Annotated in this window: 53 protein-coding genes (1 of these 53 running past the window's edge); 21 read left to right on the top strand and 32 right to left on the bottom strand. The window is 54.2% G+C overall.

What is annotated here, in order from left to right; all coding sequences use genetic code 11:
- From Q4C79_RS03000 to Q4C79_RS02950, 12 genes are all read right to left on the bottom strand, one after another.
- Positions 1-797: part of an ESPR-type extended signal peptide-containing protein coding region (locus tag Q4C79_RS03000; protein WP_303089549.1), annotated on the bottom strand (this coding region is incomplete at its 3' end). The annotated region extends 1,553 nt beyond the left edge of the window; the window shows 797 of its 2,350 annotated nt.
- A 697-nt stretch (positions 798-1,494) separates the two neighbouring features.
- Entirely contained in the window at positions 1,495-1,590 is a 96-nt protein-coding gene (locus tag Q4C79_RS13180; RefSeq protein WP_368492200.1) for a prepilin-type N-terminal cleavage/methylation domain-containing protein, read from the bottom strand.
- A gap of 1,108 nt (positions 1,591-2,698) precedes the next feature.
- Entirely contained in the window at positions 2,699-3,148 is a 450-nt protein-coding gene (secB, locus tag Q4C79_RS02995) for a protein-export chaperone SecB (protein ID WP_303089548.1), read from the bottom strand.
- 61 nt (positions 3,149-3,209) lie between these two features.
- A complete protein-coding gene (gene grxC, locus Q4C79_RS02990) occupies positions 3,210-3,473 on the bottom strand; it encodes a glutaredoxin 3 (RefSeq protein ID WP_303089547.1) in 264 nt (87 codons plus the stop codon).
- Positions 3,474-3,680: 207 nt separating this feature from the next.
- Positions 3,681-5,105 carry a D-alanyl-D-alanine carboxypeptidase/D-alanyl-D-alanine-endopeptidase gene (gene dacB / locus Q4C79_RS02985; RefSeq protein ID WP_303089546.1) on the bottom strand — a complete coding sequence of 475 codons (1,425 nt, stop codon included), beginning with the start codon at positions 5,103-5,105 and terminating at the stop codon, positions 3,681-3,683.
- Positions 5,106-5,313: 208 nt separating this feature from the next.
- A complete protein-coding gene (locus Q4C79_RS02980; RefSeq protein ID WP_303089545.1) occupies positions 5,314-6,228 on the bottom strand; it encodes a DMT family transporter in 915 nt (304 codons plus the stop codon).
- A gap of 72 nt (positions 6,229-6,300) precedes the next feature.
- Entirely contained in the window at positions 6,301-8,463 is a 2,163-nt protein-coding gene (locus Q4C79_RS02975) for a primosomal protein N' (RefSeq protein WP_303089544.1), read from the bottom strand.
- A gap of 106 nt (positions 8,464-8,569) precedes the next feature.
- Positions 8,570-9,991, bottom strand: coding sequence for a sodium:alanine symporter family protein (locus Q4C79_RS02970; protein ID WP_303089543.1), 1,422 nt, complete (start codon positions 9,989-9,991; stop codon positions 8,570-8,572).
- A 645-nt stretch (positions 9,992-10,636) separates the two neighbouring features.
- On the bottom strand, positions 10,637-12,355 hold the full coding sequence (argS, locus tag Q4C79_RS02965) for an arginine--tRNA ligase (RefSeq protein WP_303089542.1): 1,719 nt from the start codon (positions 12,353-12,355) through the stop codon (positions 10,637-10,639).
- A 228-nt stretch (positions 12,356-12,583) separates the two neighbouring features.
- The gene (locus Q4C79_RS02960; RefSeq protein ID WP_303089541.1) at positions 12,584-13,189 is read right to left on the bottom strand and encodes a hypothetical protein; all 606 of its coding nucleotides are present in this window, start codon (positions 13,187-13,189) and stop codon (positions 12,584-12,586) included.
- A gap of 292 nt (positions 13,190-13,481) precedes the next feature.
- A complete protein-coding gene (locus tag Q4C79_RS02955; RefSeq protein ID WP_303089540.1) occupies positions 13,482-13,925 on the bottom strand; it encodes a pilin in 444 nt (147 codons plus the stop codon).
- A gap of 141 nt (positions 13,926-14,066) precedes the next feature.
- The gene (locus tag Q4C79_RS02950; protein WP_303089539.1) at positions 14,067-14,498 is read right to left on the bottom strand and encodes a pilin; all 432 of its coding nucleotides are present in this window, start codon (positions 14,496-14,498) and stop codon (positions 14,067-14,069) included.
- 733 nt (positions 14,499-15,231) lie between these two features.
- Between Q4C79_RS02950 and ppk2 the strand changes: the two genes are divergently transcribed.
- A complete protein-coding gene (gene ppk2, locus Q4C79_RS02945; protein ID WP_303089538.1) occupies positions 15,232-16,161 on the top strand; it encodes a polyphosphate kinase 2 in 930 nt (309 codons plus the stop codon).
- Between the two features lie 292 nt (positions 16,162-16,453).
- Here the strand turns inward: ppk2 and Q4C79_RS02940 are convergent, their stop codons facing one another.
- On the bottom strand, positions 16,454-17,368 hold the full coding sequence (locus tag Q4C79_RS02940; RefSeq protein ID WP_303089537.1) for a cation diffusion facilitator family transporter: 915 nt from the start codon (positions 17,366-17,368) through the stop codon (positions 16,454-16,456).
- A 227-nt stretch (positions 17,369-17,595) separates the two neighbouring features.
- On the opposite strand from Q4C79_RS02940, the gene Q4C79_RS02935 reads away from it, so the two are divergent.
- From Q4C79_RS02935 to Q4C79_RS02920, 4 genes are all read left to right on the top strand, one after another.
- Positions 17,596-18,396: a fimb protein gene (locus tag Q4C79_RS02935; RefSeq protein ID WP_303089536.1), complete on the top strand. Its 801-nt coding sequence runs from the start codon at positions 17,596-17,598 to the stop codon at positions 18,394-18,396.
- Positions 18,397-18,553: 157 nt separating this feature from the next.
- Positions 18,554-20,155: a sigma 54-interacting transcriptional regulator gene (locus tag Q4C79_RS02930; protein WP_303089535.1), complete on the top strand. Its 1,602-nt coding sequence runs from the start codon at positions 18,554-18,556 to the stop codon at positions 20,153-20,155.
- A 172-nt stretch (positions 20,156-20,327) separates the two neighbouring features.
- Positions 20,328-20,648, top strand: a complete 321-nt coding sequence (locus tag Q4C79_RS02925; RefSeq protein ID WP_303089534.1) for a helix-turn-helix transcriptional regulator — start codon at positions 20,328-20,330, stop codon at positions 20,646-20,648.
- On the top strand, positions 20,645-21,166 hold the full coding sequence (locus Q4C79_RS02920) for a rhodanese family protein (protein WP_303089533.1): 522 nt from the start codon (positions 20,645-20,647) through the stop codon (positions 21,164-21,166). The genes Q4C79_RS02925 and Q4C79_RS02920 overlap by 4 nt, the downstream gene beginning before the upstream one ends.
- Before the next feature lie 27 nt (positions 21,167-21,193).
- On the opposite strand, the gene Q4C79_RS02915 is transcribed toward Q4C79_RS02920, so the two are convergent.
- Positions 21,194-21,655, bottom strand: coding sequence for an Lrp/AsnC family transcriptional regulator (locus tag Q4C79_RS02915; RefSeq protein WP_303089532.1), 462 nt, complete (start codon positions 21,653-21,655; stop codon positions 21,194-21,196).
- Positions 21,656-21,802: 147 nt separating this feature from the next.
- On the opposite strand from Q4C79_RS02915, the gene rarD reads away from it, so the two are divergent.
- The gene (gene rarD, locus Q4C79_RS02910; protein WP_303089531.1) at positions 21,803-22,708 is read left to right on the top strand and encodes an EamA family transporter RarD; all 906 of its coding nucleotides are present in this window, start codon (positions 21,803-21,805) and stop codon (positions 22,706-22,708) included.
- A gap of 283 nt (positions 22,709-22,991) precedes the next feature.
- Here the strand turns inward: rarD and ispH are convergent, their stop codons facing one another.
- The 4 genes from ispH to Q4C79_RS02890 form a co-directional block, all read right to left on the bottom strand.
- Positions 22,992-23,930 carry a 4-hydroxy-3-methylbut-2-enyl diphosphate reductase gene (gene ispH, locus Q4C79_RS02905; RefSeq protein WP_303089530.1) on the bottom strand — a complete coding sequence of 313 codons (939 nt, stop codon included), beginning with the start codon at positions 23,928-23,930 and terminating at the stop codon, positions 22,992-22,994.
- A gap of 58 nt (positions 23,931-23,988) precedes the next feature.
- Complete coding sequence (lspA, locus tag Q4C79_RS02900) at positions 23,989-24,489, bottom strand: signal peptidase II (protein ID WP_303089529.1); 501 nt, start codon at positions 24,487-24,489, stop codon at positions 23,989-23,991.
- A gap of 162 nt (positions 24,490-24,651) precedes the next feature.
- Complete coding sequence (locus Q4C79_RS02895) at positions 24,652-25,407, bottom strand: ABC transporter permease (RefSeq protein WP_303089552.1); 756 nt, start codon at positions 25,405-25,407, stop codon at positions 24,652-24,654.
- A gap of 2 nt (positions 25,408-25,409) precedes the next feature.
- Entirely contained in the window at positions 25,410-26,312 is a 903-nt protein-coding gene (locus Q4C79_RS02890; protein ID WP_303089528.1) for an ABC transporter ATP-binding protein, read from the bottom strand.
- A 192-nt stretch (positions 26,313-26,504) separates the two neighbouring features.
- Between Q4C79_RS02890 and Q4C79_RS02885 the strand changes: the two genes are divergently transcribed.
- From Q4C79_RS02885 to Q4C79_RS02875, 3 genes are all read left to right on the top strand, one after another.
- Complete coding sequence (locus Q4C79_RS02885; protein ID WP_303089527.1) at positions 26,505-27,863, top strand: pitrilysin family protein; 1,359 nt, start codon at positions 26,505-26,507, stop codon at positions 27,861-27,863.
- Positions 27,864-27,899: 36 nt separating this feature from the next.
- Positions 27,900-29,195 (top strand): pitrilysin family protein, encoded by a 1,296-nt coding sequence (locus Q4C79_RS02880; protein WP_303089526.1) that lies wholly within the window; start codon positions 27,900-27,902, stop codon positions 29,193-29,195.
- 65 nt (positions 29,196-29,260) lie between these two features.
- Positions 29,261-29,992 carry a TIGR00730 family Rossman fold protein gene (locus Q4C79_RS02875; protein WP_303089525.1) on the top strand — a complete coding sequence of 244 codons (732 nt, stop codon included), beginning with the start codon at positions 29,261-29,263 and terminating at the stop codon, positions 29,990-29,992.
- Between the two features lie 172 nt (positions 29,993-30,164).
- On the opposite strand, the gene Q4C79_RS02870 is transcribed toward Q4C79_RS02875, so the two are convergent.
- A complete protein-coding gene (locus Q4C79_RS02870; RefSeq protein WP_303089524.1) occupies positions 30,165-30,638 on the bottom strand; it encodes a TlpA disulfide reductase family protein in 474 nt (157 codons plus the stop codon).
- A 155-nt stretch (positions 30,639-30,793) separates the two neighbouring features.
- Between Q4C79_RS02870 and arsC the strand changes: the two genes are divergently transcribed.
- The 3 genes from arsC (at position 30,794) to Q4C79_RS02855 (ending at position 32,204) form a co-directional block, all read left to right on the top strand.
- Positions 30,794-31,156: an arsenate reductase (glutaredoxin) gene (gene arsC, locus Q4C79_RS02865; protein ID WP_303089523.1), complete on the top strand. Its 363-nt coding sequence runs from the start codon at positions 30,794-30,796 to the stop codon at positions 31,154-31,156.
- A gap of 5 nt (positions 31,157-31,161) precedes the next feature.
- A complete protein-coding gene (locus Q4C79_RS02860; protein WP_303089522.1) occupies positions 31,162-31,815 on the top strand; it encodes a YdcF family protein in 654 nt (217 codons plus the stop codon).
- Between the two features lie 110 nt (positions 31,816-31,925).
- Positions 31,926-32,204: a hypothetical protein gene (locus tag Q4C79_RS02855; protein WP_303089521.1), complete on the top strand. Its 279-nt coding sequence runs from the start codon at positions 31,926-31,928 to the stop codon at positions 32,202-32,204.
- Between the two features lie 337 nt (positions 32,205-32,541).
- Here the strand turns inward: Q4C79_RS02855 and Q4C79_RS02850 are convergent, their stop codons facing one another.
- The 4 genes from Q4C79_RS02850 to mnmG all read right to left on the bottom strand — a co-directional run bounded on the left by Q4C79_RS02850 (position 32,542) and on the right by mnmG (position 36,626).
- Complete coding sequence (locus Q4C79_RS02850; RefSeq protein ID WP_303089520.1) at positions 32,542-33,048, bottom strand: hemerythrin domain-containing protein; 507 nt, start codon at positions 33,046-33,048, stop codon at positions 32,542-32,544.
- A 138-nt stretch (positions 33,049-33,186) separates the two neighbouring features.
- Positions 33,187-33,318, bottom strand: a complete 132-nt coding sequence (locus tag Q4C79_RS02845) for a hypothetical protein (RefSeq protein WP_303089519.1) — start codon at positions 33,316-33,318, stop codon at positions 33,187-33,189.
- Between the two features lie 89 nt (positions 33,319-33,407).
- A complete protein-coding gene (locus tag Q4C79_RS02840) occupies positions 33,408-34,670 on the bottom strand; it encodes an NRAMP family divalent metal transporter (protein WP_303089518.1) in 1,263 nt (420 codons plus the stop codon).
- Positions 34,671-34,739: 69 nt separating this feature from the next.
- A complete protein-coding gene (mnmG, locus tag Q4C79_RS02835; protein WP_303089517.1) occupies positions 34,740-36,626 on the bottom strand; it encodes a tRNA uridine-5-carboxymethylaminomethyl(34) synthesis enzyme MnmG in 1,887 nt (628 codons plus the stop codon).
- 475 nt (positions 36,627-37,101) lie between these two features.
- Here mnmG and Q4C79_RS13175 point away from each other — a divergent pair, with 475 nt between their 5' ends.
- The gene (locus Q4C79_RS13175; RefSeq protein ID WP_368492199.1) at positions 37,102-37,245 is read left to right on the top strand and encodes a hypothetical protein; all 144 of its coding nucleotides are present in this window, start codon (positions 37,102-37,104) and stop codon (positions 37,243-37,245) included.
- Positions 37,246-37,284: 39 nt separating this feature from the next.
- Positions 37,285-37,611 carry an NGK_0946 family protein gene (locus tag Q4C79_RS02825; protein WP_303089515.1) on the top strand — a complete coding sequence of 109 codons (327 nt, stop codon included), beginning with the start codon at positions 37,285-37,287 and terminating at the stop codon, positions 37,609-37,611.
- A gap of 1,000 nt (positions 37,612-38,611) precedes the next feature.
- Here the strand turns inward: Q4C79_RS02825 and Q4C79_RS02820 are convergent.
- From Q4C79_RS02820 to Q4C79_RS02790, 7 genes are all read right to left on the bottom strand, one after another.
- Positions 38,612-39,265, bottom strand: coding sequence for a site-2 protease family protein (locus tag Q4C79_RS02820; protein WP_303089551.1), 654 nt, complete (start codon positions 39,263-39,265; stop codon positions 38,612-38,614).
- A gap of 72 nt (positions 39,266-39,337) precedes the next feature.
- A complete protein-coding gene (locus tag Q4C79_RS02815) occupies positions 39,338-39,955 on the bottom strand; it encodes a Type 1 glutamine amidotransferase-like domain-containing protein (RefSeq protein WP_303089514.1) in 618 nt (205 codons plus the stop codon).
- Positions 39,956-40,031: 76 nt separating this feature from the next.
- Positions 40,032-40,652 carry an L-threonylcarbamoyladenylate synthase gene (locus Q4C79_RS02810; RefSeq protein ID WP_303089513.1) on the bottom strand — a complete coding sequence of 207 codons (621 nt, stop codon included), beginning with the start codon at positions 40,650-40,652 and terminating at the stop codon, positions 40,032-40,034.
- A gap of 64 nt (positions 40,653-40,716) precedes the next feature.
- Positions 40,717-42,252: a patatin-like phospholipase family protein gene (locus Q4C79_RS02805; protein ID WP_303089550.1), complete on the bottom strand. Its 1,536-nt coding sequence runs from the start codon at positions 42,250-42,252 to the stop codon at positions 40,717-40,719.
- Positions 42,253-42,354: 102 nt separating this feature from the next.
- A complete protein-coding gene (locus Q4C79_RS02800) occupies positions 42,355-43,215 on the bottom strand; it encodes a PHP domain-containing protein (protein WP_303089512.1) in 861 nt (286 codons plus the stop codon).
- Complete coding sequence (locus Q4C79_RS02795) at positions 43,208-43,429, bottom strand: hypothetical protein (RefSeq protein ID WP_303089511.1); 222 nt, start codon at positions 43,427-43,429, stop codon at positions 43,208-43,210. Before Q4C79_RS02795 ends, Q4C79_RS02800 begins: the two co-directional genes overlap by 8 nt.
- Positions 43,407-43,640, bottom strand: a complete 234-nt coding sequence (locus tag Q4C79_RS02790; protein ID WP_303089510.1) for an RNA-binding S4 domain-containing protein — start codon at positions 43,638-43,640, stop codon at positions 43,407-43,409. Before Q4C79_RS02790 ends, Q4C79_RS02795 begins: the two co-directional genes overlap by 23 nt.
- Before the next feature lie 301 nt (positions 43,641-43,941).
- Between Q4C79_RS02790 and Q4C79_RS02785 the strand changes: the two genes are divergently transcribed.
- Complete coding sequence (locus Q4C79_RS02785; RefSeq protein ID WP_303089509.1) at positions 43,942-44,328, top strand: PepSY domain-containing protein; 387 nt, start codon at positions 43,942-43,944, stop codon at positions 44,326-44,328.
- 84 nt (positions 44,329-44,412) lie between these two features.
- On the opposite strand, the gene hutG is transcribed toward Q4C79_RS02785, so the two are convergent.
- Together hutG and hutI are read right to left on the bottom strand one after the other, a co-directional pair.
- Positions 44,413-45,363, bottom strand: a complete 951-nt coding sequence (gene hutG, locus Q4C79_RS02780; RefSeq protein ID WP_303089508.1) for a formimidoylglutamase — start codon at positions 45,361-45,363, stop codon at positions 44,413-44,415.
- Positions 45,364-45,368: 5 nt separating this feature from the next.
- Complete coding sequence (hutI, locus tag Q4C79_RS02775) at positions 45,369-46,574, bottom strand: imidazolonepropionase (RefSeq protein ID WP_303089507.1); 1,206 nt, start codon at positions 46,572-46,574, stop codon at positions 45,369-45,371.
- A 132-nt stretch (positions 46,575-46,706) separates the two neighbouring features.
- Between hutI and hutU the strand changes: the two genes are divergently transcribed.
- The 6 genes from hutU to dnaE all read left to right on the top strand — a co-directional run bounded on the left by hutU (position 46,707) and on the right by dnaE (position 57,529).
- Positions 46,707-48,374, top strand: coding sequence for a urocanate hydratase (gene hutU / locus Q4C79_RS02770; protein WP_303089506.1), 1,668 nt, complete (start codon positions 46,707-46,709; stop codon positions 48,372-48,374).
- A gap of 94 nt (positions 48,375-48,468) precedes the next feature.
- Entirely contained in the window at positions 48,469-49,782 is a 1,314-nt protein-coding gene (locus Q4C79_RS02765) for a YjiH family protein (protein ID WP_303089505.1), read from the top strand.
- An 83-nt stretch (positions 49,783-49,865) separates the two neighbouring features.
- On the top strand, positions 49,866-51,404 hold the full coding sequence (gene hutH / locus Q4C79_RS02760) for a histidine ammonia-lyase (RefSeq protein ID WP_303089504.1): 1,539 nt from the start codon (positions 49,866-49,868) through the stop codon (positions 51,402-51,404).
- A 57-nt stretch (positions 51,405-51,461) separates the two neighbouring features.
- Positions 51,462-52,175, top strand: coding sequence for a histidine utilization repressor (gene hutC, locus Q4C79_RS02755; RefSeq protein WP_303089503.1), 714 nt, complete (start codon positions 51,462-51,464; stop codon positions 52,173-52,175).
- 202 nt (positions 52,176-52,377) lie between these two features.
- Positions 52,378-53,880: a sodium:alanine symporter family protein gene (locus tag Q4C79_RS02750; RefSeq protein WP_303089502.1), complete on the top strand. Its 1,503-nt coding sequence runs from the start codon at positions 52,378-52,380 to the stop codon at positions 53,878-53,880.
- 208 nt (positions 53,881-54,088) lie between these two features.
- A complete protein-coding gene (gene dnaE / locus Q4C79_RS02745) occupies positions 54,089-57,529 on the top strand; it encodes a DNA polymerase III subunit alpha (protein WP_303089501.1) in 3,441 nt (1,146 codons plus the stop codon).
- Positions 57,530-57,671: the final 142 nt, after the last annotated feature.

The following is a 57,671-nucleotide window of genomic DNA, read 5'->3' as shown; positions in this document are numbered from 1 at the left end:
ATATTATTGCTGCCTACAACATCATTACCCGCACGCGAACCGAAACCCAGATTATTTGAACCTGATGAATTGCTTATAGCCTGATATCCCAAGCCGATATTATTGTCTGTAGTGATTCCGGCCGCACCCAAGTTTTGTGCTGCATTGAGGCCGAGCCCAACCGTATTTTTTGCCCCGTTAGCATTAATACCGGATTGATTGCCCATGAAAATATTATTACTGACTACACCAGTACCATTAGCACCGGCTTTATTACCAATGGAAATCGAATGCTGGTCTGTCGCAGCAGCTTCCCACCCTAGTGCAATAGAGGCATAACCCGAAGCGATGCTTGAACGGCCAATAGAAAGAGTATTCGCATTGGTCGCTTGGGTGCCCATACCAATCGCAGTACCTTGGCCTGTAGCATTTGCACCATAACCGATTGCAACGGAGTTGGTACCCGCCGCCGTCGCTCCTGAGCCGCAAGCAAAAGAGGTAGCATCAGGAGAAGTGGCGGCAGTTCCGCCATTCAACGTACAGGTAGCAGCAACCGCCTCACTGGCCGGCAACAGAGAAAATCCTGTTGCGAATGCGAAATTCAACACCAAAGCACTCCAGCTCCATCCGAAAAGATTATAAATTTTTCGAATACTGGTAACGCCGTTTTTATTATTTAGGGAGACTACTGCATCCTCGTCACGATGGATCGCCACACAGCTGGTACCGGCGGGTTTTCCTTTGGCGGTTTCGATTTCCGACACCGCAACCCATGCCCCTAATGCGTCGTTCCATATCGTACGATAATTTTTATTCATAATTTTATACCTTTATGTTTACGGCTTAATATAAGCCGTTTGCTCTTATCAAAAGGATTTCAAACAATCCCGACAACTGAATAACAACTGCCGCCCATCTAATCCAACTCGACGAAGTTATTCTGGATTTTCAGACTTTCCCAACAGCATCCTACTTCGCTGCCGTTTAATCCGCGCACCCACTTGGCACCGCAGAACTGAAACAGCTGCCCATGCTGTAAAACCGGGCACCTCTTTTGAATACAACAAAAACTATCAAAACTATAACATAATTAATATATTTCATGATTATTTATTTATGAACAGATTTTAAAGTTATAGTGTTATTATTTATTTTATTCGATGCTATTTAAGGAGGTGTAGCCAGAATGATTGTGAAGCGTTTTTTTGATGCAAAAAACACCGCCGTTTCATTAATGGTCAACAGGCCCTAGAGCCTTCCCTTTTATTTTCGGCACCCTAACGAGTACGACATGGCTTTGAAAAAACCACCTCCCCCACCCACAAATAAAAAAGCACCTTGTTTCCCATATAACAAGGTGCTTAGCTTTATTGCATCCCACCATCCGATGCCTCCCTTATGCTTAGAAAGCAGTATGCAAAGCCCATGCACCAGAAATAACTGGTACTTTGTTATAACATCGCAGGCTTTATTATTTGGTGACTTAAGAGTGCGATCATAAATTGAAACAGCAATTCAACTTATGGGTACAACCAAATACGCCACCATACTCACTATCAAAACAACTACTGATAATTCCGCCAGTGAGTACCCCTTTTTAATTGACTTCATGATTTTTTTCTTTCTTTAAAATCTATTTTGTTTGATTTTTATTTTTAGCCCGCAATGTGCTAACGTTTTCCGCAATGTGTTTGGCCCGTTTTTTTGATTCCCGTAATGTATTTGGCCATTTTTTCTTGTCTTGATCGACTTGGCTTATGCGTTTTCCCTAATGCATTTGGCCAGTTTTTTTCAAGTTGTCCGCAGTTCCGTTTTCGGTTTTTCTTGCAGACAAGAATAATCAAGCATCCTGTATGCCAACTTTCGAAATTTTTATTAAATTTCATATAACCATATGTTTATATTAATATTTAAAATAAAAACAAGTTTGGAATACTTATTCGGAAGTGTCAATTTATGATAACGTTCTGTGCATTTTCTGCCATTTTTTGTCATTACCCTGCCGTTTTCCCGTAAAGGTTTTGCCATTTTTTGTCATTAAATATAGTTTTTTCGGCTGGCCTGAAAGCGGATTTATCGATCGATGGCAAAGCAAGAATGAGAGGGGGAATAGGAAATAGAGAATGAAGTTTGGAGAAATAATAAGTTGAAACGGATACATGGCGGCTTTCCGTCAGCTTTGCAGAAAAACAATGCATACCGGGTTATAGCGGATTAACTTGACTTTCGCGAAGGCTCTGCTGCGCCAAAGCTCAAAGAGAACGATTGTGTAAGCCGCTGAAGCGGCAACAGAATCGGTTCCGTACTCTAGGGTCTGTCGACAATTAACGCAACGGCGGTGTTTTTGGTCAAAAACCCCGTCTGCGGCGTTAAAAAAGCTCGCAAGGTGTTCAACCTTGCTGTGCTTTTTGCCTTGCATACGCGGTTTTTGCCTCAAAAAACCGCTTCGCCGGTCAATTGTCGACAGCCCCTAGCGTATTCACACACAATTCCTGAGACCTTTGCAAAATTCTTTTCGATATCTGAAAACATTTGCATCATGCTCGAGCTTGACCCGAGCATCTTTTTGTTTGAGAAGAAAAAGCAGATACTCGGGTCAAGCCCGAGTATGACGAGATATCAATCAATTCAGGATTAAAAAGTTTTTTGCAAAGGTCTCTGCCTGTCTGAAAAAAAACGCCCGATATAAAATCAGGCGTTTTTTTCAGACAGGCATTGATCAAGCGTTTTGCTGCTGTTGCTGATAAAGCGCTTCGAAATTAATCGGGGCGAGCAAAACGGGCGGGAAGCCGGCGCGGGTTACGGTAGAAGAGATGGTTTCGCGCGCATAAGGGAACAGAATGTTCGGGCAAGCGACCGCCAGCAGCAATTGTACATCGTCGTCCGGAATATTGGCCAAGCGGAAAATACCGCTTTGGGTCACTTCGTTGAGGAACATCACGCGCTCGTCGGCCATTTTGGCGGTTACGGTTACGGTTACGCTCACTTCGTAGAATTCTTCTTCGAGTTTTTGGCTTTCGGTCGCCACGCGCATGTCCACGCTGGGGTCGTTGTTTTCCAAGAAAACTTGAGGAGCGTGCGGCACTTCCAGAGACAGGTCTTTTACATACAGTTTTTCGATGCTGAATACGGGTTGTGCTTCGGTTTGAACTTGATCTTGTTCGCTCATGTCTATCTCGCTTTTAAAAGGAAAGGTTGTGCCGCCCAAAGGCGGCAGGAAAGGATTTTACTTATTGCCCTAAATTCAACAGCGGCACCAATTCGCCTTTTTTATGCAGGGCGTAGGTTTCGTCAAAGCCGCCGATATGGGTATCGCCGATAAAGATTTGCGGTACTGTACGGGTGCCGGTGGCTTCACGCATGGCTTGAAACGCTTCGGGATCATTTTTTTCTTGAATCTCAATAATTTCAGTAACGCCGACCTGTTTTAACAGTTGCTTGGCCATGGTGCAATAAGGGCAATACGGGCCTGAATAAATGGTTACGGTTTGCATGACATCTCCAAATAATGTTGATTACGTTTTGTTTTACAGCCTCCAATGATTGGAAACTCGAAACAAAACTTTGTTGGTATGATTGGTACAGCTATCAATTATGACAAATATGAGGTACCGGATAAAGTTTTACAAGCTTTCTCTTGGATTTTATCTGGCTGTCTGTCCATTTCTCCAACACATTTTGCTGATTTTACGCAGCTTATATTATTTAGCGTCTTTTTTTCCACTACCGTATACCGCCTTGGCGACCACGCTATCCAACTGCGGCAAATATTGCTTGGCCTGTTTGCTGTTCACCACCGCCACCACCGAAAGCGGGTTGCCTTCGGCCGGATCGGCCGGCAGCCAGTAGCCGGCCAACGCGCGTACGTTATCCAGCGTACCGGTTTTCAGATAAAAACGTCCGGTTTGGCTCGGATCGTTAAAACGGCTTTTTAAGGTGCCGTCCACCCCCCCTATCGGCAGACTGTCGACCAAGGCCTGTCTGAAAGGCGATTTCCAGGCGGCGGTCAGCATTTCGCCCAACATACGGGCGGTGGCGCGTTCGCGGCGCGAGAGGCCGGATCCGTTTTCCAAATCCAGCGCCTCATCGTCCAACCCGGCCGCTACCAACTCACGGCGCACTTCGGCCCGGGCGCTTTGTACGGTTTCCCCCTTGCCGCGCTGCGCGCCCAGAGTCAGAAAAACACTGCGGGCAATCACATTATTGGAATTCTTATTCATATCGCGCAATACATACGATAAGGGCGGCGATCGGTGGACGGCTAATGTTTGGGCGGCAACCGGCGTTTTGCCGGAGCGGTAGCCGTCGGCCATTTCACCGCCGCCGGTGCGCCATTGGTTGGTAAAGCTTTGTCCGGCGAATTCATCCATATCCAGCATATTGATGAACATTTCGCTGCCGATGCAGCTTTCCGGCAGTTTGCCGTTGAAATACAGCACGCCGCTGCGGTAAGCGGCGGACACATAATTTTTCAGCGAGGTGCAATTAGTGGCGAGGCCGGCGCTGCTTTGCACATTAATCTGCTGCGCAATGCCCGGCAGCGGCGGATTGGTTTCGAATGCAAGGTCGCCCAAAGGATTGCGCACGGCTTTTGCCCACACCACTTTATAAGCCAACATGTGCGGGCTGGGCGGCGTGGCGAACGTTTCGCCTGCATCACGCTCGAAGTCGTCGGCACTACCGTTGCTGCTCCACACGCTGTCGTCAAACACCAGCGGGCCGCGGATAGCCCGGATACCGTGTTCACGCATCTGTTGTTGTACGCTTTGTATGTCTTTTTGATCGAATACCGGGTCGCCGCTGCCCATCCAGTACACCGCTCCTTCCAGCACGCCGCCGCGCACCGGCGCTTCGCTTTTGAACTCGGTCTGCCAACTAAAATCCGGCCCCAACGCACGCAAAGCAGCGAAGGTAGTCACCAATTTCATCACCGAAGCGGGCTGCATAGAAGCATCGGCGCGGTGCGACGCCAACACCTGGCCGGTTTGCATATCCTGCACGTACACCGCGATTTCCTGCGGCGGAATTTTGCCGGTATCCAAGGCAAAAGCGGCAACCGGCAGCAAGCACAACGTGGCGGCAAGCATCCGCCGGATATTTTTTTCAGACAGGCATAAAGTGGTCATATGGAGATTCGCATCATGAGAAAGCAGAGGGTTATTTTAAAGGATTTTGGCAGGTAAAGGCGGTATGCCTGTCTGAAAATAAAATCTGAGACCTCTAGCAGATTAACTTAACTTTCGCTACGGCGTTGCTGCGCCTTGCCGTACTACTTGTACTGTCTGCGGCTTGCTGCCTTGTATCGAAGTAATTAAATCTGCTATATCACCCTATTCAACGGCGTGCCACGTTCATCAGCATCATGCCGCCGGCAGCCAATAAGCCGCCCCACGCCAGCGAAGCGTGCAGCGGTTCGCCCAACAGCAGAGCGGAAGACAAAATACCGAAAATCGGTACCAGCACGATATAGGCCGCCGCCACGCCGACGCCCAGCCGCTGCACGCCGCTGAAATACCAGGAATACGCCAGCGTGGTCGCACCGAAAGCCAGCGCCGCCACGCTGAACCAGCCGCTTAGCGGCGCAGCAAACACCTGCCGCCAACCCGCCGCCCCTTCAATCTGCGAGGCCGCCAGCAGCAACATCAGCGAGCCCAGCACCGTCGCCACGGTGGTGGCCGTTAAGGCATCGATGCCTTTGAGCATCTTGCGGCCGATCAAGGTATAGGCCGACCAACTGGCCACGCAGCCGAACAGCAACACCTCGCCCGTGCCTATGCCGCCACGGAACACCTGCAAGGGATCGCCTTTGGTAATCGCCGTCAGCGCGCCGCTAACCGCCAACAGCATTCCCAGCAAAATGCCCGCATTCAAGCGCTCGCGAAACAGCCAGGCAGCCAGCAGCAACGTGAGCACCGGATTCAAAGCCACTACTACCGAGGCGCGGCCGGCCGCCACACTTTGCAGCCCGTACATAAAAAACACCGCATAAGCGCAAATGCCGCTGGCCGCCGCCGCTGTCAAACCCAGCCACTGGCCGCCGCTCAGCCGCTTGAGCGGCGCGACACCCCGGTTGGCATACAGCAGCCAAACCGTTAAAGCGCTACCCGCCAGTAAAAAACGCAGCGCCGCGGCGGTAAGCGGCGGCATGGTTTGCGCGACTATCCGCCCCCAAGGCCAGGAGGCGCCCCAGATGACGGCCATGCCGAGCAGGCGCAGATGGTAAGGATAAGCGGGGGAAGAAGTATTCATAGTGTTCTTTTTTGTGTGTATGAAACGCTGTTTTTTCAGACAGGCATACGCCTGCGGCGCAGTGTTCCGATGTTACATTTCCAAAGGATCGACATCTATCGACCAGCGCACCGCAGCGTCTCGCCGGCCTTGCAGCAGATAAAGCCACAGCGCGGCGGCACGGTGCAGCTGTTTGCGAGAAGGCGATTCGAGAAATACCTGCGCCCGTTCGCGTTCGGCCAGCCGCATCATGAACATCGGCACCGGCCCCAACAGCGAAACTTCGGGCGGCAGCCGGTTTTCGACTTCGGCCTTAATCCCGGCCAGAAAATCCTGCGCCTGCCCGATTGCCACCGCATCGGCACGCACCGCGGCCTGAAAGCCGAAAGGCGGCATGCCGAACATTTTGCGTTCGGCCAATTCGTGCGCGGCAAAAGCGGGATAATCCTGTGCCTGAACGGCGGCGAATACCGGATGTTCCGGCAATTGGGTTTGTATCAGCACCCGACCGGCCGCATCGGCGCGGCCGGCGCGGCCGGCCACCTGCATCAGTTCGGCAAACAACTTTTCCGGCGCGCGGAAATCGGCGCTGTACAAACTGCCGTCGGCATTGAGCACCACCACCAGATTGAGGCGTGCGAAATCGTGGCCTTTGGCCAGCATTTGGGTGCCGACCAGAACATCGATGCGATTATCCGCGATGTCGCGGTAAAGCCGTTCCCAGTCGTTTTTACGGGCGGTGCTGTCGCGGTCGACCCGTACCACGGTTGCCTGCGGCAGAAACGATTTAAGCGTTTCCTCCACCCGTTGGGTGCCGTGGCCGACGGCGGTCAAATCCTGATTGCCGCAATCGGGGCATTTGCGGGGAATGGCCTGTCTGAAATCGCAATGGTGGCAACGCAACTGGCGGACACGTTGGTGCAGCACCATTTTGGCCGAACAGCGCGGACAGCCGAAAATATGGCCGCAGTCGCCGCAAAACAGCGCGGGTGCAAAACCGCGGCGGTTCAGGTAAACCAGCGTGAGGCCGCCGTTTTGGTGATTCTCTTGAATCAGTTTCAGCGCCTGTTGCGAAAACCCGTTGTCGAGTTGCTGGCGGCGTACGTCGAGAATCTCCACCTGCGGTGGCCTTGCGGCGCGGCGGGCGCGTTGCGTCAGTTCCAGCAGGCGGTAGCCGCCGCTTTGCGCCTTGTGCCAACTCTCCAAGCTGGGTGTGGCGCTGCCCAACACCACCGGGCAGGCGCTCTGCTTGCCGCGCCATACTGCCAAATCGCGCGCATGGTAGCGCAATTCGTTGTCCTGCTTAAACGAAGCATCGTGCTCTTCGTCCACCACAATCAGCGCCAAATCAGGCAGCGGCGTGAACACCGCCAGCCGGGTGCCGATAACCAACTTGGCCTGCCCCGTCATCGCGCGCAGATAATCCTGCGTGCGGCGGCCGGCGGCGGTTTGGCTGTGCAAAACAGCGGTCGGCACTTGACCGAAACGCTCGTTTACCCGCTTCAAGAGCTGGGGCGTCAGGTTGATTTCGGGCAAAAGAAACAACACCTGCCGCCCTTGGGCCAGCACTTTGGCCATGGCATCGAAATACACTTCGGTTTTGCCGCTGCCGGTAATGCCGTACAGCAGGAAGGTTTGGAAGCTGCTAAGGCCTGTCTGAAGCGTATCCGCCGCCGCTTGCTGACCGTCGTTGAGCAGATGTTGCGACGCGGCGATTTGTGGCGCGGCGGCCTCGCTTTCGTCCAGCCAACCGGCTTGCCGCCATTGCTGCAACAGCTTGCCTGCCTGCGGATGAATGGCTTTCAGACAGGCCTCTTCCTGATGGCCCGCCGCCAGTGCCTGCCACAATGCGTGTTGCTTGGAAAAGCGCACCGGCGGCGGCGCCTGCATACGGCCTTCCTCGCTCAAACCGTAAAAGTGCGGCGGCTGCGGCAGGGTAACCGCCCGGGCTTCACGCATTCCCTGCGGCAGGGCGGCAAACACCGCTTGGCCGATCGGATAAAGATAATAGCGCGACACAAAATCCAACAAGGCGCGCCAATCTTCGGGCAGCGGCGGCTCTTGGCCGAACACTTGCTTAACCGGCAGGATTTTGGCGGGGGCGATTTCGGGCTTAACATCGGTTTCCCACACCACGCCCACCGCCTCGCGGCCGCGAAACGGCACCGCCACCCGCGTTCCGGCGGGGATGGCTTGGGGATATGAATAAGTCAGCAGCCCGAGCGGTACGTTCAAGGCGATATGGTGGTAAATCATGGAGGGCATTATATAGCGGATTCACTTAAATCCTGAGACCTTTGCAAACAAACAAAATGCCTGTCTGAAAACTTTTTCAGACAGGCATGCTTTCATCAAGCTGCGTTTACCAGATATCCGATTTGATTTTGCGTTTCAAGGTAGGATGTTCAGACAATTTGAATACCGGCTCTTTGCCCATTTTCAGCTTGGCCGTATAGTCTTTCAACAACAAGAACACCAGCGGGCTGAGCGCCAGAATCGCAATCAGGTTGATTAAAGCCATAAAGCCCATCGACATATCGGCCATGTCCCACACCACCGGCACATTGGCAATCGCGCCGAAATACACCATGCCCAACACCGCCATGCGGAAAATAGCCATCACCAGCCAGTGGTTGTTGAGGTATTGGATGTTTGATTCGGCATAAGCGTAGTTGCCGATAATGGTTGAGAAGGCAAACAAAAACAGCACGATAGCCAAGAAGTCCGCACCCCAGGCACCCACATGGTGCACCAGCGCCGCTTGGGTAAGCTGCACGCCGGTGAGCGTGGAATTGGTGGTGTGTACATCGGAGAGCAGCAAGATAAACGCGGTGCACGAACACACGATTAAGGTATCGATAAACACGCCCAACATCTGAATCATGCCTTGCGATACCGGGTGTTTCACATCGGCCGCCGCCGCCGCATTCGGCGCAGAACCTTGGCCGGCCTCGTTGGAATACAGGCCGCGCTTGATGCCGTTCATCATCGCTGCGGAAATCATCGAGCCGAGCAGGCCGCCGCCGGCTGCTTTAAAGTCGAACGCCGAGCTGAAAATCAGGCCGAACACGCGCGGTACTTCTGCGATATTCACCGCCATCACATACAGCGCCATCAGCAAGTAAAACACCGCCATAATCGGTACCATCGCCTCGGCCACGCGCGACACGCGGCGGATGCCGCCGAAAATAATCGGTGCGGTAAAAATCACCAAAGCCACGCCCACGGCGTGTTTGTTCCAGCCCCAAGCCACTTCGGCCGCCGCCACAATCGAGTTGGCCTGCACCGCTTCATAAACCAAACCGAAACAGAAAATCAGGCTGATGGCAAACAATACGCCCAACCATTTCTGCTTCAAGCCTTGGGTAATGTAATAAGCCGGGCCGCCGCGGAAATGGCCGTTTTTATGGTCGCGGATTTTAAACAGCTGTGCCAGCGAAGACTCGGCAAAGGCCGAGCTCATGCCGATCAGCGCCGTTACCCACATCCAAAACACCGCACCGGGGCCGCCCAGCGAAATCGCAATCGCCACACCGGCGATATTGCCCACACCCACGCGGCTGGCCAAGCCGGTAACGAAAGCTTGGAACGGCGTGATGCCGTGCGGATCATCGCCCGCCTTGCGGCCGCCCAGCATTTCCTTAATGCTGCGACCCAGCAGGCGGAATTGTACAAAGCCGGTGGCTAAGGTAAAAAAGATACCGGTGCCGACCAGCAGAAAAATCAGGCCTTCCCATAAAGGGCCGTTGATGTTGTTTACCCAATTGTGAATCGTTTCAATCATATTATTCCTTCGCTACCGGTTTCAGACAGGCATCTGTGCCCGTTGGACAGCCGGTAGCATGACCACTAAACAAACTTAAGTGCGCCTGCCTATAGCAGATTTAATTACTTCGATACAAGGCAGCAAGCCGAAGACAGTACAAGTAGTACGGCAAGGCGCAGCAACGCCGTAGCGAAAGTTAAGTTAATCTGCTATAACGGCAAGCAGGTTATTGATAGGCGTAATGTGTATATTCTGATTGCCAGCAGCCGGTTTGCGCGAACCGGTTTTGCTGTTGTTCTTTTAAGGGCAATGCCCGTCTGCCCGAAAGGCAAACCCCGCATTATAACGAAGATGCCCGATAACATACAGAGCGAAACCTTTGCCAGTCATTCCCCCGGGCTTCCCCCACGCGGAGGGGGTGTGGTTGTCGTTGGGTTTTAATAGCTGGCAACATCATACGTTTTGGGTTTGTTGGTGCTGCCAATATTATGCCTGTCTGAAAAGTGATTAACACCGGCCGCTTATTCCCTCTCCCGTGGGAGAGAGGGCTTGGCGGATTTTAACGATAGTGAAATAAATAAAATATGCCTGTCTGAAAACCCATTTGCGTGTTTCTGCACGGCACAATATTTTCAGACAGGCATTTTAGTCGGCAAGAATATCCTACATCACTTCCAGCGTTTCAATTCCCAACAACTCCAAGCCCTGTTTCAGCGTTTCGCCGGTTAGCGCGGCCAGTTGCAGGCGGGTGTTGCGGGTTTGGCCTTCGGCTTTCAGAATCGGGCAGGCTTCGTAGAAACGGGAAAACAGCGTGGCCACTTGGTAAAGATAAGCGGCCAGATAATGCGGATAGGATGTGTCGGCGGCGTTTTGCAGCACGTCTTCAAACTTCAGCAGTTCCACCGCCAGCTGTTTTTCCAGCGGCTCGCTCAAGATTAAAGCGGCGGTTTTGTCCCATTCGCCCGCTTTGCGGAACACGCTTTGCACGCGGGTGTAGGCGTATTGCAGATAGGGCGCGGTATTACCTTCGAAGCTGAGCATCACATCCCAGTCGAACACATAATCGCTGGTGCGGTTTTTGCTCAAATCGGCGTATTTCACCGCGCCGATGCCGACGGTGCGGCCGATTTTCGCCGCTTCTTCCGCTGCCAATTCACTGTTTTTGCTTTGCACCAAAGCGGTGGCGCGCTCGACCGCTTCGCCGAGCAGGTCCACCAGTTTTACGGTGTCGCCCGAACGGGTTTTGAACGGCTTGCCGTCTTTGCCCATCATGGTGCCGAAGCCGATAAACTCGGCCGACACGTTTTCGGGCAGATAACCCGCTTTGCGCGAAGTGGCGAACAGTTGGGCGAAATGCAAACCTTGGCGGTGGTCGACCACATACAGCAGCCGATTGCCTTTCAGGCGGCCGACATAATCGCGGATACAGGCCAAATCGGTGGTGGAATATAAAAAGCCGCCGCCGCTTTTTTGCACGATATAGGCCGCCGGTTCGCCTTCTTTGTTTTTGAATTCGTCGAGAAACACCACTTTGGCGCCGTCGTCGTCCACCGCCAGGCCTTTGGCGGTTAAGTCGTCCACCACCACCTGCAAATCGTCGTTGTATTTCGATTCGCCCGCCACATCATCGGGGGTGAGCAGCAGGCCCAGCGTGTCGTACACGTTTTGCGCGTGGTGCAGGGAAATCTCGACGAACTGTTTCCACAAGGCCAGCACGGCTTCGTCGCCGCCTTGCAGTTTCACCACATATTCGCGGGCGGTGTCGGCAAAGGCGGGGTCTTCGTCGAAGCGTACTTTGGCATTGCGGTAAAACTGTTCCAAATCAGATAGTTGGAATTCGGCATTGTGTTGCTGCTGTTCGACCATATAGGCCACCAGCATGCCGAACTGTGTGCCCCAGTCGCCGACGTGGTTTTGACGGATAACGGTGTGCCCCAAAAAGCCGAGGATGCGGGCGATGCTGTCGCCGATGATGCTGGAGCGCAAATGGCCGACGTGCATTTCTTTGGCAAGGTTGGGGGACGAATAATCAATCACCACGGTTTGTTTGTTGGCCGTTTCCGCCACGCCGCAGCGTGTATCGTTTAAGGCCGCGCGGAGGTGTTCGGCCAAAAAGCCCGCATTCAGGCGCAGGTTGATAAAGCCGGGGCCGGCCACTTCGGCGCTTTCGATAACCCCGCTGCCTGAAAGTGCATCGGCTACTTTCTGCGCCAGCTCGCGCGGGTTCTGCTTGGCCTGCTTGGCGGCGCCCATCACGCCGTTGATTTGGAAGTCGCCGAAATCGGCGTTTTTGGCGGGCTGCAACACGATTGGGCTGCCGCCGATACCGGCTGTCTGAAACGCCGCTTCCGCCTCGCGGGCGACGGTTTGGTGTAAATTCATAGGTATTCTGCTTATATTTTCATAAAGGTCGTTCAAATTGCAGCCGCTATTTTAATGGAAAGCGCTTGAACGCGCAGCAAAACAAAAGCCCGCTTCGGTAAGCGGGCAGGAGTTGAGGTAATTTGGGCATTGTGTCAGATTTTTTGCTTGGATTCGGCTTGTGTCGGGCATTAATGCCCGACCTACGACTCCTTGTATCAGGCATTAAGCCCGACCTACGGCTATTTTTTAACCGCACAACTCAGGGCATACTTTGCCGTTTTCATCCGGCTTGATTTGTGTGTTACTGCATTGCTTGGCATAGAATTTCGCTTCTGCGCAAGATTTCATTTGAGAACATTGCTGCTTTTGTCTGCAACTGTATTGATTGATTCCCCCTGCTATCCCCTCCGATGATGCGACAGGTGGCGCGGGTGTTTTTATGATAACCGGCCCAAGTTCCGCTTTAACTTGGTCTGCTGCCGATGCTGCCGGCTTTTTTACGGGCTTTGCCTCCTCTTTTACCGCTTCTGCCACTTCGGGCTTAGCTTCAGGGGCTACCGTTTCCTGCTCGTCTACAGAATGCGCGACTTTTTGTATACCTTCCTCATTGGTTGCCGATGCTGCTTTATCCAAATCTTCCAGTCTTTTTTCGCCATTCATAACCGCACGCAGATCTTCACGCTCTTTAGCCATTTTAGCGGCTACCTGCTCGGCATTAACCCGCTGTGCGGTATTTTCGATGGCTTGTACCCGCTGCCAATGGTTGAAGACAAAATAAGATAAGGTACCGATTACCACGAAGATAATCAGCACCAATGCCAGACTATCCGGCAATTCTTTCTGAGTTTTCACGATTTATCCCTAACAATATTGATCCAGATCATTTTATCAATAGATAAATATTAAAATGTAATTTGATCTGTTTTTATAATTTTTTCCAGCAAAAATTGTTACAACTATACTACATTCATCTTCATTACTATTGCCTGCCTGAATACCGCCCAACTTTTACGCCTTTTGATTATGGCAAGCATTGCTTCAAGGGCAAAATCCAGGCAAAAAATATGCATCCTGCTTATCCGTTAATGTAAAGGATGCAGGAATCGAAAACCACTCTTCGCGATAAAATAGGCTGTTCGGCCGATTAACGGCAAGGAGAAGGCAGGAAGTTTCGCGGAATAGAGTTGGCAGCGGAAGAATCGCAATCCCATTGAATAACGGTTTCAGCTACACCATTACTGGCAACCGTAGGTACCAAAGTCAGCGTTTTACCCTGGATCAAGCGGTTAGCATTGTTATTCATAGTTACAGTAATCACGCCAGAAGCGTTTACCGCAGCCGATTGTACATAACGGCCATAAGGGCTGCTGGCGCTGGCATAGTTGCCTACAGGCGACCAGCCTTGGCCAAAATAAGTGGTACTGACATCCATTTTAATCGCGCTAGCGAAAATTAAAGCTTCGCTTGCTTGTGCTCTGGCCGCATAGTTATCGTACATCGGCAATGCGATTGCCGCCAGAATACCGATAATGGCTACTACAATCATCAATTCGATCAAAGTAAAGCCTTTTTGTAGGGTCTTTTGCATCCCCCCCCCCTTTTTTTACAATTATGCTATAAAAATATATCTCTGAAAATTAAAGTATTTTATAAATACAAGAAGCGTACCCCTCTTGCTGAAAGGTACGCTTCAAGACTATTCAGCTAAATCCTTTAGCCTAAGCTAGAATTAGGGACGGCAAGCTGCTGGAACATATTTGTTTTGAGCGCTAGATGTACAAGCCCATTGTACTGCACCTGATGAAGCAGTCGGAGTCAAAGACAAGGTAGTGCTTGTAATACCGGCAGCAACTTGTGAAGCCTTCATGGTAGCCGTAATCACACCACTAGTACCTACCGCTACCTGCGCTACATATTTACCGCTAATATCGGTTGCAGCTGCAATGCCAGCAGAAGTATTGCTAATCGGGAACACACCTTTGTCTGCATAGTATTCGGTTACCGCACCTTTTTGGCCGTCAGCCAGAGTTAAGGCTTCAGACATTTGCGCACGAGCAGTGTAGTCTTGGTAAGCCGGCAGGGCGATGGCGGCCAGGATACCGATAATGGCAACTACGATCATCAACTCGATCAGGGTGAAACCTTTTTGGATTGCTTTCATGTTTTTTAAAACTCCGTTTAAATGTTTATTGAGTAGTTAAGTTAAGTTCCCGCAACGTGGTTGGCCACGTTTTTTCTTTGAGTACCCGCTGCCCCATGCAGCGTTTACCTTAAAGCCGGAATGGTTGTTCAGCTTGCCTCTGCGGCGTGCTGTGTTTCCATGTAAAGACATGAAGCAATCTGCGTGCCAAATTTTTGCCCGCCAGAAAAAATATATAATATATTGTTTTTAAATATAAAAATACGGGATTATTTGTTGGATTACTACTCTAATCGGGCTGACGCATCTGGGCAACCTGCCCAATTTCGTCATTCTTTACAAAACTATGCTTTTCTTAACTGACGAATTTCGTCACTTCCTCGGCTAACTACTCGGATAGAAGTAATAATTACCGCCGATAGCAGCCAAGGTAAGTACCAAGATAGGCGGCTCGGGCACCGGTTTGCTTCTTTGTTGCTCTTTACTTTAAAGATTAACTGACCCTCCTCCTTAAATTATGTTCCCGTCATCCCCAACAAATTTATCCGCCCGCAGAGCGCATCAAGAATTTGTTTAATTTCTCCGCACAATCCGCACAATAAGAGTAAAATAAAGTAGTACCGTGTAATTGTGTTTTTAAGCCCGATTTCCACAGTATTTTTATATTTTTATTTGATAGCGGCGGTTTGGCGGAAATTCGTACTGGCCGGGCTGCTTATTATTAACAAGATATCCAACAAAACAGGAGGAACTTATGTCCGACCATCAGCTTCAACCTTTCGAAGAAATCGATACCAGCGCGGAAAAAAATCGTTTGCAGATTTTCGAAGAGGAAGTGCTCAAACATAAGGGGCATGTAAGCGGAGAAGATTCAAGCTCGGCTCCGCTGCCGGCCAGCTATCCTTACCGTACGCGCATGAGCCGCCGGGTATATGAGGCAGAAAAGAAACTGCTGCAAATCGAATTGCTGAAAGTGCAAAGCTGGGTGAAAGAAACCGGGCAACGCATTGTCAGCCTGTTTGAAGGGCGCGATGCGGCGGGCAAAGGGGGAACCATCAAGCGTTATATGGAGCATTTGAATCCGCGCGGTGCGCGCGTGGTGGCATTGGAGAAGCCGACCGAAACGGAGCGCGGCCAGTGGTATTTCCAGCGTTATATCCAAAATCTGCCGACTGCGGGCGAGATGGTGTTTTTCGACCGCTCTTGGTACAACCGTGCAGGGGTGGAGCGTGTGATGGGCTTTTGCGAGCCGCACGAATATCTGCTGTTTATGCGCCAAACGCCTGAATTCGAGCGTATGCTGGTGGCCAGCGGCATCCATTTGTTTAAGTTTTGGTTTTCGGTAAGCCGCGAAGAGCAGCTGCGCCGTTTTATTTCGCGCCGTGACGATCCTTTGAAACATTGGAAACTCTCGCCGGTGGATATCCAATCGCTGGACCGCTGGGACGATTACACCGATGCGAAAAACGCGATGTTCTTCCACACCCACACCGGTGATGCGCCGTGGACGATTGTGAAATCAGACGATAAAAAACGGGCGCGTTTGAACTGTATCCGCTATTTCCTGCTGCAATTGGATTATCCGGGCAAGGATTTGAAAGCGATCGGCGAGCTGGACCGCCAGATTATTAATGTTCCGACTACCCAATTCCGCGACAGTAATTTTGATATTATTGCCGATTAATCGGGATAAAGCGATTAATGCCTGTCTGAAAATATTTTCAGACAGGCATTTTGTTTGTAAATAGCCGTTTTCATCCTGAATGGATCAATTTCCCGTCATACTCGGGCTTGACCCGAGTATCTCTTTTTCTTCTATATAGCAGATTAACTTAACTTTCGCTACGGCGTTGCTGCGCCTTGCTGTACTACTTGTACTGTCTGCGGCTTGCTGCCTTGTATCGAAAATTAATTAAATCTGCTATAGCAACCAGATGCTCGGGGCAAGCCCAAGCATGACGCAGTGGTATGGCCAATCAATCGCGCGCTCTCGGATCGATATGCACCATCATGCCGATCACTTCGTTCAATTTCTTAAGCTGCTCCGCCACCCGCATGGCGATTTCGTGCCCTTCAACTACGCTGAGCATACTGTCTACTTCTATGTGCACATCGACATTCACCATATCGCCCAGTTTGCGGGTACGCAAATCATGGTAACCCAACACGCCCTGCTGCCGCTCGATCACGCTGCGGATGCGCGCCAGCGTTTCTTCGTCGGCAGAGGCATCCATCAAATCCTGAAAGGCCAGCCAGCCGAAACGGATACCCATCCTGCCGACCATCATTCCCACCACCAAAGCGGCCAAGGGATCCAGCAAGGGGTAGCCCATCAGATTGCCGACAATGCCGATGGCCACCACCAATGAAGAGGCGGCATCCGAGCGTGCGTGCCAAGCGTTGGCTGCCAACATACCCGAACGCACCCGTTTGGCCGCCGCCAACATATAACGGAACAGTGCTTCTTTCATCAACAATGTCAACAAAGCCACCCACAATGCGATCGAATGTACTTGGGCGATGGCATTCGGTTCGGCAAATTTTTCCACCGCGCGGAAAATCATCCCGACCGCCACCGAAAGCAGGAGCACACCCAGCACCAAAGAGGCGGCATTTTCATAACGCCGATGACCGTAGGGATGGCCTTCGTCCGCCTCTTTCACGCTGTATCTGCCGGCAATTAATACCACAAAATCCGATAACAAATCGGATAATGAATGAATACCGTCGGCAATCAGGGCTTGCGACTGGGCAAAAAAACCGACCGCTATTTGCAAGGCGCTCAGAATGGTGTTGACCACCACGCTCACCCAAGTGCTGCGCTTGGCGGCTTGCTGCATTTGCGGGGTGATTTCCGTATCAGAGAAATCGGGATAAGGGGATGAATTCATATCAATAATGCTCCGGCAGCGGTTCGAACCGCTTGGGGTGGATAAGCGCCCTGCGGTTGCGGCGGGGTGTGTTGCCAAAAAGCACATGATGACGCAGCCGGCTTAAGGCCAACTTAAACCTGATGTGCTTTTCAGACAGGCATAGCGTTTTTTTCAGACAGGCATTTTCAAACCACATCTGCATATTTTAAAATAAACGACTATAACTTTATCTTTTACACATTATCATGGAAAAAAATCTTACTGCGGGCATTCCTCGCTGGAAATTTGCGCTGAAACTGGCCGGCGCCCACCTTGGCCTGAGCGTGCTGGTGGCCGCGCTGATGGCCTTGGTCGTTTTCAAATTCTGGTATCCCTATCCTTACGATCAAATGATAGGCGGGCTGGATCTTTATTGGATGGTGGTCGGCATCGATGTGGTGTGCGGCCCGCTTTTAATGGCGGTGCTGGCCAGCCCGAACAAAAGCCGCCGCGCAATGTGGACCGATTTCTCGCTGATTTTCACCATCCAACTGGCCGCCCTGCTCTACGGGCTTCACACCGTTTCGCTGGCGCGCCCGGTAGCCGTGATGTTTGAAAAAGACCGCTTCGTAGTCGTTACCGCCGCCCAGATTCCGGACCAGGAGGCCGACGCACCGCTTTCTTGGTCGGGCGTCGAACGCGTTTATCTGCCCGAGCCGAAAACCGATGCGGAAAAAAGCCGCGATATCGATCTGATGATGAAAGGCATCGAAACCAATACCCTACCCTCGCGCTGGCAAGCCGACAACCCGGCGGTGCGAGCAGCCATTACCACCGCGATGCATCCCGTTTCCCGATTAAGCCAAGCGTATCCGCAGCAAAAAAACATGATTGATAAAACAATCAGCCAAACCGGCCTGCCGGCGGAACAACTCGGCTTTTTGCCGTTTACCAACGAGCGCAATCGAGATTGGGTGGTATTACTCAACCGCAACGCCGATTTTGTCGGCTATCTGCCGTTGGATGGTTTCAGCGCGATTCCCTTACAAAAGAAAACCATTCCTTAATCAATCCGAGCTTCCCCCTTGAAATGCCTGTCTGAAACCTTTTTCAGACAGGCATACTTATAAATCATTTTCCCCTCTCAAAGCCATCTCATGCGATACGATTGACAACCCTTTATATTTGTTTACAATGTTACCAAATTGTCTACAAAAAGTTAGCATGATGAGCAAACAAACCACCGCCGCCCGACACGATTGGCGTGCACAAGAAATGCTGCTGTTACAGCAAGTTATCCAAAACTTGGGCAAAGACGACGGCGCTCACCACACCGCCTTGAAAATTATGCTGCAACTGATGAGCGAATTATTCGGCCTCAACCAAGGCCGCATCGTTTTGCAGCATACCGACGACGAAAACGCCTCTATCATCTATTCCTACGGCATGTCGCCCGAACAAGTGGCGCGCGGCTTTTACGCCCCCAACGAAGGCATTACCGGCGCGGTACTCGCCAACTCCTACATGATTGTGGCCGACGACATCAGCGAAGACCCGCTTTTCCTCGCCCGTACCGTACAGCGCCACGAGTTGCCCGACGAAAAAACCATGTTCATCGCGCTGCCGATTGCGGCACACAACCGTACCTTCGGCGTACTCGCCTGCCACCGCGCCCGCTTCAGCCCGCGCGCCCTGCACGACGATATTTCCCTGCTGCGCATTCTCGCAACTTTAGTCGGCCAATTATTATTCATTCACGAAAATAACGAAGCGCGCACCCAAGTGCTGCAAACGCAAAACCAGAAACTCAAGCAAACCCTGCAATCTCACAGCCGCCGCTACGGCATCGTCGGCTCCTCCGCACCGCTGCTCAAAGCCGTCAGCGAGCTGGAGCGCGTGGCACACAGCAACGCCAATGTTTTACTGCTGGGCGAACGCGGAACCGGCAAAGAAATGTTCGCCCGCACCCTGCACACCGCCAGCCGCCGCGTCGGCCAGCCTTTTATCAAAGTCAGCTGCACCGGCATGGCGGAAGAAACTTTAAGCCGGGAAATTTTCGGCATAGACGAAACCCCCGGCCTGCTGGAACAAGCCGACGGCGGTACGCTCTTTTTCGACGAAATCGCCGGCCTCACCCCCGGCCAGCAAGTCCGCCTGCTGCGCGTGTTGCAGGAAAACGCCGTTACCCGCATCGGCTCGCGCAAAGCCGTTAATCTCAACGTGCGCATCATCACCGCCACCGAACACGATTTGGCCGAACAAGTCGAAGCCGGCCGTTTCGACAGCGATTTGTATTACCGCTTGTTCGTCGTCCCCATCTACCTGCCCTCATTGCGCGAACGGCGCAGCGACATCCCCGAACTGGTGGCTTATTTCCTGCACCAAATCAACCGCGACAACCGGCGCAACGTCAACCTCACCGCCGAGGCCGTCGCCCAACTCCAGCATTACAGCTGGCCGGGCAATATCTACCAATTGGAACAATTTTTGCGCCAATTGGTGGCCGAGGCCGAAGGCAATCTGGTGGACGAGCACCAAGTATGGAATTTGCTCTCCACCCAATCCGACCCCATCAACAGTACGACTTTTCCCAAGCCCGAACCGGTACGCAAAGCCGACAAACCCAAAGGCTTTACCATACAGGGCAATCAGGCGCGCCCTTATCTGCAAGCCGATTCCCATTCGTTGGAAAAAATCGAAGAAACCTTGGCCTATTGCCGCGGCAACAAAACCCAAGCCGCACAAATGCTGGGGCTTTCCACCCGCCAGCTTTACTACCGCTTGGAAAAGCTGAAAAAAGAAAAAGCACAGGCGGAGAAGCAATAAAGCAAATATGCCTGCCTGAAAACATTCGAACGTTTTCAGACAGGCATTTTAAATTCTTTCCGATATTTCAAACGCTTGCCTATGCTTTCGGTCATAGTTATAAAATCGCTTCATGCTATCGTTACCACTTGACTTTTATATTAGATTATTCTAAATTAGAAAAAACTAAATTATGAACCCGCAAATTTTTTCTTTCGAACAACAATCGGCGCTGGCTGCTGAATTTCTGCGAACGCTGGGCAACGCCCACCGCCTGCAAGTATTGTGTTTACTGGCCGAACAAGGCGAAATGAGCGTGGGGCGGATACTTGAATGTACCACTCTCAGCCAATCCGCCCTATCGCAACATTTGGCCAAAATGCGCGACGAAGGTTTGGTCGCCTACCGCCGTGATGCGCAAACGCTGTATTACTCGCTTAGCGACGAAAAAGTCATCCGTATATTGGCTGTACTGAAAGAAATCTTTTGCCCGCCTGAAGAAAATCCTACATGAGCCTTCCCACCCTTACGCCCCAACAAGCCGCCGATAAAATCCGCAACGGTGCGGTATTGATTGACATCCGCAGCAGTACTGAATTCGCCGGCAAGCATATCAACGGTGCCCGCTCCGTGCCGTTAGACCAAATCGGCAACAACCCCTTACCCGTTTCATCCGACGATATCGTGATTTTCAATTGTCTCTCCGGCATGCGTACCCGCCAAAATGCGGAAATATTGCAACGCCATGCCGCCTCCTGCCGCGAAGTCTATTTACTGGAAGGCGGCCTCAATGCTTGGCAACAGGCCGGGCTTCCGATAGAGGCCAAGCCCGGCCAGCCTTTGGATATGATGCGCCAAGTGCAAATCGCCGCCGGCAGCTTGGTATTGCTGGGTTTTCTGTTGGGGCAATGGGTATCAGCGTGGTTTTATCTGTTGTGCGCGTTTGTGGGCGCAGGCCTGATATTCGCCGGCCTGACCGGTTTCTGCGGCATGGCCAAATTGCTGGCCCGTATGCCTTGGAACCGTGTTTGAAACAAAATCATTTGTTTTGGTTTCGCCTCACAAAGTAATCTTGCTCTCGGCCTTGGCAAAATTCATTACAAACTGGCTTTTGAAGCTGCGGACATTGTATTCATTGGTTAACACCCGGCGGGTAAAGGCATGGTAGGTCGGCATGTCCACCGAATGCACCAGCAGCAAAAAATCGTAATCGCCGGAAATTTCGTAACACGTCATCACATCCGCCTCGGCACGCATCTTCTGCTCGAAGCGCTCTTGGTGATACACGCTTTGATTCTCCATCTCCACCATCACAAACACGCTGATCTGGCGGCCGACCGCCGGTGGCGACACCAGCGCGACCTGCCGCAAAATCACGCCTTCTTGCGTCAGCGTTTGAATGCGGCGCTGGCAGGTGGCCACCGAACTGTGCACCCGCTCGGCCAAGGTTTTCAACGATACCGTGGCATCGCTTTGCAATTCGTTGAGGATATTGCGGTCGAGTTTATCCAATTCGTACATAGCTTCCACCAAAATGAAAAATAATTCGTTTTAAAACCATCTATACGGTAAATTATATCCATAAACATATTTTAATGAAATTTTTTCTCATTTATTCTCCGTATAATGAGCCACTCGATATCCTATATTGCAACGGAAAACGATTTCATGACCTCTACCACCAAAGGCTTCTGGCTGGGCCTGCTTTCACAAATTTTATTCGGCGTACTTTATCTCTTCAGCATGTGGATGGCGCCCTTGAGCGGCACCGATGTATTCGCCCTGCGCATGCCGGTGATGCTGGCGGGCATTTTAACGATCGTGATGGCCTCTGTCGGCTTGGGCAGTATGTTCCGTTTTTTCCGGCAAAAACTCGGCCGCGATCTCAAACAATGGGCCTGCATGCTGGTGGGTACTGCGATTGTCGGCAGCCAGTTCTGGCTGTTTATGTGGGCGCCGGTAAACGGCGAAGGGGTGAATGTGGCCATGGGCTATTTTCTGTTTCCATTGGTGATGGTGCTGGCCGGACGCCTGCTGCTGAAAGAAGAGTTAAACCGCTTGCAAACCGCGGCATTGATACTGGCCGCCTTGGGTGTGGCGCATGAATTGTGGGCTACTCACGCCTTCTCTTGGACAACCTTATGGGTGTGCGCGATTTATCCGCCCTATTATCTGATGCGCCGCGCGATGGGCATTCCCGCCTTATATGGTCTGACGCTGGATTTATTGATCATTCTGCCCTTTGCACTGGCTTGGCTGCTGACACAAGGCCATATTCTGCCGACGATTGCCGCCGAGCCGCGCTATTGGCTGCTGTTGCCGGCACTGGGTATCGCCAGCGCGGTATCGATGTCGGCCAATCTGAAAGCCAGCGCATTATTGCCGGTAAACGTTTTCGGTATGCTCAGCTATCTGGAACCGGCCCTGTTGTTTCTGCTATCCGTTACCCTGCTGGGTACGCCTGTCAACGACAGCGCGTATTTTACCTACGGCTTGATCTGGACGGCGCTCGGCCTGTTGGCACTCAACGGCTTGGGCAGCCTGCGCCGCAGCCGCTTGGCCGCCGTCGGCTAATGAACGGCCACGGCGGAAAGGTTTTCAGACAGGCAGAAGTCTTTGCAAAAAGCCGTTTCAAATCTTGAATTGATTGATGTTTCGTCATACTCGGGCTTGACCCGAGTATCCATTTTTTCTTCTTAAACAACCAGATGCTCGGGTCAAGCCCGAGCATGACGCAAGTGTTTTAAAGTATCGAAAAGAATGTTGCAAAGAGTCATGCCTGTCTGAAAACAAATCCTTAGGCAAAAAAATGCCTGTCTGAAAAACTTTTTCAGACAGGCATTTTCCGATTTTTACCCTACTCTTTGCGCAAGGCCTTGGGTAAAACAAACACGATACTCTCTTCCACGCCCTCGGTTTCCCTTACCGCATCATGCCCCCAGCCGCGTATGGTTTCCACCACTTCCCGTACCAGCAATTCCGGCGCCGAAGCACCGGCGGTAACCCCTACCTTATTTTTGCCGGCAAACCATTCGCGTTGCAGATAGCCCGCATTGTCGACCATATAAGCATCCACTCCGCGCAGCGCGGCTACTTCGCGCAGGCGGTTGCTGTTGGAGGAATTGGGCGAGCCGACCACAATCACGATGTCGCAACGCTCGGCCAATTCTTTCACCGCTTCTTGGCGGTTGGTGGTGGCGTAGCAGATATCTTCCTTATGCGGGCTGCGGATATGCGGAAAGCGCGCCTGCAAGGCTTCGATGATGTCGCGCGTTTCGTCTACCGATAAAGTAGTTTGGCTCACGTGCGCCAGTTTCTCCGTATCGCGCACTTCCAGTTTTGCCACATCGTCGACGGTTTCCACCAAAAGCATCACGCCTTCGGGCAACTGCCCCATCGTGCCTTCCACTTCCGGATGGCCTTTATGGCCGATCATAATAATCTGATAGCCCTGCTCGTTGAGCCTCGCCACTTCTTTATGTACCTTGGTTACCAGCGGACAAGTGGCGTCGAACACCTGAAAACCGCGATCGGCGGCTTCCTGTTGCACCGCCTTCGATACGCCGTGCGCAGAGTAAATCAGCGTTGCACCTTCGGGCACATCGGCCAAATCTTCAATAAATACCGCCCCTTTGGCGCGCAAATCGTCCACCACGAATTTATTGTGCACCACCTCGTGGCGAACATAAATCGGCGCGCCGAACTCTTCCAGCGCGCGCTCGACGATACTGATGGCACGGTCAACGCCGGCGCAGAAACCGCGCGGGTTGGCAAGCATAATCATTTTTTCAGACATCACGGCATCCTCTCGAAATATCAGGCCGGTTGTTCATTCGCCATTCGGCAGCCTGTTTTCAGACAGGCTTCTCGGGCTGCTGCGCTTTATGGCGGAAACCGTCGATCAACATCAACACCACGCCCACGCAGATAAAGCTATCGGCAATATTAAAAGCCGGGTAAAACCAGTTTTGCCAATAAAACAACAGAAAATCAATCACGTGGCCGTGCAACAGGCGGTCGACCACATTGCCGATCGCGCCGCCGATCACCATTGCCGCCCCCCATTTGCCCCAAGCGCCGAATTTGTCTTTAATGATTTCGCGCGCCAAAAAGCTGCAAATCACCACCGCCAGCAGCAAAAAGAAATAACGCTGCCAACCGCCCTGATCGGCCAGAAAGCTGAAGGCCGCGCCCGGGTTGTATACCAAGGTCAGATCGAAAAAGCCGGGGATCACGTTCACCCGCTCGGCGTATTCGAAGCGCTGTAACACCGCGGTTTTGCTCAATTGGTCGAGCACAATCGCCGCAATCACCAGCAGCAGATAAGGAAGTTTGGAGGTTTTGGCCTGGGTCATGAATGATAAACCGATAGACATAAAGGGCGACATTGTACCCGATTTGTCGGTTAAACCGACACAACATCCGGTATCCGTTTGCAATTTTTTATTGAACGGACAAGGAGAAAACGTTTCAGACAGGCCTATGCCTGTCTGAAAAACATTTGGCGCGCAACAACATCAACTGCGCAGCTTCCAGCCCGATTGCAAAATCCTGAACGCCACCGAGCTCACCACCAGCGCGAAACCGCCGACCACCGAGAGCGAAAGCCAGGGGTTGGCATCGGAAACCCCGAAAAAGCCGTAGCGGAAACCATCTATCATATAGAAAACCGGGTTGGCATGGCTCACCGCCTTCCAAAATGGCGGCAGGCTGTTGATGGAATAAAACACGCCGGAAAGAAAGGTTAAGGGCATAATCAGGAAATTCTGAAAAGCGGCCAATTGGTCGAACTTCTCCGCCCAAATGCCGGCAATCAGGCCGAAGGCGGCCATAAACAGGCAGCCGAGAAACGCAAAGGCAAGCACGAAACCCAAATGCGCGGGCACAGGCAAACCAAACCAGGCGGTACAAACCAAAATACCCAGTCCGACGGCCAAACCGCGGATGATGCCTGCGCTGATGTAGGCGGAGAAAAAAGCGGCGTTGGATATCGGCGGCAGCAGGATAAACACCAGATTGCCGGTAATCCGCGACTGAATCAGGCTGGAAGAAGCATTGGCAAACGCATTTTGCATCATGCTCATCATCGCCAGCCCGGGAATCAGGAATGCGTTATACGGCACGCCGGGCAGCGCTTCGACGTGTTTGCCGATGGCTTGGGCGAAAATCAATTGGTAAAGCAGCGCGGTGAGAATAGGCGCGCCCAAGGTTTGCTGCCACACTTTGCCAAAGCGCATCACCTCTTTACGCAGCAGGGTGGGAAAGCCGGTCATATTCATGCGCCCGCTCCTGTCAGGTTGATAAACACTTGTTCCAAATCGGTTTCCAAAATTTCCATCTGCTGCACATTAATTCCGGCGGTTTTGAGAAAAATCAGGACATCCGCCACTTCGTTATAAGTATCCAGCTTCAATACATAGCGCAAACCGTTTTGCGAAACCGCCTTGGCCGCCAGCGGCTGGGGGATTTCGGCAGAGAGCAGCAATTCGATGCGCACGCCTTTGTCGCCGTGCAGCAAAACATCGGTGCGCTCCAGCGCCACCAGTTCTCCCTGCTTGAGCATGGCAATGCGCCCGCAGTTTTCCTGCGCTTCCTCCAGATAATGAGTGGTGAGCACGATGGTGTGTCCCTCACCGTTGAGTTTGCGCATAAAAGTCCACAGGCTGTGGCGCAGTTCGACATCCACCCCGGCGGTCGGCTCGTCGAGCACAATCACCGGCGGCCGGTGCACCAATGCCTGCGCCACCATCACACGCCGCTTCATACCGCCGGAAAGGCGGCGGGTATTGGTGTCGGCTTTATCGGTTAAGCCCAAATGATGCAGGATTTCGTCTATCCAATCGTTGTTGTTGCGGATGCCGAAATAGCCGGATTGGAACTGCAAGGCTTCGCGCACGGTGAAAAAGGGGTCGAACACCAATTCCTGCGGCACCACGCCGAGGCTCATGCGGGCGGCGTAACTGTCTTGCTGCACGTCGTGCCCCATGATGCTGATGCTGCCCTGGCTCAAACGGCTCAGGCCTGCCATGGAGGAAATCAGGGTGGTTTTACCGGCGCCGTTGGGGCCGAGCAAGCCGAAGAATTCGCCCTCGCCCACGTCGAAACTAACGCCTTTGAGCGCGGTAAAGCCGTTGGCATAGGTTTTTTCGGCACGGCTGATGTGAATGGCTGTGGTCATTGTTTTTTTATTTGTAAGAACTGATGAGAAAGCCGATATTATATCGACTCTGCCCTCTTCACGCCAAAATGCCTGTCTGAAATAAAGTTTTCAGACAGGCCATATCCGGTACCGGGCGGAAACTTTTCCCGCTCCCCGCCCTCCCAACGCTTTATGCTATGATTCAGACCTGTTTATCCAAGGAATTTTGTCATGCCGCGTCCGATGACTTTACTGGCACTCGCCGCCCTCTTCTGCGCCCCGCTTTCTGCCGAAACGCTCAAACACACGCTGCCCAACGGCATGACCGTTATCATCAAAGAAGACCGCCGCGCGCCGGTAGCGGTATCTCGCCTGTGGTACCGCGTCGGCAGCATAGACGAAGAGGCAGGGAAAACCGGCTTGAGCCACGCACTGGAACACATGATGTTCAAAGGAACCCATACCGTTCCCGCCGGCGAATTTTCGCGCCGCATTTCGGCCTTGGGCGGGCAGGACAACGCCTATACCTCGCGCGATTCCACCGTGTACGTAACCGATATCGCCGTGCGCAATCTGCCCGAAGTGCTGAAACTGGAAGCCGACCGCATGGTCAATCTGAATTTCAGCGACCGCGACTTTGCCAATGAAATGAATGTGATTAAGGAAGAGCGGCGGATGAGGAGCGAAGACGATCCCGGCGGCAAGCTGTGGGAAAACCTCAACCTGGCCGCCTACCGCCTGCCCAACCTGCGCGCGCCCATCATCGGCTACCGCGCCGATCTCGACCGTCTCACCGCTGATGATCTGCGCAGTTGGTACCGCCGCTGGTATGCGCCCAATAATGCCATGCTGATTATTGTCGGCGATGTCGATGCCAAAAAGACCCTGAAAGAGGTCGAGCAACAATTCGGCCGCCTGCCCAAAGCCGCCGAACCGGCGCGCAACCCGCTGAAAGACAGCGGCAGCCAAGCGGCACAGAGCGTCAGCGAAGCGCTGACCGCCCAGCCCCTGTTCGCTCTGGCCTGGCAAGTACCCGCTTTGGGCAAATTGGACGACAAAACCCCTTATGCGCTCGATGTGTTGGGCGACATTCTCAGCGGCGACTCCTCCAGCCGCCTCGATAAAAACCTGATACGCGGCAAAGAAAAAGCGCTGGGCATCAGCGTGAGCTATGATTTGCTCAGCCGCGAAACCCCGCTGTTTATCGTTAACGGCCTGCCTTCCGCCGGCACCGATACCCGCGAACTGGTAGAACTGGTGAACCGGGAAATTGCCGATATCGCCGAAAACGGCGTCAGCCCTCAGGAATTGCAGCGCATCCGCCACAGAAGCGAAGCGCAAGAAATCTACGCCCGCGATTCGATGTCGCACCAGGCCGCGCTCATTGGTTTACTGGAAGCCAACGGATTCAGCTACCGCGATGAAGCCGAAATCCGCCGCCGCCTCGCCGCCGTTACTGCCGCCGACGTACAAGCCGCCGCCCGCCTGCTGCAACCCGAAAAACAAACGCTGGCGATTGTGAACCCCCGCCCCGGCGCCGCACAAAACGCCGCCCCTGCCGATTTGAATCCGAGCGGCGCAGTGCATTAAATGCCTGTCTGAAAACCTTTATGCACAGGAAAACCAATGAACAAACTTTTCACCACCGCCCTGCTTTTGCTGGTATTACCCGCCGCCCACGCCTTCGATATCCAGCGCTGGCGTACCGCCGAGGGCGCCACCGTATTGCTGGTCGAGCGCCATGAAAACCCGATTGTCGACATCAGCGTGCAATTTCCCGGCGGCGGCAATATTGCCGATCTGCCGGGCAAAAACGGCGTGTCCGACTTTGCCGCCGCACTCTTGACCAACGGCACCGCGCAATACGACGAAGAAAGCTTCAATCAGAAAATCAACGAATTGGCAATCTATCTCAACAGCGACGGCAACAAAGAAAGCAGCAGCCTCAGCCTGCGCAGCCTCAGCCGCCCCGCCACCCTGCGCCGCGCCGGCGAGCTGATGCAGCAAGCCATTGCACAGCCGCGCTACGATGGCGAAGTGTTCCGGCGAACCCGCCAACAGGCCGAGTTAGCACTGAAACAGAACGAGAGCAACCCGGCTTACATCGCCCAACGCGAATCGGTGAAACTCGATTATCCGCAACATCCCTACTCCGCCTCCGCCTACACCAGTGTGCAAAGCCTGCGCGCCGTATCGCTGGACGATGTCAAAGCCTTCCACCGCAACCAATATGCCAAACAAGGTGCGGTCGTCGCGCTGGTGGGCGATCTTAACCGTCGGGAAGCCGACCGCTTGGTTTCGCGCCTGCTCAAAGGCCTGCCTGAAAAAGCGCAAAGCGCCGCCCAAGTGCCGCCGGTAACCGAACAAACCGGCCGCCGCACGAATATTCCGTTTGCCAGCGAACAGGCGCAGGTGGTGTTGAGCATGCCCTTAATCAGCCGCAACGATCCCGATTATTTCGCCTTGGTGGCCGGCAACTACATTCTCGGCGGCGGCGGCTTCGACAGCCGCCTGATGAAAACCCTGCGCGACGAGCACGGCTATGTTTATGGCGTATCCAGCGACTTATTGCCGCAGCGCGAAAAAGGCCGCTTCGTTATCCAATTCGCCACCCAAAAATCGCAAGCGCCGCAAGCGCTTAACGCCGCCGAAAACGTGTTGCGCCGTTTTATTGCCGAAGGCCCCACCGAAGCCGAATTGCAGCAAGCCAAAGACAATATCATCGGCAGCTTCCCGCTGCGTTTCGATACCAACCAAAAACTGCTGGGCTATCTGGGCATGATCGGTTTGTACGACTTGCCGGCCGACTGGCTGGAACAGTATCCGAAAAAAATCGAAGCCTTAACGGTTGAAGACGTCAAAAACGCCTGGCAGCGCCGCGTCAAACCGGAAAACCTGAATATCGTGGTGGTCGGCGGCTAGGCTGACAGCCGTCCGTTTAAACCTTACAATCCCATCATCCGATTACTGACACCGGAAACCACATCATGAGCCTGATCCAAAAACTGCCTCAGCCCAAGCTGCCCGAAGACATCCGCTTTGAAACCCAAGCGCGCGAGTCTTACCATCTGCTGAAAATCATGTCGGAATTCGTCGCTTCCGGCGAAGAATTGCGCGCCATCCAACCTGCCGTCAGCATTTACGGCAGCGCCCGCATCCGGCCCGAAGAACCCGACTACCTCTTTACCGAACGGCTCGCGCGCAAGCTTTCCGATGCCGGTTTCTCCGTTATCTCCGGCGGCGGCCCCGGCATCATGGAAGCGGCCAACAAAGGCGCATTCGCCGGCAAAAGCCCCTCGGTCGGCCTCAACATCGAGCTGCCGCACGAGCAGCACGCCAATCCTTATCAGGATTTATCGGTTACCTTCCAGCATTTCTTTCCGCGCAAAGTAATGTTCGTCAAACACGCCATCGCCTATGTGGTGATGCCCGGCGGCTTCGGCACGCTCGACGAATTGTTCGAAAGTCTCACTCTGGTACAAACCGGCAAAACCCCCGCCCGCCCGATTATTTTGGTTAACCGCCCGTTCTGGCAGGGGCTGCTCGACTGGCTGCACGAACAACTGGGCCAACGCGGCCTAATCGGTGAGAATGATATGTCGCTGCTGCAACTGTGCGACGACGAAGACGAAATCGTCGCCACCATCTTCCAGCACTACGAAAACTGCTTCGACGGCGTATGCCGGCTGCCGAACAACCAATGGGAACTGGGCTTATAAAGGCTATCAACAAAATGCCTGTCTGAAAGTTTTTCAGACAGGCATTTTTGCCGCAAAGCTTTATGGTTTATTCGGTTACAACACTTCTTTAAAAGCAGCACCGTCATACCCAGGCTTGGCCCGAGTATCTTAAGCACCGGCAGGCTTTGAGATCCCGCTTGGCGACAAAGCGTTACGCCCGGCACTGCGCTTGCAATTTTTTCACCGCCGCATCCAGCTTTTTACCGTCCGCCTCGCCGGTAATCCGCTCGCGGTAGCCGCATCCCTTGATCGCGACCACCGTAAAGGGCAAGCCGCCGATTTCATTACCCAGCGTTTTCATAAAAGCGCGGCTGTCGTTGCCGGTATAACGCCAAACCGGATAACGTACCGGCGTGGATTTCAAAAAGCGCCCGATATTCTCTTCGTTATCCAACGCAATACCCACCAGCGCCACCTTGCCTTTAGGCTGCTTGGCATACCAAGCCGACATCGCCGGCATTTCCTTGCGGCAAGGCGCGCACCAAGTCGCCCACAAATTGATTACCTGCACCGGCTCGCGCAAAGCCTCCGTACGCTGCGGTTTTCCGCCCGGCCAAGCCACCAATTCCGACGCCATCAGCGGCAAGGCCAGCAAACACACCGCCGCCATCAAAAATCTTTTCATCCGTTCAAACCTTTCCTTACGCTAGGGAGTGTTGACACAATACCGCCGCGCCATATAGGCATCTACCCGCTTAGCACCGCCACACGACAAGGCGCGGCATATCGTTTACAATGCCATGAAGTTCTCAAACCAAACGGCAAACGCCCCATCATACCATGAGCGAAACCATTATCCTCTACCACAACCCGCGCTGCTCGAAATCACGCGCCGCGCTCGAGTTGCTCGAAACGCGCCGTCTGCCGCACCAAGTGGTGCGCTATCTCGACACCCCGCCCGATTTCACCACCCTCAAGCAACTGTTCCGACAGCTTGGCTTGGAAAACCCGCGTGAGATGATGCGGGTAAAAGACGAATTATACAAAACCCTCGCGCTGGATAACCCCGATCTCAATAACGATGCACTGCTGCAAGCCATTGCCGAACACCCGGCGCTGCTCGAACGGCCGATCGCCGTAGCCGGCCAACGCGCCGCCATCGGCCGGCCGCTGGAAAACATCGAGGCCATTTTGCCTGCCTAATGCCTATGTTTGCACGACTTCTGCGCCCCGCCAGCCTCTTGCGCCTGTTTTTCCGCGGCCTGATGCTGAGCCTGCTCACCGCCACTTTAATCGTCGGCGGCGTATTGGCGTACAGTTTTTATCAAGTCTACCGTGCAGGCCATGCCAAACCCAACCCCGCCATCCGCGCCGATGCCGCCGTGGTACTCGGCGCCGCCGCTTGGGATAAAAATCCCTCGCCGGTGTTTCGCGAACGCATCAATCACGCCATCGCCCTCTATCAAGGCGGCAATGTAAAAAAAATGATTTTCACCGGCGGCACGCCCAAACCCGGCTTTATGACCGAAGCCGAAGTCGGCCGCCGCTATGCCCTCAAACAAGGCGTGCCGCGCAGCGATATCCTGTTTGAAAACACCTCGCGCGATACCTACGAAAACCTGCGCAACATCCAACCGCTGCTGCGCAACAACGATATCGACAGCGTGATTATCGTCAGCGACCCGCTGCATCTGGCGCGCGCGCAGGCAATGGCCGACGATTTGGGTATCGCCGCCCAAACCTCCGGCACGCCCACCAGCCTCTATACCGACAGCGAAAAGCGCCGCCGATTCCTGATGCAGGAAACCTATGCCCTGTTTGCCTATCACTGGGCACAATGGCTGGACAAACTGCCGCACTGACCAAGCCGTATGCTTAGGGGCGGTTGACAATTAACGGTAAGCGGTTTTTGATCAACAGCCCCTAACAAATACCCATAAATTCTACCCCACGAACCGATACGGATAAATCGATGGATAACCCAATCAAAATCTGCCCCTGTTGCGAACAAGGTTATCTCTATCATGCGAAACCGAAACATCTTAACGAAGAAATCATCTTATGCGACGAATGCGATGCGGTGTGGTTAAAAAACATGAAAATACATTACGGCGAATATGAAAAAGACTTCTATTCCTACGTGCCTTTTATGGAAGCGCACGGCATAAAGGGAGAAGCTGTTTGGGAGGGAGAGTTATTTGACCGGCCATATTACGAAACCGTGCAAACAGAAGTAGATAAGCAGTCATGATAGGCGGCCAATAGAAGTTATATAGCGAATTTAATTAACTTTCGCTACGGCGTTGCTGCACCTTAGCTCAAAGAGAACGATTTTGTGAGCCGCTGAAGCAGCAACAGAATCTGTTCGTACTACTTGTACTGTCTGCGGCTTGCTGCCTTGTGTCGGAAATTAATTAAATCCGCTATATAACAGCTGCCACCGAATCATCGGAAAGAAAAAATGCCTGTCTGAAAACTTTTTTCAGACAGGCATTTTGTTTATCAAACCTAGACATTTGCAAAAAACTGTTTTAATTCTGAATTTATTTATATTTCGTCACACTCGGGCTTGACCCAAGTATGCCGTCTCAACCCCGCCGTCTGGCGGCCATCCGATTGCCGATAACGGCCAACTCGTCTTCAGGCAGCTGTTTTCCCATCTCAAACAAAGGTTCTTCCAGCGCCAAATGCGCGGCATAGCCCGTGCTAAACCTTTGCAGTACCTCGGTTTGCAGTACATCCGTCTTATGCTCCAACAATCCTTCGAACTCGCGCTCTACTGCCGCCCAATTTTCATGCAGGCTTTCGTGTTGCCGCTGCAATTGCGCCACCGCATCCGCCGCCTGCGGGAAATAACGCAGCAACAGCGGGAAGAAATCCTCTTCTTCGTCCTGATGGTGCAAAGGTGCCGCCACATTGAAATACTGGCCAATCTGCCCCAGCGCCTGCCGCACCACTTCATTGCAGCCGTTGGCCGCCAGATAATCCGGCAGTTTGTCTATTTGTTCGCAAAAGCGCCTCACCTTGCCGTGGCAGGCATAAAGCATTTCAATCGGTTCGGCAAAGGTAACGCTGCGGGTGTCGAATAAATCCATGATAACCTTCTTGAAAGCAAAATAATGGGCAATGCCTGTCTGAAAAACCTTCTCTGCGTGTTTCAGACAGGCATTTATAGACCGAACACACATGGCTACCTAAACAAAAGGGCGCGTTAATCGCACCCTTCTTCCCAGTTAAATTTTGCATGCGCCGCCAGCACAGGCGTCTTCTTCCTTATCGGTATCCACGCCGCCTTCTACGGTAACGCCGTCGAAACCGTCGAGCAGTTGGTCCAAATTATCCAAATCGAAATCTTGTTCATCCATGATAGTGCTTTCCGTTGCGTTGTTTGAATCAGATGTAAAACAGTATGGGAGCGGCACGCCCGAATATCAAGCCGGCGTGCCGTCGGATTTTAAGCAACAATGCCAGCCTGATTCAGCAAAAACAGCACCGCGAAACCGCTCAAATACAATAAGCCCGCCCATGCCAGCCACATCAGCCACGGTTGCAGTTTATGCTCGCCTTTGCGCACCAGCGCCAAGTTCAGATAGGCAAAAATCGGCGTACTCACAAACGAGGCAATCATCGCGAATTTCAGCATCGCCAGCACCGCGCCTTTGAAAAATAGCATCACGCACAAACCGGTAATAGCAGCAAACACAATCCACACTGCCAGAATACGGTTGCTGCGCTCGCTTTCGGGGCGGCGCAAAATCAGGCGCATCGACTCCATATTGGTGCGCGAATAGCCGTCGATAACCGTAATGGTGGTGCCGTACATACAGGCAAACGCGATAAACGCCACCAGCCAGCGCGACCATTCGCCGATCGTTTTGGCATACATATCGATAAGCTGGCCGATATAGGCGCCGCCCGCCATTTTTACTTCAACGCCCGAACCGTATTGCACCAGCGCGCCCAGCGCCAGAAACACAATCGCCAGAATAGCGGTGCTGATGTAGCCGACGTTAAAGTCGAACAGGCCGTCTTCATAGCTTACTTTTTCCAGCTTGCGCTTGGCCGACACCCACAGCGAATTGATGGCCGAAATCTCGATCGGCGCCGGCATCCAGCCCATCAGCGCCACGATAAACGCCAGCGCGCCGAGGTTCCAAGGGTTCGGTTCGATAAAGCCCGGCTGCATCTGCGCGCCTTTGGAAGCGGCCACCGCCACCGCCGCCACCGTGGTGATGGTGAGGCTGATCATGATGATTTTCGACATACTGTCTACCGTGCGGTAAGGCCCCACCAGCAGCATCAATACTGCGGAAGCCAATACGGCAACGGAAAGCGCGTTCATCGACCACTCGCCCGGCAGCACAAAGCTCAAAATCGCCGCACACAACATGCTTACCGCCGCGGTGTTAATCACCGTGGCAAACAGATTGAGCACGAAAAACACCCACAAATACACGCGGCTTTTTTCGGCATAGCCTTCCAGCAGGCTTCTGCCCGTTTCCAGCGTATATTGCGGGCCGAAGCGGAAAAACGGGTATTTGAACAGGTTGGCCAGCACGATAATCAGCGCCAACTGCCAGCCGTACAAAGCGCCGGCCTGGGTGGAGGCGATGATGTGCGAGCCGCCCACCGCCGCCGAAGCCATCATGATGCCGGGCCCCATCGCCCGCAGCCGTTGCCGCCAACGCGAGGTTTCGTTTAGGGTTTTTTCGTTCATGTTGAATCTCCGGGTTGATTGGAATATTAGAAAAGCGAGCCGGGAGCGCAGGTTGCCGGTGAATCTTAGCTACTTCGCGTCTTTAAACCCACGCTTCAAATGTACCATTAACAGCGCCACCGCAGCGGGCGTAACACCGGAAATGCGGCTGGCTTGGCCGACGGTTTCGGGGCGGTGCTGGTTGAGTTTCTGCTGCACCTCAGCCGACAAGCCCTTGACCTTGCTATAGTCGATGTCGACGGGCAGATTCAGCGTTTCGATGTCGCGGCGGCTTTCGATTTCGTCGTTTTGGCGGTCGATATAGCCTTGGTATTTCACTTGGATTTCCACCTGCTCGACCACGTTTTCAGACAGGCATTGCTCGGGGCTTGCGCCTTCCAGCGTCATCAGCAGGGCGTAGTCGAGATTGGGACGGCGCAGTAAGTCATACAGATTGGCTTCGCGCGATAATTTTTGGCCGAACACGCGCACTTGTTCGCTTTCGGGCAATTTTTGCGGCGTGTACCAAGTGGTTTTCAGGCGCTGGATTTCGCGCTCAATGGCTTCGCGTTTTTCGTTGAACGCGCGCCATTGCGCTTCGCCGACCAGGCCGATTTTACGACCCTCTTCGGTGAGGCGCATATCGGCGTTGTCCTCCCGCAATTGCAGGCGGTATTCGGCGCGGCTGGTAAACATGCGGTAGGGTTCGTTCACGCCTTTGGTAATCAAATCATCCACCAACACGCCCAAATAAGCCTGCTCGCGGCGCAACAGAAGCGGCTCTTGTTCGCGCACATATTGCACGGCGTTGGCACCGGCCAGCAAGCCTTGTGCGGCGGCTTCTTCGTAGCCGGTGGTGCCGTTGATTTGGCCGGCGAAGAAGAGGCCGGCGATGGTTTTGGTTTCCAAACTGGCTTTGAGGTTGCGCGGGTCGAAATAGTCGTATTCGATGGCATAGCCGGGGCGCAGGATGTGGGCGTTTTCCAAGCCTTTCATCGAGCGCACGAGCGCCAGCTGAATATCAAACGGCAGGCTGGTGGAAATGCCGTTGGGGTAGTATTCGTGGGTGGTCAGGCCTTCCGGCTCGAGAAAAATCTGGTGGCTGTCTTTATCGGCGAAGCGGTTGATTTTGTCTTCGATCGACGGGCAATAGCGCGGCCCCACGCCTTCGATTTTGCCGGTAAACATCGGGCTGCGGTCGAAACCGGAGCGGATAATCTCGTGCGTGTGCAGATTGGTGTGGGTAATCCAGCAGGAAACCTGGCGCGGGTGCATGTGGGCATTGCCGCGCACGGACATCACCGGCACGGGCGTGTCGCCGGGTTGTTCGGTGAGTTGCGAAAAGTCGATGGTGCGGCCGTCAATGCGCGGCGGCGTGCCGGTTTTCAGGCGCGATACCGGCAGATTCAATTCTTTCAGACGACCCGACAAACCTTGCGCAGCCGGGTCGCCGGCGCGGCCGCCGGCGTAGTTTTCCAAACCGATGTGGATTTTGCCCGCCAGAAACGTGCCGGCAGTCAGCACCACGGCGCGGGCTTTGAATTCCACCCCCATCGCGGTTATCACGCCCGCTACGCGCTCGCCTGCCAACGTGATGTCTTCCACCGACTGCTGAAAAAGTTCGAGGTTCGGCTGGTTTTCCAGCATTTCGCGGATGGCGGCCTTATAAAGAATGCGGTCGGCCTGCGCGCGGGTGGCGCGCACCGCCGCGCCTTTGCTGGCGTTCAGGCGGCGGAACTGGATACCCGACATATCGGTGGCCAGCGCCATCGCGCCTCCGAGTGCATCGACTTCGCGCACCAAATGGCCTTTGCCGATGCCGCCGATGGAAGGGTTGCACGACATTTGGCCGAGGGTTTCGATATTGTGGGTGAGTAAAAGCGTTTGCGCGCCCATGCGTGCGGCGGCCAGCGCAGCTTCGGTGCCGGCATGGCCGCCGCCGACCACAATCACGTCGTAGGTTTTGGGGTAAATCATGATATTGAATGCGTTGGGAAAAATAGTGTGATTGTACGCGCTTTTAGGCCTGTCTGAAAGTTTCAGACAGGCTCTATTTCAATCCCATCTTGTCGCAATACTGCAACCAACACAATACGACACTATTCTTAGCGGCCAATCACCAAAAATCAGCAAAATCCTTCAAAACCACCAATAATTTAACCCATTAATTGCTAAACTTTCCTTCCCATACCAATTTTATAGCCAAAAACCCAAACACACTAACCTGTACACAGCCTTACTCTTTAGCATTCACTAAGCATCAATTAACTTAATATCTTGTATTTTATCGATTAATTTGTTATAATATGTAAAATATTATCTTATCCACTCACCAAACGTAAACCATATGCTGAAGAAAACCATAGTTCCAGCCTTATTGGCTGCTCTTTTACTGAGTGCGTGTTCTTACGGTCACCGCACTTTAACCGTTAGTCCTGAACAGGAAGCCAGAATGGCTGAAGATTCCCGCCGCGTCCAAGATGTTGAACGCGCCGAACGTGCCGAGCGTCGTGCCGAACGTCGCGAAGAGATGATGGACGAAGCCGATGCCATCAGACGCGCTTACGGCGACCGCAAAATCTACATTATCCGTTAATACCTTATTAACTTAATGAAAATATCCGGAGTATTTACCATGAAAAAGGGTTTGCTTGCTTTAACTTTAACTGCCGTTGTGCTGACCGGTTGCGCCACCGGCGGTTCCGTAGGCGATTACGCTATGGGTGACGATTCTACTGCTATCAAAGCCGGTCGCAATCGTGCTTCAGCACAACTGTCGCGCGCTGAATTGGAACAACACCGTCGTCAACGCACCAACGTTTCGGAAGAATTGGCTTTGGAGCGTGAAAAGCGTCAAAACAAACGTGATGAGATCCGAGGCACCATGGGTACTGTTGGTCAAGGCGTAGGCTTGGTGGGCGGTATTGCCGGTACGGCTGCTGCCATCAAAGCTTGGTTCTAAACCTATTTTATAGCGATTTTATCTGAATATAGAATACTTCTCCGATTCCATACTCAACATCGGGGAAGTATTCTGTTTTAATTAAGCTCAAAACACCAACTACTTTATTTTTGTCCCATTCATCAAAAAATCACAAAAGCGCTAGGGGCTGTCGACAATTAACGCAACGGCGGTATTTTTGGTCAAAAATACCGCCGTTGCGTTAATTATTAACAGACCCTAAGAACACCGCTTAACCATCCCCCATTCTGTACCTCACATTAACATACATTCACCCCTATATAGCCATCTGTCTTTTATCAACGCCGAAAACGACAAATTCTGCACTTAATGGCGACATATCAGCGATAATGACAGACGGTTTAAATAAATAAACTTCTGCTTGGCGTATCACTCAAAACTACAACTGTCGATTTCCATCTTCCCCTCCCCCTACGTCAGCACCATTAAAAAAACTTCAAAATATAATAACAAACGCCCTATGGCTTGGAGAGAATATGTCCCTGCTAACATATGGATTATTATTTGTAACGTGGATTGGTGTTACCGCTATCCTAACGCAACGTGCACACGCACGCAGCATGGCTTTGGCACAGCTAAAAAACCTGCGCTGGTACCGATGGCGCTATCCCGATACTGTCAAATGCAGCTGCGTGCGGTGTTACCGCTGTCAAAACAGTGAAATTCTTACGCGACAAACCCGCCACCACAATTCAGTAGAAGAGCATTTTTGCAGCCGCTGCGGTACGGTTTTGTATTATTCCTCTTTGGATGAATAAGCGTTTACTATAGCGGATTGAATGACTTCGATACAAGACAGCAAGCTGAAGCCAGTACAACTAGTACGAAACCGATTCTGTTGCTGCTTTAGCGGCTTACAAAATCGTTCTCTTTGAGCTAAGGCGCAAGAGCCTTCGCGAAAGTTAAGTTAATTCGCTATAAAATCAAAACGGCCGTTATTCCATACTATATCGGAATAACGGCCGTTTACTGTTTACTCTCAGCCGATAAACAAGCGCATAAAGCTTTGCACCATACCCAAAATAATGGTGAGGAACGGATTCATAATCACGCCCAGCAAGCCGGTAAACATCAGGCCGACCAGTATCCACGTACCGTAAGGCTCGATTTTCTGAAACTGCATCGAAGCTTTGGGCGGCAGGAAAGTATCGAGGAAGCGGCCGCCGTCCAGCGGCAGAATCGGCAGCATATTCAGCACGAACAGCACGGCATTGATGGTAATGCCGAAGCGCGACATCATTTGCAACGGATATTGGAAGCTTTCCGGCACCATAGGCGAGAGCATCATCAATACCGCCCAACCGAACATCATCGCCAAATTCGACAAAGGCCCGGCAATCGCCACCATCCGCATACCCATACGGGCGTCGCGGAAATTACGCGTCACCACCGGCACCGGCTTGGCCCAGCCAAACAGAAAACCGGTGGTAAAGAACATCACCGAGGGCACCAGAATGGTGCCGATCGGATCGATATGCGCCAAAGGATTAAGCGTCAACCTGCCGAGCTGCTCGGCGGTACGGTCGCCGTAGTGGCGCGCCATATAGCCGTGCGAGGCCTCGTGTACGGTTATCGCCAGCAAGACCGGCAAGACCGCCAATAAAAATGTACCTAAATCGAAGTTTTGCAAAATGGTTTTCCTTTTTGAATTAAATTAATCCCGGACGTCTGAAACCGGCCGAACCGTAAAAACCGTTGCAGGTTTTTAAACGGCCTCCACGGTGGTTTGTATGCCCTTATCGCTGTCGATAAACACGGCCTGCTTGTTGTTGAGCGGATAAAGGGGCAGAAACGCATATTTCTGCCGGATTAAAGCGGTAACGTCGGCAAACGGGTATTCGCCGTCGTGCGGCAGCGGGCAAATACCGATGATGCCCAAGCCTGTGTCGCCGGCTGACGCAGCGGCGGCGGCATCGTCCATTTCGCGCGCATAGGCGAGATTTCCCGCCAATATCATGCTGCCGGCCGATTCGTCGATATAGGGTTTGCCCTCGGCGATTTGCTGCCGGATAACGCCATCGGCCTGTTTGAGCCGCAGTTGCTCCAACAGGTAGAAGGTATTGCCACCGGAAACGTAAATATAGTGGCAGCGGCGCAGTTTTTCAGCCAGCTGCTCCGCATTTAAAACGGCGGCATCGGTTTCTTCGATATTAACACCCAATGCCCGCCAAGCCGCGCGGGCTTCGTCCACATAAAAATCTGCCTGTTCAACCCGTGCTGCGGTGGGAATGAACGCCACGGTTTTTCCCTGCATATTTTCGTTCAGACAGGCTTTCAGCAGTGTGGCGGTTTCGGCGAAATAAGAGCTAAGAAAAAGTTTCATCTTCCGAGGCTTTCTTGGGTCATTTTACAAAAGAGCCATATACTTTTTTGTACTGTAACTGTTTTTCAGACAGGCCTTACAATCCGAACAGGCTTTTATCGCCTTTGCCTTCGCGCACGAGTTCCACGCCGTCGGTCATGTCGATGACGGTGGTCGGCTCGGTACCGCACCAGCCGCCGTCTATCACCAAATCGACGCTGTGTTCCAAGCGGTCGCGGATTTCGTAGGGGTCGGTTAAGGGTTCGCTGTCTTCGGGCAGCATCAGGGTGCAGCTGAGCATGGGCTCGCCCAGTTGCGCCAATAGGGCGAGCGCGATTTTATTGTCGGGCACGCGCAGGCCGATGGTTTTGCGTTTGGGGTGCAGGGTGCGGTTGGGCACTTCTTTGGTTGCCTGCATAATAAACGTATAACTGCCGGGGGTGGCGGCTTTGAGCTGGCGGAACTGGCTGTTGTCTACCTTGGCATAAGTGCCCAGCTCGCTTAAATCGGCGCACATCAGCGTGAGGTGGTGCTTTTGGTCGATTTGGCGGATGCGCAAAATGCGCTCCATCGCGTCTTTGTCGCCCAAGTGGCAGCCGAGCGCGTAGCAGGAATCGGTGGGGTAAACCACGATGCCGCCTTGTCGGACGATTTCCGCCGCCTGCTTAATCAGGCGCTCTTGCGGGTTATCGGGGTGGATGGCGAAAAATTGTGCCATGTGTGTTCCTTTATTCTGTTTTGTGTTTTTCAGACAGGCCTATATGGAGATTTTTGTTGTTTTATCAAGGCTTAATGCCTGTCTGAACGGGTAGGTAATCTGCGGCGTCAATTTCTAACTTCCCGGCGGATGCGCTGTTGTCTGCCGGCGGCTCCGATACGGTAACGTTCGGCACGATCTCCCCGCCTGCCTCCCACAACGGTGTCGGTGCGGGTTTCGAAGATAAGGCTTTGAGCATGCGCCGGTATTCCGGTGATTGTTGCAACAACACATGTCCTGCCCGTTTCAGATTATTGATGTCCTCATGCGGCAGATAGAAAGTGGTGGGGATATTCAGCGTTTGGCTGCGCAGTTTGGAATCGGGCAAATCGCGCAGGTTGAGGCTGATGAAATACATGCCTACATCATCTTGTGCATTCAGGCGGGCAACATTGTTCCACTGGTCGGCAAACGCGCGGATGCGGCGCAGGGATTCCTGCGAATATTGGTCGATCGGAATATTGATCACGGCGTTGAGAACGTCAGCCACCCCGGGTATCGCCGGGCTTTGGTCTATCACACTGCCCGGTTCGTTTTGCGCGTTTACATTGATGATGATGATTTTCTTGGTGCTGCCCATTTCCAATGCGCGCCGGTAAAGCGAATTGCCCGAATATACTTCGGTCATATCCAGCAGGCCGCGCAGCCCTAAGTTATCGGTCAGGCCGCCGTCTATCAAATGGATATAGGGGCGTTTTTTGCTGTCGGCATAGCTCATGAACTTGCGGGTGATTTCTTGGCGGGTACGGCTGTGCAGGGTTTGGCTGTCGGCCGCATCTACCGCTTGCTGCAAGTTGGCGGGCAACTGATAGTTACAATTGCCGCCGTTGTTGTTCAGCGTAATCGGTGCGAACACCAAAGGCACCGAGCTGGAAGCGGCTACCGCGCGCGCAATTCGCAGTTCGGAGAGGTTCAAACACATCGCATCGAAATATTCCTGGGTAAAATCCAGCCGCTGCGCGCCCGACATATCAGTGGCGGAAATCACCGCAAACGGGCCTTTGCGGTATTTCACCAGATCGCCGAAAGTGGTGTTTTTAAACAAAGTGTTCTCGAACTGCTCCTGCAACAAATCGCCGCGGCCGAATTCGGGCGAGCTCATACGCGGCATATTGGCAAACGAAAAGGCCTGTTTGGTAACCAAGCGCTGGAAATTCTGCTTGAGGAAACGGCGCTCGAACGAGGGAATGGTTTCCACGCCGTGCAGGGAAAAATAAGCCGCCAACACCGAGCCGCCGGATACGCCGTACACCAAATCAACATTTTCCAGCAAGGTTCCCTGTTTGCCGCTCACCCACACCTTCTGCCGGTTTAACTCTTCCAAAACGCCGTATCCCAAAGCCGCCGCGCGGGTGCCGCCGCCGGAAAACATCAATACGATATAGGTATCGTCATTGCTTCTGGCTTCCCAGTTTTTCTCAAGGCGGTAGCCTTCTTCGGGATTAACTTTATTAATGGTGGCCAGCGGCTGGTATTGCACCAAGGCGCAAGCTGACAACAACGATGCGGCGGCGGCCGGCAACAGTTTCTTGAAATATCGGTTGAGTGTGTTGGCTATCATCATGAATCAATCTTATTGAAATCAAATTTTTAACATCATTAATCTTATTTTTCAGACAGGCCTTATGCCTGTCTGAAAGCATTTGAAACAAAGTACGCTTTTTCAAACCGTTTTGCCGGCCGCTGCTTTGGTTTCTTTAAAATAATCCCACACCGGCCGGCAATTGGCCGGCAATTGCGGGCAAGCGCCGAGTATGCTGCCGCTGTAATCGTTCGGCCGGTGGAAATCGCTGCCGGCGCTGGCAAGCAAACCGTAGCGCTCGGCCAATAAAGCATAGTTAAGGCGGTCATTTTTATCGCAATTGCCGCTGTGCACTTCCATGCCCTGCCCGCCCAACTCTTTGAATTCTTCAAACAGATTGCGTTTGGCCGTGGCCGAGAAACCATAGCGCATCGGGTGGGCGATCACCGCCAGCCCGCCGGCGCCGCGAATGGCCGCCACCGCATCGGAGAGCGCCGCCCACTCGTGTACCACCGAAGCAGGTTTGCCCTCGCCCAAGTATTTGGTAAACGCCTGTTGTTTGTTGCGCACATGGCCGTTTTGTATCAGAAATTCGGCCAGATGGGTGCGCGAGACCATTTCGGGATTGGCCGCCAGCGCCAGCGCGCCTTCGTAAGCGCCGCCTATACCTTTTTTCTCCAGTTTGGCCGCAATCGCCGCCAGCCGCTCCAGCCGTCCTTTACGCACTTGTGCCAACAGCGTTTGCAGCGCCGGATTGTCTTCATCGAAATCCAGCCCGACGATGTGCACGCTGCGGCCGCGCCAAGTAACGGAAATCTCCACACCATTAATCAGGCGGATGCCGCATTGCGCCGCTTCGGCACGCGCTTGAGCCAGGCCGCCGGTGTGGTCATGGTCGGTCAGCGCCAGCACGGTACTGCCGTTGGCATGCGCCAGCCGCACCACCTCGGCGGGGCTTAATGCGCCGTCGGAAACGGTAGAATGGCAGTGCAGATCAATCATTTTTGTTCTCTGCGCCCTCTGCCGCCAACGCCTGCCGTGCAATCCACAAGCGCAGCTGCTGGGCGTCGTACGCCGCTTTTTCCTGAAAATAAATGGTTTGGATGCAGGCGTCGCCGCATTCGCTGCCGCAGCATTCCCAATCCTCCGGCTTCACCGGCTCGGGCAGCAAAGGCTCGGACAATACCGACAAATCAGGCTTCGGGGTCGTATCCATCGAAAATCTCCAACACAGCGCCGTCAAATTCAATCACTTCGCCGCCGCGGATTTTGGCGGTTTTGCGCGTTTCCACCGCACCGTTGCGCAACACGAGGCCTTCGGCAATCACCGCCTTTGCCTGTCCGCCACTGTCGGCCAGACCGGCAAGTTTGAGCAAATCGCATAGGGCAATGTATTCGTTGTCTTCCAGATAAACGGCTGCATTCATGATGTTTCTTCTCATCTCAATAATGGCTGTTTCAGACAGGCATTTTACATGAAAGCGTTAAGCTTCCGAATAAATAGTCCGAGACCTTTGCAAAGTCTCCATTTACGACGTATTTCTGCGTTGTGCTACCCGCCGCGCTGTTACGCCTTGAACTGCATCCACATCTGGAGCTTTTGCCAAGGCCTCGTCTTCCGCATCATGCAGCCATCCTAATTTTCTGCTAACCGTTTGTGCTTACCATATGCCTGTTCCCGCTTTGCCGGGTCTTTATTTTTCAACAATCATAAATAAGGAAACCAATATGATCGCCACCCGTAAAATCATCACTGCCCTCTCATTAACCGCCGTCTTGGGCCTCGCGGCAGCTGCCGGTGCCGCCGCCTTCTCTTACGGCCTGTTCGCGCCGGTTTCCGGCAAACAGGCGGCCGCCTCGGCTATTGCCCAGATCGGCGGCTTTGCCAAAGAAGTGGAATACGAATACAAACCGCATATCGGCGGCCGTTATCAAGTGGAAGTAGCCGGCCAAGACGGCCGCGAATACGAGGTCTTGGTCAGTGCCGAGAGCGGCCAGGTACAAGCCGTACAGTTGGCAGAAAACAAAGAGCGCAAACATCACGATGAAGAAGAGCGCGAACACGAACGGGAAGCTGCACAACCTGCCGCTGCTTCTGCCACGGCCACGCTGTAATACACAGTAAAACAACACCAAGGCGGCTTGAATCTGCAAGCCGCCTTTTCTTTATTCCGTTTTCAGACAGGCATCAACCGCCGCCTAACGCCAATCCTGACAAATCTGCCACAGCAAACGCGCGGCGCTGCGGGCGCCCGTATTGTCGCGCTCATAAGGCGGGCTGTATTCCACCGCATCGGCGGCGATGGTTTTGCCGCTGGCCAACACCGGCCGGATAAGATACAACAGCAAATCCAGCGGAATGCCGAGCGCAGCGGGCGCGGAAACGGCGGGCATCTGCGCGGCGCTCAATACGTCCAGATCAATGGTGAGGTACACCGCATCGGCCTGCGCACATTTTTGCCGCAATTTTTCCGCCACCTCCGCCGCATGCAACCAATGCACATCGGTATCCCATACGATGTCCACATTCAACGCCGCCGCATCTTTGCACAAAGCGGCGGTGTTGGCGGCTCGCGAAGCGCCGATGCAGGTGTAATCGAATTTCCGCCCCTGCTCCGCCGCCAAGGCCGCCAATTGGGCAAACGGCGTACCCGAAGTAGCATGCGGGGCGCGGCGCAAATCCAGATGCGGATCAAAATTGATGATGGCGATGTGGCGGCCGGGATGGGCGTCGAACAAGCCTTTGCCGTGAGCAAATGCCGTTTCGTGGCCGCCGCCCAACACCAGCGTGCGCGCACCGGCCTCTTGTAACCGTTTCACCGCCGCCGCCAATTCCTGTTGGCCGTTTTCCAACTGTTGGTCGGCATAAGAAAAATCGCCCACATCATGCAAAACAAATGCAGCCGGATGATGCGCCAGATTGGCCAGTGCACGGCGCAACACGGGCGGCGCTTCCGCCGCGCCGATGCGCCCCCGGTTGCGCCCGACGCCGGCATCGGAAGCGAAGCCGATTAAGGCGATGTCGCCTTTGCCCAAAGCCGGCGGCCAGCTTTCATGTTGGCGGACAGTTTGGAAAACGCGCAAGGCTTCGGGGCTTTCGCGGCTGTCGTCGCGCCCCTGCCAAACATTGGAATCGGTGGCTTGCCACATGGTATTTATCCTTGAATATTGCCGTGCAACACCCGCTGTTGCAGCAAGGGGCGGAAAGGTTCGTAAATCATATCGACCGGGCTTTCGGCATTCCACACATTAAAATGGGCGGGCATGCCGGCTTTCAGGCAGCCGAATTCATGCTCTCGCCGCAGCGCGCGGGCGGCGTGCACGGTAACGCCCTGCCAGGCTTCCAGCGGAGTAAGGCCGAATTGTACGCAGGCCATGTTCATGCTCATGCGCAACGAGGCAAAGGGGCTCGTACCGGGGTTGAAATCGGTGGCCACCGCCATCGGCACGCCGTAGCGGCGCAATAGCTCGACCGGCGGCTTTTGGCTTTCGCGCAGGAAATAATAAGCGCCGGGCAGCAACACCGCCACCGTATCCGCTTCGGCCATTGCGGCCACACCGGCTTCATCCAGATATTCGATGTGGTCGGCCGACCAGCCGCCGTATTTGGCCACCAGTGCGCTGCCGCCTTGCAGGCTCAATTGTTCGGTATGCCCTTTTACCGGCACGCCTAAAGCTTGGGCTGCCTGAAACAGCCGCTCGGTTTGCGCGGCGGAAAAGCCGACGTTTTCGCAAAACACATCTACGCAGTCAAAGGCTTTTTCCTGCCACAAGATCGGCAGAATCTCCTGAATCACCATCTCCAGATAATCATCGGCACGGCCTTTGAATTCGGGCGGCACCGCATGGGCGGCCAACAAGGTGCGGCTCACCGCCACGGCGCCGCTTTCCTGCAAACGCTGCGACACCCGCAGCATTTTCGCTTCGTCCGCCAGATTCAAACCATAGCCCGACTTGATTTCCACCAAGCCCACGCCTTCGGCCAGCAGGCTTTGCAGGCGCTCAAAACTGAAGCGGTAGAGTTCGTCTTCCGCAGTTTCGCGGGTGGCGCGCACCGTGCTGTTGATGCCGCCGCCCTCGGCGCTGATTTGCTGGTAGGAAACGCCGTTTTGCCGTCTCTCCCATTCGTTGGCACGGCTGCCGCCGAATACCAGATGGGTGTGGCAATCGATCAGGCTGGGCGTAACCAGCGCGCCGTTTAAGCGAACCGTGTGCGCGGCACTCAGGCGGCCGGTCGGCTCGATGGCCTGTATCCGGCCGTTTGCAACCAAAATATCGTGTTGCGGCAACATCCCGTAATCGGCGTGTGCGGGATGGTTGAACGTGGCGACGGTGGCGTTTTGCCAAAGGGTGGTACTCATACAAAATCCTTGCGGTTGGCTATATGCCTGTCTGAAAACAGCAGTTGCATTGAGCTTATATTATTTGTAATATGTTGTCTATACAAGTTAGCAAAAACATTGCCAAACCACCTTTTTCCCAAGGAGAAACCGATGTCTACCCGATTCCGCGACATTGAAATCCGCGCCCCGCGCGGCACCACTCTGAACGCCAAATCCTGGCTCACCGAAGCGCCGCTGCGCATGCTGATGAACAATCTTGATCCCGACGTGGCCGAAAACCCGAAAGAATTGGTGGTGTACGGCGGCATCGGCCGCGCCGCCCGCAACTGGGAATGCTTCGACAAAATCGTCGAAACCTTAAAACAATTAAACGACGACGAAACCTTGCTGATTCAGTCCGGCAAGCCGGTGGGTGTGTTCAAAACCCACAAAGACGCGCCGCGCGTGCTGCTGGCCAATTCCAATCTGGTACCGCACTGGGCCACTTGGGAACACTTCAACGAACTGGACGCCAAAGGCCTGGCGATGTACGGCCAGATGACCGCCGGCAGCTGGATTTACATCGGCTCGCAAGGCATCGTGCAAGGCACTTACGAAACCTTCGTCGAAGCCGGCCGCCAGCACTACGGCGGCAATTTGAGCGGCAAATGGATTCTCACCGCCGGCTTGGGCGGCATGGGCGGCGCGCAACCCTTGGCCGCTTCCTTGGCCGGCGCCTGCTCGCTGAACATCGAATGCCAGCAATCCAGCATCGATTTCCGCCTGCGTACCCGCTATCTGGACGAGCAGGCCGACAATCTGGACGACGCGCTGGCACGCATTCAAAAATACACCGCCGAAGGCCGTGCGGTTTCGGTCGGCCTGTGCGCCAACGCCGCCGACGTGCTGCCCGAACTGGTGCGCCGCGGCGTGCGCCCGGATATGGTCACCGACCAAACCAGCGCCCACGATCCCTTAAACGGCTATCTGCCGCAAGGCATGACTTGGGAACAATACCGCGCAGCGGCCAAAAACGATCCCGAAGGCACGGTAAAAGCCGCCAAGCAATCGATGGCGGTGCACGTGCAGGCCATGCTGGACTTTCAGAAAATGGGCGTGCCCACTTTCGATTACGGCAACAACATCCGCCAGATGGCGCTGGAAGAAGGTGTGGAAAACGCGTTCGACTTCCCCGGCTTCGTGCCCGCCTACATCCGCCCGCTGTTCTGCCGCGGCATCGGTCCTTTCCGTTGGGCAGCCTTGTCGGGCGATCCGGAAGACATCTACAAAACCGATGCCAAAGTCAAAGAGCTGATTCCCGACGACGCCCATCTGCACCGCTGGCTGGACATGGCGCGCGAGCGCATCAGCTTCCAAGGCTTGCCGGCGCGCATCTGCTGGGTGGGCTTGGGCCTGCGCGCCAAACTGGGCTTGGCGTTTAACGAAATGGTGCGTTCGGGCGAACTGTCCGCACCGGTGGTGATCGGCCGCGACCATCTGGATTCCGGCTCGGTGGCCAGCCCCAACCGCGAAACCGAAGCGATGCAGGACGGTTCGGACGCGGTTTCCGACTGGCCGCTGTTGAACGCGCTGTTGAACACCGCCGGCGGTGCCACCTGGGTGTCGCTGCACCACGGCGGCGGCGTGGGCATGGGCTTCTCGCAGCATTCCGGCGTGGTGATTGTGTGCGACGGCACCGACGAAGCCGCCGCGCGCATCGCCCGCGTACTCACCAACGACCCGGCCACCGGTGTGATGCGCCATGCCGACGCCGGTTATCAAATCGCGATTGATTGCGCCAAAGAGCAGGGATTGAACCTGCCGATGATTACCGGTTAAGCCTATGCCTACCTGAAAGATGCTTTCAGGTAGGCATGGATTCGACACACCCGCTTCGCTTCACCACAACCATCACCACAACAGGAGAAACGTTATGGAGAAAGCAGCCTCGTTTGATGCCGCCGCGCTGCTGAAAATGCTGGTGTTCAGCAGCATCGGTATCGTGATGTTTTTCGTGCCGATCGAGATTGCCGGCCGCAGCACCATTCTGTTCGACCATGCCGCCAGCTATCTGGTGCGCGAATGGAAAACGCCGGTGGCGGTTATCGCGGTATTGATGATGATCTACGGCGCGGTGGCGCCGATTGCAAACGGGAATTGGAACAAAAGCTTCACCGAACGCGTATTGACCCTGTTCAAAATCGCCGGCGTGCTGATTACCTTGTGGTATCTCTCCGGTACCGCGCCGGCGGTGCTCACCGAAAAAGACATGCTGCCGTTTCTGTATGAAAAGCTGAGCCTGCCTTTGTCGATGATTATTCCCATCGGTGCGCTGGCGCTGGCCTTCCTCATCGGTTTCGGCCTGTTGGAAATGGTGGGCGTATTGATGCAGCCGGTGATGCGCCGCTTGTGGAAAACGCCGGGTTCGTCGGCGATTGATGCGGTGGCTTCGTTTGTCGGCAGCTATTCGGTGGGCCTGCTGCTCACCGATCAGGTGTACCGCGCCGGCAAATACACCGCCCGCGAAGCGGCGATCATCGCCACCGGTTTTTCCACCGTTTCCGCCGCCTTTATGGTGGTGGTGGCCAAAACGCTGGATTTGATGCCGTTCTGGAATTTCTATTTCTGGAGCTGTTTCGTGATTACCTTCGCCATCACCGCCGTTACCGCGCGCCTGCCGCCGATTACCCGCATCGATCATTCCGGCGGCGTGGCCGACCACAGCCTGCCTTGGTCGAAACGACTGCCGTTTGCCTTTGCCAGCGGCTTGGCCGTCGCCCAAAACGCCGATCAACCCTTGCGGATTTTGTGGTCGCACTTTTGGGCGGGCGTGAAAATGGCGGCGGCGATTTTGCCCTCGATCATGGCCATCGGCCTCACCGGTTTGTTGTTGGCCAAATACACGCCGGTATTCGATGCGCTGGGATTGCTCTTGGTGCCGTTTACCTGGCTGGGCGGCTTAAGCGAGCCGTTTGCCGCCGCCAAAGGCATGGCCAGCGGTTTGGCGGAAATGTTTCTGCCGGCCATTTTGCTGAAAGAAGCCGACATCCTCACCCGCTATGTAACCGCCGTGATTTCGGTGAGCAGCGTGATTTTCTTCTCCGCGCTGATTCCCTGCGTATTGGCCACCAGCATTCCGCTAAGCATCCGCCATATGCTGCTGGTATGGCTGCAACGTACCGCCATCGGCATTTTAATGGCCGCCGCCGTTGGTCGTTTGGGGCTGGCCATGGGCTGGCTGGCTTAGTCTATAGGATTTAAGAAAATGTTTTTCAGACAGGCCTGTCTGAAAACCGACAATATTCATCTGCACAAAAAGAAGGAAGCATTATGTTTGCCATCACCATTCATCCCGGCCGTTTGGCACTTTCCGAATTGCGCCGCGCCTATCACGAACCGGTGCGCATCACGCTGGCCGACCAAGCCTACGCCGCCATTGACCGCAGCGTCGCCTGCGTCAACCGCATTGTCGAAGAAAACCGCACGGTTTACGGCATCAACACCGGCTTCGGCCTGCTGGCCTCCACCCGCATCGCCCGCGAAGACTTGGAAAAACTGCAACGCTCCATCGTGTTGAGCCATGCCGCCGGTGTCGGCGAAGCGCTGGACGATGCCACCGTCCGCCTGATTATGCTTTTGAAAATCAACAGTCTGGCACGCGGCTTTTCCGGCGTGCGCCGCGTGGTGCTGGAGCATCTGATCGCGCTGGTGAACGCCGAAGTCTATCCGCACATTCCGCTCAAAGGCTCGGTCGGTGCCTCCGGCGATTTGGCGCCGCTGGCCCACATGAGCCTGCTGCTGCTGGGCGAAGGCAAGGCGCGCCACAACGGCCAATGGCTGAGCGCATCGGAAGCACTCGCTCACGCCGGTATTCCCGCCATCGAATTGGCGGCCAAAGAAGGCTTGGCCCTGCTCAACGGCACCCAGGTTTCCACCGCATTCGCCCTGCGCGGCCTGTTTGAAGCGGAAGACTTGTTTGCCGCCGCCAGCGTAACCGGCAGCCTCACCGTCGAGGCCGCTTTGGGTTCGCGCACGCCGTTTGACGCACGCATCCATGCGGTACGCGGCCAGCAAGGTCAGATCGATGCCGCCGCCGTTTACCGCCACCTCTTGGGCGAGGAGAGCGAAATCGGCCTGTCGCACGCCGAATGCGGCAAGGTGCAAGACCCCTACTGTCTGCGCTGCCAACCGCAGGTGATGGGCGCGGCGCTAACCCAACTGCGCCAGGCCGCCGCCGTGCTGGCGGTGGAAGCCAACGCCGTTTCCGATAACCCGCTGGTGTTCGCCGATGACGACGAAATTCTCTCCGGCGGCAATTTCCACGCCGAGCCGGTGGCGATGGCGGCCGACAACATCGCGCTGGCGCTGGCCGAAATCGGCTCGATTGCCGAGCGCCGCATTTCGATGATGATGGACAAACACATGTCGCAACTGCCGCCCTTCCTGGTAAAAAACGGCGGCGTCAACTCCGGCTTTATGATCGCGCAAGTCACCTCTGCCGCCCTGTGCAGCGAAAACAAAGCGCTCGCCTTTCCCAACAGCGTCGACAGCATCCCCACTTCCGCCAATCAGGAAGACCACGTTTCAATGGCGCCGCGCGCCGGCGCCCGGCTGTGGGAAATGGCCGCCAACGTGCGCCACATCCTCGCCATCGAATGGCTGGGGGCCTGCCAGGGCATGGACTTGCGCGAAGGCTGCCTGAAAACCACCCCGCCGCTGGAAGAAGCGCGCCGCATCTTGCGCGATGCCGTGCCGTTTTACGAAGAAGACCGCTTCTTCGCCCCCGATATCGAAGCGGCCGCCGCGCTGTTGGCCGAACAGCGCCTAAGCGGCCTGCTGCCGGCCGGCGTGTTACCGAGTCTTGTCTGAAAACAAACCTTTGCGCTGTAACCGAAGCCGAATAGTTGAAGAAAGAAAGAAACCGATATGCCCGCAGATATTCCCCTGCCGCTTTACCAAAAAGTAAAAACCTACCTATTGGGCCAAATCGACCAAGGCATCTGGCCGGTTAACCACCGGCTGCCTTCCGAGCACGAACTGGTGGCGCAATTCAACGTATCGCGCATGACGGTTAACCGCGCCTTACGCGAGCTGACCGACGAAGGGCGCTTGGTGCGCCTGCAAGGCGTGGGCACCTTTGTAGCGCCGCCCAAAGCGCAATCGGCGCTGTTCGAAATCCACAGCATTGCGGCGGAAATCACCAGCCGCGGCCACCGCCACCGTTGCCGCGTATTGAACGGCACCCGTATTGAAGCCAATGCCGAATTGGCCTATGCGCTAGACATCGCCCTGAAAAGCCCGGTGTTCCACACCCAAATGGTGCATTATGAAGACGAAACCCCCATTCAATATGAGGAACGCTGGGTCAATCCGGCGGCGGCCCCGCATTATTTACAACAAGATTTCGAAAGCATCACTGCCCACGACTATCTTTCTTCCGTTGCCCCGTTTAGCGAAGGCGAACACGTGGTTGAAGCGCTGCAACCGTCCAAAAAGATTGCCGACGAACTTTCCATGCTCAAAAACGAACCTTGCTTGGTGATACAACGCCGCACTTGGAGCGGCGGCAATGTGGTGACTTTTGTGCGTTTGTGGTTCCCCGCCAGCCGTTACCGTTTGGTAGGCCGCTTCTTCGCCTGATTACGCCCCCGCCTTATCAGTTCATTAACATCTTTCCTGCCATTTGATACAAAAAGTCAAGAATTCCCGTTCAATTAACTTTTATTTTATGGAAATTTGTGGCAAATTAACGCCTGCTGTAATTTCTTGTTAAGAAGCAAGTTATTGGGATGGCACCAAACCATCACTTTTACCACTTACCCTGTTAGGGAGCACACCCATCATGGAACAGCTAATCAACACCCTCAATGGTTGGATTTGGAGCCCGGCACTGATTTACTTGTGTCTGGGCGCCGGTCTGTTTTATTCCGTCCTCACCCGCTTTATGCAGGTGCGCCATTTGAAAGAAATGCTGCGCCTGCTGTTTGCCCGTAACGATTCGCCCGAAGGCATCAGCTCTTTCCAAGCGCTGGCCGTAGCCCTTTCCGGCCGCGTAGGCATGGGCAACATCGCCGGTGTGGCAGCCGCCATCGGCTTCGGCGGCCCCGGAGCCGTATTCTGGATGTGGGTGACCGCTTTTTTGGGCGCCAGTACCGCCTATATCGAATCCACGCTGGCACAAATTTATAAGGAAAAAGACAAAGGCCAATATCGCGGCGGGCCGTCTTACTATTTTGAAAAATTCTTCGGCGGCGCCGGCGGCAAGATTTTCGGTATTATTTTCGCGCTGGCTTCTATTATCTCCTGCGGCCTGTTCCTTCCCGGCGTCCAAGCCAACGGCGTGGCCAACGCGGTTACCCAAATTATAGGCGAAGGCAATCCGGTAGCGACCTTCGTCGGCGACGTGGGCATGAACAAATTGATTGTCACCCTATTTATCGTGGTGATTCTGGGCATGATTATTTTCGGCGGCATCAAGCGCATCGCCCGCGTGGCCGAATTCGTGGTACCGTTCATGGCTCTGGGCTATATCCTGATGGCCGTTTTGATTGTGATGCTCAACATTCACCAGCTGCCGGATGTTATCGGCATGATTGTCGGCGATGCCTTCACCGCACAAGCGGGATTCGGCGCCGCCATCGGCTGGGGCGTGAAACGCGGCGTTTACTCCAACGAAGCCGGCCAAGGTACCGGCCCGCACCACGCCGCCGCCGCCGAGGTGCAACATCCGGCACAGCAAGGCATCGTGCAGGCATTCTCGGTTTATGTAGACACTTTGTTCGTTTGTTCCGCCACCGCCTTCATGATCCTGATGACCGGCATGTACAACATCCAAGGCACGCTGGAAGCCGGCCAATTCTTGGTACAAAACGTACCCGCCGACACCTCCATCAACAGCCCGGCATTTACCCAAATGGCCGTATCCAGCGTGTTCGGCGGTTTCGGCCAAATATTTGTGGCCATCGCCGTATTCTTCTTCTCCTTTACCACCATCATGGCCTACTACTACATTGCCGAAACCAATGTGGCCTACCTGACCCGTTCGTTCAACACCACAGGCTCGCTGTTTCTGATTAAAGTCGTGCTGATGTTCTCCGTTACCTACGGTGCCATCAACAATTCCGGCTACATCTGGAACATGGGCGACGTGGGCGTAGGCCTGATGGCTTGGTTGAACATCGTGGGCATTTTGTGCATCTTCTTCATGGCCAAACCTGCCGTAAAAGCCTTGGCCGATTATGAAGCGCAGAAAAAAGCCGGCGTTTCCGAATACACCTTCGATCCGGTCAAACTCGGCATCAAAAACGCCCACTTCTGGGAAGAGCGCAATAAAAACGGCAAATAAACCCGTTGTTGCATCATATAGCAGATTAACTTAACTTTCGCTACGGCGTTGCTGCGCCTTGCCGTAGCGAAAGTTAAGTTAATCTGCTATAGGAAAAAGCATGCCTGTCTGAAAATACCGCTGCGATACTCCCTTTTCCCGCCTTAACAACACACCCCGCCGGAACTGTTACAATAGAGCCTGTTTTGATTGACCATCCGGAAAACCCATGAACCCAGCCGTTTACATCCCCCTGCGCCTGCACACCGAATTCTCGATTACCGACGGCACCGTGCGCATCAAAAATGCAGTGAAGCGTGCGCTTGAATACCGTTTGCCGGCGCTGTCCATCAGCGATTTGATGAACGGTTTCGGCTGGGTGAAATTCTACAAAGCCTGCCGCGGTGCCGGCATTAAACCGCTGCTCGCCACCGACGTATGGATCGCCAATCCGGCCAAATCCGACCATCCGTTCCGCGCGCTTTTGCTGGCACGTAACCATGCGGGTTACTTACGGCTCAACGAATTGCTCACCCGCGCCTATGTTGGTACCGAACGCCACAACCACCGCGCCCAGCTGGAAGCGGCTTGGTTTGATGAGGGCGACAACACCGGGTTAATCTGCCTCTCCGGCGCCCATTACGGCGAAGTCGGCAGCCATCTGATGAACGGCCATCCGGCCGCCGCGCAGGAAGCCGCACGCAAATATGCCGCTTGGTTTCCCGATGCCTTTTATCTGGAACTGCAACGCCTGCCCGAAAAACCGCAATGGGAAGCCTCGGTGGCCGGCAGCCTGCAACTGGCCGGCGAGCTCGGCCTGCCGGTAGTGGCCACCCACCCCACCCAATTTCTCGACGAAGACGATTTCGCCGCCCACGAAGCGCGCGTGTGCATTGCCGAAGGATGGGTATTGGCCGATAAAAAACGACCGCGCGAATTCAGCCACGGCCAGTATTTCGTTTCCCCCGAGGTGATGGCCGAACGTTTTGCCGATATTCCCGAAGCCCTGCAAAACACGTTGGAAATCGCCAAACGCTGCAACCTCACCCTCACGCTGGGCAAAAACTTCCTGCCGCTGTTTCCCACGCCCGATGCAATGTCGCTGGACGACTATCTTATCCGCCTCTCCAACGAAGGCCTTCAGGAACGCATGGCGCAGCTCTATCCCGATGAAAAAGAACGTGCCGAAAAAATGCCCGAATACCAAGCGCGGCTGGATTTTGAATTGAACATCATCATCCAGATGGGTTTCCCCGGCTACTTCCTCATCGTACAAGACTTCATCAACTGGGCGAAAAACAACGGCTGCCCGGTCGGCCCCGGCCGTGGCTCGGGTGCAGGCTCGCTGGTGGCCTATTCGCTGAAAATCACCGACCTCGATCCCTTGAAATACGCGCTGCTGTTCGAACGTTTCCTCAACCCCGAGCGCGTTTCCATGCCCGACTTCGACATCGATTTCTGCCAAAGCAACCGTGGCCGCGTCATCGAATATGTGCGAGAGAAATACGGCAGCGAAGCGGTGAGCCAGATCGTCACCTTCGGTACCCTGTCGTCCAAAGCGATTATCCGCGACGTCGGCCGCGTGCTGGAATTGCCGTTTACCCTGTGCGACCGCCTCTCCAAGCTGATTCCACTGGAAGCCAACAAACCGCTGAGCTTGGAAAAAGCGATGGCGGCCGAGCCGCAAATCAACGAGCTGATCGAAGAAGAAAACGCGCAGGATTTAATCGAACTGGCGAAAAAACTGGAAGACCTCACCCGCGGTCTCGGTATGCACGCCGGCGGCGTATTGATTGCGCCCGGCAAAATCGCCGATTTCTGCCCGGTTTACCAAGCCGACGAATCCGCCTCGCCGGTGTCGATGTACGACAAGGGCGACGTAGAAGAAGCAGGTCTGGTGAAATTCGACTTCTTAGGCCTGCGCAACCTTACCATCATCGAAATGGCGCAAAATTTCATCGCCGCCACCAGCGGCGAAAAAGTCGACGTCTCGCAACTGCCGCTGGATGATGCGGATGCCTACAAGATTTTTTCCAAAGGCAACACCACCGCGGTCTTCCAATTCGAATCCACCGGCATGAAAAAAATGCTGGTGGCCGCCAAGCCGACCAAATTCGAAGAGATCATCGCTTTCGTTTCGCTCTACCGCCCCGGCCCGATGGATCTGATTCCCGACTTTACCCGCCGGATGCACGGTGAAAAATTCGAATACCTGCACCCGCTGCTGGAGCCGGTGTTGGAGCCGACCTACGGCATCATGGTCTACCAGGAACAAGTGATGCAGGCGGCGCAGGTTATCGGCGGCTATTCGCTCGGCGGCGCCGACCTGCTGCGCCGCGCCATGGGTAAGAAAAAGCCGGAAGAAATGGCCAAGCACCGCGAAACCTTCGCACAAGGCGCCGAAGCCAAAGGCATCGCCCGCAGCAAGGCCGACGAGATTTTCGACTACATGGAAAAATTCGCCGGCTACGGCTTCAACAAATCGCACGCCGCCGCCTACGCACTGGTGGCCTACCAAACCGCCTGGCTCAAAGCGCATTACCCCGCCGAATTCATGGCCGCCACCATGTCTTCCGAGTTAACCGATACCGACCAGCTCAAACTGTTTTACGACGACGCCCAGGCCAACGGCATCAGCTTTCTGCCGCCCGACATCAACCATTCCGACTACCTGTTCACCCCTTACCCCGGCAAGCAGATCCGCTATGCGCTGGGCGCCATCAAAGGCGTGGGCGAAGGCGCCATCGAAGCGGTGGTGTACGCCCGCAACAGCGGCGGCGCGTTTAAAGATTTATTCGACTTTTGCGTGCGCGTCGGCAAAGAGCATGTCAACAAACGCACCATCGAATCGCTCATCCGCGGCGGCGCCTTCGACGGCATAGAACCCAACCGCGCCATGCTGCTGGCCAACCTCGATCTGGCGGTCAGCCACGCCGAGCAGGAAGCGGAAAACGCCAACCAAGGCGGGCTGTTCGACCTGATGGAAGACGCCATCGAACCGGTAAAAATGACCGAAGTACCGATGTGGGGCGAAGCGGTGAAACTGTTGGAAGAAAAACAGGTGATCGGCTTTTACCTTTCCGGCCACCCGTTCGGCCCGTTTGCCGAAGAAGTGCGCAAAATCGCGCCGGTGGCGCTCGCCCGCCTCAAACCGCAAGACAGCGTGCGGGTGGCCGGCTTCGCCACCGGCGTACGCAGCATGCTGGGCAAACGCGGCCGGCTGTTTTTCGTTACGCTGGAGGATTTGTCGGGCAAAGTCGAAGTAATGGTAACCGGGCCGGCGCTGGAGCAAAGCCAAGGGCTGCTCAAAGCCGACCAGGTATTGATGATGGAGTGCAAGGTCAGCCGCGACGATTACGGCGGCGGCGAGGGTCTGCGCATCATGGCCAACAATGTGATGACGCTGCAAGGCGCCCGCGAACAATACGCCCGCAGCCTCACCCTTATCTTCCGCCCCGAGCACAACATCAGCGAAACCTTCGCCCTGCTCGGCGCACACCGCGCCGACAACAGCAGCGCCCACAGCATTCCGGTACACTTCTTTTACCGCAACAATGAAGCACAGGGCGAGTTGGACACCGGCGGCCGCTGGCGGCTGCAACCCGATGCCCAACTGTTCGACCGGCTTACCCAAACCATGGGCGAATACAATATTTCGGTGGGTTGGTAAACGACAGGCCTGAGACCTTTGCAAAAAACCAAAAACTCCTCTAAATTCCCCTAAAGAATTCAGAGGAGTTTTTTTATGAGCAGCTTTTTCCACCAACAAGCCCAAATAATGATGAGCAAACATATCGACAGCTACCCGTTGC

Origin of the sequence: Neisseria sp. (assembly GCF_030523955.1) — a bacterium.
Taxonomy (GTDB): domain Bacteria; phylum Pseudomonadota; class Gammaproteobacteria; order Burkholderiales; family Neisseriaceae; genus Neisseria.
This window is presented reverse-complemented; position numbering and strand designations above follow the sequence as displayed.

Excerpts from the sequence above, each read along its gene's own strand:
- Q4C79_RS02785 (WP_303089509.1), top strand. The coding sequence starts at position 43,942 with ATGATCGCCACCCGTAAAATCATCACTGCCCTCTCATTAACCGCCGTC.
- Q4C79_RS02840 (WP_303089518.1), bottom strand. The coding sequence starts at position 34,670 with ATGAACGAAAAAACCCTAAACGAAACCTCGCGTTGGCGGCAACGGCTG.
- Q4C79_RS02805 (WP_303089550.1), bottom strand. The coding sequence starts at position 42,252 with ATGATAGCCAACACACTCAACCGATATTTCAAGAAACTGTTGCCGGCC.
- dnaE (WP_303089501.1), top strand. The coding sequence starts at position 54,089 with ATGAACCCAGCCGTTTACATCCCCCTGCGCCTGCACACCGAATTCTCG.
- Q4C79_RS02810 (WP_303089513.1), bottom strand. The coding sequence starts at position 40,652 with ATGGCACAATTTTTCGCCATCCACCCCGATAACCCGCAAGAGCGCCTG.
- Q4C79_RS02815 (WP_303089514.1), bottom strand. The coding sequence starts at position 39,955 with ATGAAACTTTTTCTTAGCTCTTATTTCGCCGAAACCGCCACACTGCTG.
- Q4C79_RS02825 (WP_303089515.1), top strand. The coding sequence starts at position 37,285 with ATGAAAAAGGGTTTGCTTGCTTTAACTTTAACTGCCGTTGTGCTGACC.
- Q4C79_RS02940 (WP_303089537.1), bottom strand. The coding sequence starts at position 17,368 with ATGAATTCATCCCCTTATCCCGATTTCTCTGATACGGAAATCACCCCG.
- Q4C79_RS02800 (WP_303089512.1), bottom strand. The coding sequence starts at position 43,215 with ATGATTGATCTGCACTGCCATTCTACCGTTTCCGACGGCGCATTAAGC.
- Q4C79_RS02970 (WP_303089543.1), bottom strand. The coding sequence starts at position 9,991 with ATGATTGAAACGATTCACAATTGGGTAAACAACATCAACGGCCCTTTA.
- Q4C79_RS02885 (WP_303089527.1), top strand. The coding sequence starts at position 26,505 with ATGCCGCGTCCGATGACTTTACTGGCACTCGCCGCCCTCTTCTGCGCC.
- Q4C79_RS02795 (WP_303089511.1), bottom strand. The coding sequence starts at position 43,429 with ATGGATACGACCCCGAAGCCTGATTTGTCGGTATTGTCCGAGCCTTTG.
- Q4C79_RS02955 (WP_303089540.1), bottom strand. The coding sequence starts at position 13,925 with ATGCAAAAGACCCTACAAAAAGGCTTTACTTTGATCGAATTGATGATT.
- ppk2 (WP_303089538.1), top strand. The coding sequence starts at position 15,232 with ATGTCCGACCATCAGCTTCAACCTTTCGAAGAAATCGATACCAGCGCG.
- grxC (WP_303089547.1), bottom strand. The coding sequence starts at position 3,473 with ATGCAAACCGTAACCATTTATTCAGGCCCGTATTGCCCTTATTGCACC.
- Q4C79_RS13180 (WP_368492200.1), bottom strand. The coding sequence starts at position 1,590 with ATGAAGTCAATTAAAAAGGGGTACTCACTGGCGGAATTATCAGTAGTT.
- Q4C79_RS02980 (WP_303089545.1), bottom strand. The coding sequence starts at position 6,228 with ATGAATACTTCTTCCCCCGCTTATCCTTACCATCTGCGCCTGCTCGGC.
- hutG (WP_303089508.1), bottom strand. The coding sequence starts at position 45,363 with ATGTGGCAAGCCACCGATTCCAATGTTTGGCAGGGGCGCGACGACAGC.
- Q4C79_RS02845 (WP_303089519.1), bottom strand. The coding sequence starts at position 33,318 with ATGGATGAACAAGATTTCGATTTGGATAATTTGGACCAACTGCTCGAC.
- Q4C79_RS02765 (WP_303089505.1), top strand. The coding sequence starts at position 48,469 with ATGGAGAAAGCAGCCTCGTTTGATGCCGCCGCGCTGCTGAAAATGCTG.
- Q4C79_RS13175 (WP_368492199.1), top strand. The coding sequence starts at position 37,102 with ATGGCTGAAGATTCCCGCCGCGTCCAAGATGTTGAACGCGCCGAACGT.
- mnmG (WP_303089517.1), bottom strand. The coding sequence starts at position 36,626 with ATGATTTACCCCAAAACCTACGACGTGATTGTGGTCGGCGGCGGCCAT.
- hutI (WP_303089507.1), bottom strand. The coding sequence starts at position 46,574 with ATGAGTACCACCCTTTGGCAAAACGCCACCGTCGCCACGTTCAACCAT.
- Q4C79_RS02855 (WP_303089521.1), top strand. The coding sequence starts at position 31,926 with ATGGATAACCCAATCAAAATCTGCCCCTGTTGCGAACAAGGTTATCTC.
- Q4C79_RS02890 (WP_303089528.1), bottom strand. The coding sequence starts at position 26,312 with ATGACCACAGCCATTCACATCAGCCGTGCCGAAAAAACCTATGCCAAC.
- Q4C79_RS02935 (WP_303089536.1), top strand. The coding sequence starts at position 17,596 with ATGGAAAAAAATCTTACTGCGGGCATTCCTCGCTGGAAATTTGCGCTG.
- arsC (WP_303089523.1), top strand. The coding sequence starts at position 30,794 with ATGAGCGAAACCATTATCCTCTACCACAACCCGCGCTGCTCGAAATCA.
- Q4C79_RS02860 (WP_303089522.1), top strand. The coding sequence starts at position 31,162 with ATGTTTGCACGACTTCTGCGCCCCGCCAGCCTCTTGCGCCTGTTTTTC.
- Q4C79_RS02920 (WP_303089533.1), top strand. The coding sequence starts at position 20,645 with ATGAGCCTTCCCACCCTTACGCCCCAACAAGCCGCCGATAAAATCCGC.
- argS (WP_303089542.1), bottom strand. The coding sequence starts at position 12,355 with ATGAATTTACACCAAACCGTCGCCCGCGAGGCGGAAGCGGCGTTTCAG.
- secB (WP_303089548.1), bottom strand. The coding sequence starts at position 3,148 with ATGAGCGAACAAGATCAAGTTCAAACCGAAGCACAACCCGTATTCAGC.
- ispH (WP_303089530.1), bottom strand. The coding sequence starts at position 23,930 with ATGTCTGAAAAAATGATTATGCTTGCCAACCCGCGCGGTTTCTGCGCC.
- Q4C79_RS02875 (WP_303089525.1), top strand. The coding sequence starts at position 29,261 with ATGAGCCTGATCCAAAAACTGCCTCAGCCCAAGCTGCCCGAAGACATC.
- Q4C79_RS02930 (WP_303089535.1), top strand. The coding sequence starts at position 18,554 with ATGATGAGCAAACAAACCACCGCCGCCCGACACGATTGGCGTGCACAA.
- Q4C79_RS02790 (WP_303089510.1), bottom strand. The coding sequence starts at position 43,640 with ATGAATGCAGCCGTTTATCTGGAAGACAACGAATACATTGCCCTATGC.
- Q4C79_RS02925 (WP_303089534.1), top strand. The coding sequence starts at position 20,328 with ATGAACCCGCAAATTTTTTCTTTCGAACAACAATCGGCGCTGGCTGCT.
- Q4C79_RS02870 (WP_303089524.1), bottom strand. The coding sequence starts at position 30,638 with ATGAAAAGATTTTTGATGGCGGCGGTGTGTTTGCTGGCCTTGCCGCTG.
- Q4C79_RS02950 (WP_303089539.1), bottom strand. The coding sequence starts at position 14,498 with ATGAAAGCAATCCAAAAAGGTTTCACCCTGATCGAGTTGATGATCGTA.
- Q4C79_RS02895 (WP_303089552.1), bottom strand. The coding sequence starts at position 25,407 with ATGACCGGCTTTCCCACCCTGCTGCGTAAAGAGGTGATGCGCTTTGGC.
- hutC (WP_303089503.1), top strand. The coding sequence starts at position 51,462 with ATGCCCGCAGATATTCCCCTGCCGCTTTACCAAAAAGTAAAAACCTAC.
- lspA (WP_303089529.1), bottom strand. The coding sequence starts at position 24,489 with ATGACCCAGGCCAAAACCTCCAAACTTCCTTATCTGCTGCTGGTGATT.
- hutU (WP_303089506.1), top strand. The coding sequence starts at position 46,707 with ATGTCTACCCGATTCCGCGACATTGAAATCCGCGCCCCGCGCGGCACC.
- rarD (WP_303089531.1), top strand. The coding sequence starts at position 21,803 with ATGACCTCTACCACCAAAGGCTTCTGGCTGGGCCTGCTTTCACAAATT.
- Q4C79_RS02850 (WP_303089520.1), bottom strand. The coding sequence starts at position 33,048 with ATGGATTTATTCGACACCCGCAGCGTTACCTTTGCCGAACCGATTGAA.
- Q4C79_RS02915 (WP_303089532.1), bottom strand. The coding sequence starts at position 21,655 with ATGTACGAATTGGATAAACTCGACCGCAATATCCTCAACGAATTGCAA.
- Q4C79_RS02880 (WP_303089526.1), top strand. The coding sequence starts at position 27,900 with ATGAACAAACTTTTCACCACCGCCCTGCTTTTGCTGGTATTACCCGCC.
- dacB (WP_303089546.1), bottom strand. The coding sequence starts at position 5,105 with ATGACCACTTTATGCCTGTCTGAAAAAAATATCCGGCGGATGCTTGCC.
- Q4C79_RS02750 (WP_303089502.1), top strand. The coding sequence starts at position 52,378 with ATGGAACAGCTAATCAACACCCTCAATGGTTGGATTTGGAGCCCGGCA.
- Q4C79_RS02975 (WP_303089544.1), bottom strand. The coding sequence starts at position 8,463 with ATGATTTACCACCATATCGCCTTGAACGTACCGCTCGGGCTGCTGACT.
- hutH (WP_303089504.1), top strand. The coding sequence starts at position 49,866 with ATGTTTGCCATCACCATTCATCCCGGCCGTTTGGCACTTTCCGAATTG.